Annotated in this window: 47 protein-coding genes; 30 read left to right on the top strand and 17 right to left on the bottom strand. The window is 67.5% G+C overall.

Going from position 1 to position 54,063, the window contains the following annotated elements:
- Positions 1–429 precede the first annotated feature (429 nt).
- Together Q8S38_RS06290 and Q8S38_RS06285 are read left to right on the top strand one after the other, a co-directional pair.
- On the top strand, positions 430–2,103 hold the full coding sequence (locus tag Q8S38_RS06290; RefSeq protein ID WP_305679578.1) for a globin-coupled sensor protein: 1,674 nt from the start codon (positions 430–432) through the stop codon (positions 2,101–2,103).
- Positions 2,104–2,303: 200 nt separating this feature from the next.
- Entirely contained in the window at positions 2,304–4,016 is a 1,713-nt protein-coding gene (locus Q8S38_RS06285; protein ID WP_305679577.1) for a mucoidy inhibitor MuiA family protein, read from the top strand.
- Between the two features lie 164 nt (positions 4,017–4,180).
- Here the strand turns inward: Q8S38_RS06285 and Q8S38_RS06280 are convergent, their stop codons facing one another.
- On the bottom strand, positions 4,181–4,759 hold the full coding sequence (locus Q8S38_RS06280; RefSeq protein ID WP_305679576.1) for a tyrosine phosphatase family protein: 579 nt from the start codon (positions 4,757–4,759) through the stop codon (positions 4,181–4,183).
- 282 nt (positions 4,760–5,041) lie between these two features.
- A complete protein-coding gene (locus Q8S38_RS06275; RefSeq protein WP_305679575.1) occupies positions 5,042–6,253 on the bottom strand; it encodes an amidohydrolase in 1,212 nt (403 codons plus the stop codon).
- A gap of 303 nt (positions 6,254–6,556) precedes the next feature.
- On the opposite strand from Q8S38_RS06275, the gene Q8S38_RS06270 reads away from it, so the two are divergent.
- Together Q8S38_RS06270 and Q8S38_RS06265 are read left to right on the top strand one after the other, a co-directional pair.
- Positions 6,557–7,849: an adenylosuccinate synthase gene (locus Q8S38_RS06270; RefSeq protein WP_305679574.1), complete on the top strand. Its 1,293-nt coding sequence runs from the start codon at positions 6,557–6,559 to the stop codon at positions 7,847–7,849.
- Positions 7,850–7,974: 125 nt separating this feature from the next.
- Positions 7,975–9,171 carry a histidine kinase gene (locus Q8S38_RS06265; protein WP_305679573.1) on the top strand — a complete coding sequence of 399 codons (1,197 nt, stop codon included), beginning with the start codon at positions 7,975–7,977 and terminating at the stop codon, positions 9,169–9,171.
- Positions 9,172–9,331: 160 nt separating this feature from the next.
- On the opposite strand, the gene Q8S38_RS06260 is transcribed toward Q8S38_RS06265, so the two are convergent.
- A complete protein-coding gene (locus Q8S38_RS06260) occupies positions 9,332–10,369 on the bottom strand; it encodes a hypothetical protein (protein WP_305679572.1) in 1,038 nt (345 codons plus the stop codon).
- A gap of 486 nt (positions 10,370–10,855) precedes the next feature.
- Positions 10,856–11,815, bottom strand: a complete 960-nt coding sequence (locus Q8S38_RS06255) for a polyprenyl synthetase family protein (RefSeq protein ID WP_305679571.1) — start codon at positions 11,813–11,815, stop codon at positions 10,856–10,858.
- Between the two features lie 143 nt (positions 11,816–11,958).
- Between Q8S38_RS06255 and mtgA the strand changes: the two genes are divergently transcribed.
- The 3 genes from mtgA (at position 11,959) to Q8S38_RS06240 (ending at position 13,703) form a co-directional block, all read left to right on the top strand.
- A complete protein-coding gene (mtgA, locus tag Q8S38_RS06250) occupies positions 11,959–12,660 on the top strand; it encodes a monofunctional biosynthetic peptidoglycan transglycosylase (protein ID WP_305679570.1) in 702 nt (233 codons plus the stop codon).
- Between the two features lie 163 nt (positions 12,661–12,823).
- A complete protein-coding gene (gene rpmF, locus Q8S38_RS06245; protein ID WP_305679569.1) occupies positions 12,824–13,009 on the top strand; it encodes a 50S ribosomal protein L32 in 186 nt (61 codons plus the stop codon).
- Positions 13,010–13,133: 124 nt separating this feature from the next.
- Positions 13,134–13,703: a hypothetical protein gene (locus tag Q8S38_RS06240; RefSeq protein ID WP_305679568.1), complete on the top strand. Its 570-nt coding sequence runs from the start codon at positions 13,134–13,136 to the stop codon at positions 13,701–13,703.
- Between the two features lies 1 nt (position 13,704).
- On the opposite strand, the gene Q8S38_RS06235 is transcribed toward Q8S38_RS06240, so the two are convergent.
- Positions 13,705–13,917 (bottom strand): hypothetical protein, encoded by a 213-nt coding sequence (locus tag Q8S38_RS06235; protein ID WP_305679567.1) that lies wholly within the window; start codon positions 13,915–13,917, stop codon positions 13,705–13,707.
- Between the two features lie 221 nt (positions 13,918–14,138).
- On the opposite strand from Q8S38_RS06235, the gene Q8S38_RS06230 reads away from it, so the two are divergent.
- Positions 14,139–15,788 (top strand): GGDEF domain-containing phosphodiesterase, encoded by a 1,650-nt coding sequence (locus Q8S38_RS06230; protein ID WP_305679566.1) that lies wholly within the window; start codon positions 14,139–14,141, stop codon positions 15,786–15,788.
- A 126-nt stretch (positions 15,789–15,914) separates the two neighbouring features.
- On the opposite strand, the gene phaR is transcribed toward Q8S38_RS06230, so the two are convergent.
- Positions 15,915–16,511, bottom strand: a complete 597-nt coding sequence (phaR, locus tag Q8S38_RS06225; protein WP_305679565.1) for a polyhydroxyalkanoate synthesis repressor PhaR — start codon at positions 16,509–16,511, stop codon at positions 15,915–15,917.
- A 310-nt stretch (positions 16,512–16,821) separates the two neighbouring features.
- On the opposite strand from phaR, the gene Q8S38_RS06220 reads away from it, so the two are divergent.
- From Q8S38_RS06220 to Q8S38_RS06200, 5 genes are all read left to right on the top strand, one after another.
- Positions 16,822–18,000 carry an acetyl-CoA C-acetyltransferase gene (locus tag Q8S38_RS06220; protein ID WP_305679564.1) on the top strand — a complete coding sequence of 393 codons (1,179 nt, stop codon included), beginning with the start codon at positions 16,822–16,824 and terminating at the stop codon, positions 17,998–18,000.
- A 7-nt stretch (positions 18,001–18,007) separates the two neighbouring features.
- On the top strand, positions 18,008–18,223 hold the full coding sequence (locus tag Q8S38_RS06215) for a DUF1737 domain-containing protein (protein WP_305679563.1): 216 nt from the start codon (positions 18,008–18,010) through the stop codon (positions 18,221–18,223).
- 89 nt (positions 18,224–18,312) lie between these two features.
- Positions 18,313–19,035 (top strand): acetoacetyl-CoA reductase, encoded by a 723-nt coding sequence (gene phbB, locus Q8S38_RS06210; protein WP_305679562.1) that lies wholly within the window; start codon positions 18,313–18,315, stop codon positions 19,033–19,035.
- A gap of 93 nt (positions 19,036–19,128) precedes the next feature.
- Positions 19,129–19,410, top strand: coding sequence for a type II toxin-antitoxin system RelE/ParE family toxin (locus Q8S38_RS06205; RefSeq protein ID WP_371125842.1), 282 nt, complete (start codon positions 19,129–19,131; stop codon positions 19,408–19,410).
- On the top strand, positions 19,407–19,727 hold the full coding sequence (locus Q8S38_RS06200) for a helix-turn-helix domain-containing transcriptional regulator (RefSeq protein ID WP_371125841.1): 321 nt from the start codon (positions 19,407–19,409) through the stop codon (positions 19,725–19,727). Before Q8S38_RS06205 ends, Q8S38_RS06200 begins: the two co-directional genes overlap by 4 nt.
- A 19-nt stretch (positions 19,728–19,746) precedes the next feature.
- Here the strand turns inward: Q8S38_RS06200 and Q8S38_RS06195 are convergent, their stop codons facing one another.
- On the bottom strand, positions 19,747–20,940 hold the full coding sequence (locus Q8S38_RS06195; RefSeq protein WP_305679561.1) for an MFS transporter: 1,194 nt from the start codon (positions 20,938–20,940) through the stop codon (positions 19,747–19,749).
- A 327-nt stretch (positions 20,941–21,267) separates the two neighbouring features.
- Here Q8S38_RS06195 and yddG point away from each other — a divergent pair, with 327 nt between their 5' ends.
- A complete protein-coding gene (gene yddG / locus Q8S38_RS06190) occupies positions 21,268–22,125 on the top strand; it encodes an aromatic amino acid exporter YddG (RefSeq protein WP_305679560.1) in 858 nt (285 codons plus the stop codon).
- A 111-nt stretch (positions 22,126–22,236) separates the two neighbouring features.
- Here the strand turns inward: yddG and Q8S38_RS06185 are convergent, their stop codons facing one another.
- The 4 genes from Q8S38_RS06185 to argH form a co-directional block, all read right to left on the bottom strand.
- Complete coding sequence (locus Q8S38_RS06185; protein ID WP_305679559.1) at positions 22,237–24,942, bottom strand: TIGR02302 family protein; 2,706 nt, start codon at positions 24,940–24,942, stop codon at positions 22,237–22,239.
- Positions 24,943–25,111: 169 nt separating this feature from the next.
- Entirely contained in the window at positions 25,112–26,416 is a 1,305-nt protein-coding gene (gene lysA, locus Q8S38_RS06180; protein ID WP_305679558.1) for a diaminopimelate decarboxylase, read from the bottom strand.
- 9 nt (positions 26,417–26,425) lie between these two features.
- Positions 26,426–26,689 carry an LPS translocon maturation chaperone LptM gene (gene lptM, locus Q8S38_RS06175; RefSeq protein WP_305679557.1) on the bottom strand — a complete coding sequence of 88 codons (264 nt, stop codon included), beginning with the start codon at positions 26,687–26,689 and terminating at the stop codon, positions 26,426–26,428.
- Between the two features lie 154 nt (positions 26,690–26,843).
- A complete protein-coding gene (gene argH, locus Q8S38_RS06170) occupies positions 26,844–28,229 on the bottom strand; it encodes an argininosuccinate lyase (protein ID WP_305679556.1) in 1,386 nt (461 codons plus the stop codon).
- A gap of 66 nt (positions 28,230–28,295) precedes the next feature.
- On the opposite strand from argH, the gene tlpA reads away from it, so the two are divergent.
- The 3 genes from tlpA to Q8S38_RS06155 all read left to right on the top strand — a co-directional run bounded on the left by tlpA (position 28,296) and on the right by Q8S38_RS06155 (position 32,874).
- A complete protein-coding gene (gene tlpA / locus Q8S38_RS06165; protein ID WP_371125840.1) occupies positions 28,296–28,892 on the top strand; it encodes a thiol:disulfide interchange protein TlpA in 597 nt (198 codons plus the stop codon).
- A gap of 84 nt (positions 28,893–28,976) precedes the next feature.
- Positions 28,977–31,085, top strand: a complete 2,109-nt coding sequence (locus Q8S38_RS06160) for a DUF294 nucleotidyltransferase-like domain-containing protein (protein WP_305679554.1) — start codon at positions 28,977–28,979, stop codon at positions 31,083–31,085.
- A gap of 58 nt (positions 31,086–31,143) precedes the next feature.
- Positions 31,144–32,874 (top strand): carbamoyltransferase family protein, encoded by a 1,731-nt coding sequence (locus Q8S38_RS06155; RefSeq protein ID WP_305679553.1) that lies wholly within the window; start codon positions 31,144–31,146, stop codon positions 32,872–32,874.
- A 153-nt stretch (positions 32,875–33,027) separates the two neighbouring features.
- Here Q8S38_RS06155 and serA read toward each other — a convergent pair whose 3' ends face one another.
- Positions 33,028–34,629, bottom strand: coding sequence for a phosphoglycerate dehydrogenase (gene serA / locus Q8S38_RS06150; protein ID WP_305679552.1), 1,602 nt, complete (start codon positions 34,627–34,629; stop codon positions 33,028–33,030).
- A gap of 212 nt (positions 34,630–34,841) precedes the next feature.
- Positions 34,842–36,020 carry a phosphoserine transaminase gene (locus tag Q8S38_RS06145; RefSeq protein WP_305679551.1) on the bottom strand — a complete coding sequence of 393 codons (1,179 nt, stop codon included), beginning with the start codon at positions 36,018–36,020 and terminating at the stop codon, positions 34,842–34,844.
- Positions 36,021–36,221: 201 nt separating this feature from the next.
- Here Q8S38_RS06145 and Q8S38_RS06140 point away from each other — a divergent pair, with 201 nt between their 5' ends.
- Positions 36,222–37,697 carry a HEPN domain-containing protein gene (locus tag Q8S38_RS06140; RefSeq protein WP_305679550.1) on the top strand — a complete coding sequence of 492 codons (1,476 nt, stop codon included), beginning with the start codon at positions 36,222–36,224 and terminating at the stop codon, positions 37,695–37,697.
- A gap of 172 nt (positions 37,698–37,869) precedes the next feature.
- Here the strand turns inward: Q8S38_RS06140 and Q8S38_RS06135 are convergent, their stop codons facing one another.
- Both Q8S38_RS06135 and Q8S38_RS06130 read right to left on the bottom strand, forming a co-directional pair.
- Positions 37,870–38,229, bottom strand: a complete 360-nt coding sequence (locus tag Q8S38_RS06135; RefSeq protein ID WP_305679549.1) for an endonuclease domain-containing protein — start codon at positions 38,227–38,229, stop codon at positions 37,870–37,872.
- Between the two features lie 755 nt (positions 38,230–38,984).
- Complete coding sequence (locus tag Q8S38_RS06130) at positions 38,985–39,461, bottom strand: YqhA family protein (RefSeq protein ID WP_305679579.1); 477 nt, start codon at positions 39,459–39,461, stop codon at positions 38,985–38,987.
- Between the two features lie 400 nt (positions 39,462–39,861).
- Here Q8S38_RS06130 and Q8S38_RS06125 point away from each other — a divergent pair, with 400 nt between their 5' ends.
- Complete coding sequence (locus Q8S38_RS06125; RefSeq protein ID WP_305679548.1) at positions 39,862–40,125, top strand: hypothetical protein; 264 nt, start codon at positions 39,862–39,864, stop codon at positions 40,123–40,125.
- Positions 40,126–40,293: 168 nt separating this feature from the next.
- On the opposite strand, the gene ppk2 is transcribed toward Q8S38_RS06125, so the two are convergent.
- A complete protein-coding gene (gene ppk2, locus Q8S38_RS06120; RefSeq protein ID WP_305679547.1) occupies positions 40,294–41,331 on the bottom strand; it encodes a polyphosphate kinase 2 in 1,038 nt (345 codons plus the stop codon).
- A gap of 144 nt (positions 41,332–41,475) precedes the next feature.
- Between ppk2 and Q8S38_RS06115 the strand changes: the two genes are divergently transcribed.
- The 8 genes from Q8S38_RS06115 (at position 41,476) to Q8S38_RS06080 (ending at position 49,589) form a co-directional block, all read left to right on the top strand.
- The gene (locus Q8S38_RS06115) at positions 41,476–42,534 is read left to right on the top strand and encodes an ATP-binding protein (protein WP_305679546.1); all 1,059 of its coding nucleotides are present in this window, start codon (positions 41,476–41,478) and stop codon (positions 42,532–42,534) included.
- Positions 42,535–42,656: 122 nt separating this feature from the next.
- On the top strand, positions 42,657–43,682 hold the full coding sequence (gene pstS, locus Q8S38_RS06110; protein ID WP_305679545.1) for a phosphate ABC transporter substrate-binding protein PstS: 1,026 nt from the start codon (positions 42,657–42,659) through the stop codon (positions 43,680–43,682).
- 174 nt (positions 43,683–43,856) lie between these two features.
- Positions 43,857–44,828, top strand: a complete 972-nt coding sequence (pstC, locus tag Q8S38_RS06105) for a phosphate ABC transporter permease subunit PstC (protein ID WP_305679544.1) — start codon at positions 43,857–43,859, stop codon at positions 44,826–44,828.
- A 14-nt stretch (positions 44,829–44,842) separates the two neighbouring features.
- Positions 44,843–45,733 (top strand): phosphate ABC transporter permease PstA, encoded by an 891-nt coding sequence (gene pstA, locus Q8S38_RS06100; protein WP_305679543.1) that lies wholly within the window; start codon positions 44,843–44,845, stop codon positions 45,731–45,733.
- A gap of 70 nt (positions 45,734–45,803) precedes the next feature.
- Positions 45,804–46,604 carry a phosphate ABC transporter ATP-binding protein PstB gene (pstB, locus tag Q8S38_RS06095; protein ID WP_305679542.1) on the top strand — a complete coding sequence of 267 codons (801 nt, stop codon included), beginning with the start codon at positions 45,804–45,806 and terminating at the stop codon, positions 46,602–46,604.
- Positions 46,605–46,647: 43 nt separating this feature from the next.
- Positions 46,648–47,367, top strand: coding sequence for a phosphate signaling complex protein PhoU (phoU, locus tag Q8S38_RS06090; protein ID WP_305679541.1), 720 nt, complete (start codon positions 46,648–46,650; stop codon positions 47,365–47,367).
- Positions 47,368–47,487: 120 nt separating this feature from the next.
- On the top strand, positions 47,488–48,186 hold the full coding sequence (gene phoB / locus Q8S38_RS06085; RefSeq protein ID WP_305679540.1) for a phosphate regulon transcriptional regulator PhoB: 699 nt from the start codon (positions 47,488–47,490) through the stop codon (positions 48,184–48,186).
- Positions 48,187–48,377: 191 nt separating this feature from the next.
- On the top strand, positions 48,378–49,589 hold the full coding sequence (locus Q8S38_RS06080) for a TIGR03862 family flavoprotein (protein ID WP_305679539.1): 1,212 nt from the start codon (positions 48,378–48,380) through the stop codon (positions 49,587–49,589).
- 243 nt (positions 49,590–49,832) lie between these two features.
- Here Q8S38_RS06080 and Q8S38_RS06075 read toward each other — a convergent pair whose 3' ends face one another.
- Positions 49,833–50,285: a tetratricopeptide repeat protein gene (locus tag Q8S38_RS06075; protein ID WP_305679538.1), complete on the bottom strand. Its 453-nt coding sequence runs from the start codon at positions 50,283–50,285 to the stop codon at positions 49,833–49,835.
- A 78-nt stretch (positions 50,286–50,363) separates the two neighbouring features.
- On the opposite strand from Q8S38_RS06075, the gene Q8S38_RS06070 reads away from it, so the two are divergent.
- From Q8S38_RS06070 to Q8S38_RS06060, 3 genes are all read left to right on the top strand, one after another.
- A complete protein-coding gene (locus Q8S38_RS06070) occupies positions 50,364–50,582 on the top strand; it encodes a hypervirulence associated TUDOR domain-containing protein (protein ID WP_305679537.1) in 219 nt (72 codons plus the stop codon).
- Positions 50,583–50,727: 145 nt separating this feature from the next.
- Positions 50,728–53,424 (top strand): excinuclease ABC subunit UvrB, encoded by a 2,697-nt coding sequence (gene uvrB / locus Q8S38_RS06065; protein ID WP_305679536.1) that lies wholly within the window; start codon positions 50,728–50,730, stop codon positions 53,422–53,424.
- A gap of 101 nt (positions 53,425–53,525) precedes the next feature.
- Complete coding sequence (locus Q8S38_RS06060) at positions 53,526–53,885, top strand: endonuclease domain-containing protein (RefSeq protein WP_305679535.1); 360 nt, start codon at positions 53,526–53,528, stop codon at positions 53,883–53,885.
- Positions 53,886–54,063: the final 178 nt, after the last annotated feature.

Genomic DNA, 54,063 nt, shown 5'->3' with positions numbered 1-54,063 from the left:
GCATCGTCGCCTCGCGCGACGCTCCGTTGAAGAACGGGGTGAGCGGATCGCCCCCCCCTGTCAGGGCCTGTGTACGATTCACCCGGATCGTTCATAGGCCCTGACGCATTTCTGCGGCCCGGTCAGGTCCCCTGGCCAGCGGCTGCGGTTTCCTCCGCTCTGCTGCCGGTCGGCTGACCGTGGGCTCAGTTGCAGCACCGGCGCGTTCGCCCTTCGTGCAGCGCCGGTCAAACTCGCCCGTCCCGCGGCAGATGACGTAACTGTAATTCCCAAAAAGCTTCAATCAATTGCGGCTTTAACCTGTCATTAGTTATTTTGGCATTGTTTAATCAGTGTTGCATACGACGACATGCGGTAATGCTGCTATATCGCGATGCGCAATCAGATTTACACTTTAACTGTCAGTCAGATCTGACGCTGGAAGGAGCCATGATGACTTCGCCCATCGCCGACCGCCTGGACTTTCTGCAGATCGACCAGAAGACGAAAGACGATGTCAAACGGCTCAAGCCGATTGTGGCGGCGCAGATGCCGCGGGCTCTGGAACGGTTCTACGAGCACATCAAGCGCTATCCCGAGACGAGCAGGTTCTTCGCCTCGACGGATATGATGAGCTCTGCCCGCGCCCGGCAGATTTCGCATTGGGACGTCATCGTCGAGGGCGAGTTCGGCGAGGATTATTACCGTCGTGTCTCGATCGTGGGGCAGACCCATGCGCGGATCGGCCTGGAGCCGCGATGGTATATCGGTGGTTATGCGCTGGTCCTCGAAGATCTGATCCGCGCCGCCATCGCCGCCGAGGGCCCAAAGAAGGGCTGGCTGCCGCGCGCGGGCAATACGGACCAGCTTGCGGCTTCACTTGCGAGCCTCAGCAAGGTCGTGCTGCTGGATATCGAACTCGCCGTCAGCGTCTATTTCGAAGCTGCCGAAAAGGCGCGCCTCGCCGCTGAGCAGAAGCAGGCCGAGGTTGCGGCCGAGGCGATCGCCTCTTCGCAGAAGGAAGTGGTGGATCTGTTCGGCGACGCGTTCGACAAGCTGGCCGCGGGCGATCTCGGCGCGCGCGTCGACAAGCCCGTTCCGGCGGTCTTCGAGGGGATGAAGACGGCCTTCAATGCCACGGTCGAGCGACTCGCCGAGACCATGGTGACGATCAAGGCTGCCTCGTCTGAGACGCAGTCGCGCTCGGAGAACATCAAGGCGGGCGCGAGCGATCTGTCCTCGCGCACGGAAGAACAGGCCTCTGCGCTCGAAGAGACGGCCGCGACGACCGAGCAGATGGCGGCCTCGGTGAAGGCATCGGCTCAGGCCGCACGGCAGGCGGCCGACCTGGCCGACCGCGCCATGGCCAGCGCCCGCTCGGGCGGCCAGATCGCAACCCAGGCCGTCGCCGCCATGGGCCTGATCGAGGAGGCCTCGCACAAGATCTCCGACATCATCCGGGTGATCGACGACATCGCCTTCCAGACCAACCTGCTCGCGCTCAACGCCGCTGTCGAAGCGGCGCGCGCGGGAGACGCCGGGCGCGGCTTCGCCGTCGTCGCATCCGAGGTGCGGACCCTGGCGCAACGCTCTGGCGAGGCCGCCAAGGATATCGCGGCCCTGATCGCGTCCTCGAACGAACAGGTCGAGCAGGGCGTGTCGCTGGTGCGCCGGGCGGGCGAGGCGTTGACGCAGATCGTGGCCGATTCCGGCGCCGTCGCGAGCACCATCGACGAGATCTCCGCCGCGACCTCGCAGCAGGCGACCGGGATCGACGAGATGAGCCAGGCCGTCGCCCAGCTCGATCAGATGACGCAGCAGAATGCCTCCCTGGCCGATCAGAGTGCCTCCTCGGCGGAGGCGCTGTTTGGCAAGATCGGTGAGCTCAACGAGCTCGTCGCTGCCTTCAAGACCGGGGCCCACGGTGCTTCAGCGAGCAGTTATGCGGCCCCCCGTTCGTCATCCGAGCCGGCGCGCCTGCGCCAGCTCGCCCAGGCGGCCTTCGCGAACAAGTCTCCCGCGCCGCGGGCCGCCGCTCCGGCGCACCGCGCCGCTCCGACCGCCCCGGCCAGGAAGGTCGCCAACAGCCGCGCCGGTGGCGATTCCGGCTGGGCGGAGTTCTGAGGCCCTCGGCAGCGTGCGCCGCTGCCCGACACGCGCCCTGGCGCCACGAGCCCTGCCGATCCGGCAGGGCTTTTTCGTTTGCCCGGCCCGTCCCGTCGACCCGTCGGGCTGATCCGCAATCGGGCCCAATTCCGCCTTGGCCCCGCCGAATTCGACCCTGTCTATCACGGGCTCGTGATCGATTGAGGGGATAGCAGACCATGATGACCCGACTGGCCGCCGCTCTGGTGCTGGCGCCTGGCCTCGCCGGCGCCGCCGAAACCGAGCTGTCCTCGCGGATCGACCGCGTCACCGTCTATCCCGACGGCGCCGTGGTGACCCGGCTTGGCCGCGCCGAACTGCTGCAGGGGGCGTCGCAGATCGTGCTGCGCGGACTGCCCGCCACGATCGACCCGGCCTCGATCCGCGTCGAAGGCAAGGGCAGCGGCGCCTTTGCCGTCGGGGCCGTCGATGTCCGGCTGGTGCCGGGCGAGGCCAGGCCCGTGCTCGACGCGGTGATCGATGGCAAGCTCAAGACGCTGAACGAGGAAAAGGAGATGCTGGCCGGCCGCATCAGCGCGATCGAGGCCAAGCGTGCCACGATCGAGCGCTTCGGCCAGACCGGCCCCGACAAGCTCGGCCCCGACGGTAAGGCTCTGCCCGTGGCGGACTGGCCGGCTATTTTCGATGCGATCGGCGTGTCGCTGGTCAAGGTGCATGAGGAGCTGCGCGGGGTGCGCGCCCGGGCCGCCGACGTCGCGGGCGAGATCGCGGCGCTGGAGCGCGCCCGGCCGCAACCCGGCAGGCCCGGCGCCCCCCGGCGCGACATCGCCATCGCTGTCGAGGCGGCGGCGCCTGTCGCAGCCGAGTTCGCCGTGAGCTATCGCGTCGGCGGGGCCGGCTGGACGCCGCATTACGAGGCGCGGCTCAGCACCGGCGGCGGCGGGGCGAAGCCCGCGCTCGATCTCGTCCGGCGCGCCGAACTGCGCCAGCGCACCGGCGAGGACTGGAGCGACGTGGCGCTGACGCTGTCGACGACGCGCGCGGCCGGTGGCACGCGGGCGCCCGATCTCTCCCCGGTGCAGGTGATGTTCTTCGAGCCGCCGGTGCTCTACGAGGCGCGGCGCAGCACCGCGCCGGCGCCAATGGCGGCGGCCCGCGCCAAGGCGGAGGCCGAGGCTCTCGCCGACCAGACCGAGAGGGCCGCGCCCGCACCGGTCGCCGCCGAGGTCCAGACCGCGACCATCGAGGCCGGAGCCTATCAGGCGAGCTTCCAGGTGCCCGGCCGCGCGACGATCCCGCAGGACGGCTCGACGAAGACCGTGGTGCTGAGCCAGGCCCAGATCGCCCCGACCCTGATCGCCCGAATCACGCCCGAACTGGAGGAGACCGCCTATCTCGAGGCCGCCTTCAGCCATGACGAGGCTGCAGCCCTGCTGCCGGGCACCGTCGCGCTGCATCGCGACGGCACCTATATCGGCCGGGGCCGGATCGGGCTGGTGGCGCCCGGCGACAAGGTCGCGCTCGGCTTCGGCGCGGACGACAAGCTCAAGGTCACCCGCGCGCCGGTGCGCCGCCGCGAGAACGAGCCGAACTGGCTCGGTCAGACCCGCACCGATCTGCGCGAGTTCCGCACGGTGGTGAAGAGCCTGCATGCCCAGCCGGTGACGGTTACGGTGACCGAGCGCATTCCCTTCTCGGAGAGCAGCGCGATCACGGTCGAGACGCTGGCCGCGCAGACCACGCCGCCGACGGAAAAGCAGGTCGCCGACAAGCGCGGCGTCTCCGCCTGGACCTTCGATCTCGCGCCTGGCGCGGAGAAGGAGATCAAGGTCGCCTACCGGATCAAATGGCCGGGTGACCGCGAGGTCACCTATGCGCCGCAGCCGGGGCCCGGGCCCGGGCCGCAGCCGATGCCGCGGCCGTTGAATTGAGGGGGCAGAATTCGCTCACGAACCACCTCGTCATCCTGGACCAGCCGCGCAGCGGCGCAGGCCGGGATCCATCATCGGGCTCTGCGCCGCCCTAGGATGGATCCCGGGACGACCTTCGGTCGCCCAGGATGACGGCCGAGGGTCAGAGGGAAAACGACAGCCCCTCAAACCGCCATCGCCAGCTCGCGCCCGCGGCCGAGCCGCGTCATCCAGTCGGTGTATTGCGGCTGGACCTTGAGCTGGTGGCCATAATGGCGGCGCAGGCCCTCCGTCAGACGCCCGCCCAGCCCGAGCTGCTCGTCGGCGAAGCCGATCATCACCGAGTTCGGCCAGGCCTGCGGGCGCACATCACGCAGGCGCGCGAACAACTCGTCCTCGCTTGCATCTGCATCGTTCTGCGCCATCAGCATCAGCATCGCCGCGGTCGAGCGCGAGATGCCCATATGGCAGTGGACGAGGAGATGCCCCTCGACCCGCTCGCCGACGCCCTCGCGCAGCCCCTCGCCGAACTGGAGGATCTGTTCGACATGCTGTGGCCGAGGCGGGGTCATGCCCTGCGACGGGCCGAGGATGTCGTGGAAGCGCAGCGTGACGCGATGGTGCTCGCCATAGGTCCCGAAGGTGTCGATTTCGGGCAGGCCGGGGTCGAGCAGCGACAGCACATGGCTGACGCGGCGGATGCTGTGGGCGGGCAGTTCCTCGATGCCGCAAATGGTGAGCGTCGAGATCGAGAGCGATTGCATGGCGGGGACCGGTTGGTTTGCAGGACAGGCGCGGGTGAGCGGGACGGGCGGGCGTATCCCGACACGTTTGGACGCTTCGCCGACAGCGCGGGTCATCCCGGACGCAGCGAAGCGGAGATCCGGGATCCATTCCGGAGCCTTTGCCGGAGAGGTTCCGGAATGGATCCCGGGTCTCCCGGAGCCTGTCCTTGGGCCGGCCACAGGCCGGACCCGAGGGGTCGCCCGGGATGACCCTCCCCTTTTGCAGGCAGAAGGGGAGGGTTGGTGGGCGCGGTCAGGCTTCTACGCCGCCACCGCCTGCTCCTCGATCCCCAGCTCTTCGCCGACGACATTGACCCAGTAGCGGATGCCGTCGGGGATGATCGCGTCGTTGAAGTCGTAGAGCGGGGTGTGCAGGCCCTTGAAGGAGCCGTCGGCGGCGACGCCGTTGCCGATGCGCATGAAGGCGCCGGGCTTGATCAGCATCATCTCGGCGAAGTCCTCGCCGCCCGTGCCCGGCCGCATCTTGCCGTCGACATGGGCCGCGCCGACCGAAGCGGACGCTGCGGCGACCGCGACCGCGACCTGATCGGCCTTGTTGATCAGCGGGCTGGTGCCGCGGTGATAGGTGGCCTCCGCCTTGCAGCCCCAGGCGAGAGCGGTGGCGGCGGCGAGTTCGCCGATGCGGCGCTCGATCGTATTGCGGATCTCGGGCGCATAGGTGCGCGCCGTGCCGCCGAGCACCAGCTCGGAGGGGATGACGTTCGAGGCGTTGACGTCGCCGCCATGGATGTAGCCGACGCTGATCACGGCGGTGTCGAGCGGCGGCACGTTGCGGCCGACGATGCCCTGCAGCCCGAGCACGAACTGCGCCTGGGCGTAGGTGATGTCGGTCGAGAGATGCGGCTGCGAGCCGCCATGGCCGCCGACGCCGCGGAAGATCACCTCCCAGCTGTCGGCCGAGGCGAGGAACGGCCCGACCGCCGTGCCGAAATGCGAGGCCGGCAGGCCCGGCGTGTTGTGCAGGCCATAGATCGCATCGCAGGGGAAGCGCTCGAACAGCCCGTCGGCCAGCATCGCCTCGGCGCCGCCGCGGCCTTCCTCGGCCGGCTGGAAGATCAGGATGCAGGTGCCGGCGAAATCGGGGTTCTCGGCGAGATAGCGCGCGGCGCCGAGCAGCATGGTGGTGTGGCCGTCATGGCCGCAGGCGTGCATCTTGCCGGGGTGCTGCGAGGCGTAAGGGAGGCCGGTCTGCTCCTCCAGTGCGAGGCAGTCCATGTCGGCACGCAGCCCGATCGCGCGCTGGCCGGGGCGCTTGCCCCTGATGACGCCGACGACGCCGGTGCCGCCGACGCCTTCCGTGACCTCGACACCCCATTCGCGAAGATTCTTGGCGACGAGGGCCGCGGTGCGCGTCTCCTCCAGGCCAAGCTCGGGATGGGCGTGGATGTCCTGGCGGATCGCGGAGAAAGCCGCGTGGTGGCGGTCGAGCCAGCTGTCGAGATCAGTCGTCATCGTCGTCATCGTCCCCTGCGCGCGAGCGGCGCGTCTGCTTTTGTCCGCGGCTCCTGGATCGCCGCGCGGAGCCGGACCAGAGCCTGCCGGCGCGGCGTCTTCAAGGCCGCCGATGCTTCTTCTACACCCGTCCGGGGCTGGCATCCATGCGCGCCAAGCTTGACCTCGGCGCGCTCTTGGCTCATGAGGGCGTGCAAGAACCTGCCTTCGAACCCCGGTCTTGCGCCGGGGTTTTTCATGTGCGGCGCTTGCCCGAAACGACACGCGCAAGACTCACTTAGGACAAGCAGGAACCCCTGAACCATGGCAAATGTGGTGGTGGTCGGCGCCCAATGGGGCGACGAGGGCAAGGGCAAGATCGTCGACTGGCTGTCGAGCCAGGCCGATGTCGTCGTGCGATTCCAGGGCGGCCACAATGCCGGCCACACGTTGGTGATCGACGGCGTCGTCTACAAGCTCTCGCTGCTGCCTTCGGGCATCGTGCGCCCGGGCAAGCTCTCGGTCATCGGCAACGGCGTCGTGGTCGACCCCTGGCATCTGGTCGAGGAGATCGCGCGGCTGCAGGCGCAGGGCGTCGCGATTTCCCCTGAGAACCTGCGCGTCGCCGACAACGCCACGCTGATCCTGCCGCTGCATCGCGAGCTCGACCATTTCCGCGAGACCTCCAATGTCGGGCTGAAGATCGGCACGACCAAGCGCGGCATCGGCCCGGCCTATGAGGACAAGGTCGGCCGCCGCGCCATCCGCGTCATCGACCTGAAGGACCCCGCGATCCTGGAGGCCAAGATCGAGCGGCTGCTGGCGCATCACAACGCGCTGCGCCGCGGGCTCGGCATCGACGAGGTCAACGGCACCGATCTGCTCGCCCAGCTCAAGGAGATCGCGCCGAAGATCCTGCCCTTCGCCGACACGGTCTGGGCGCTGCTCGATTCGCAGCGCCGCGCGGGCAAGCGCATCCTGTTCGAGGGCGCGCAGGGCGCGCTGCTCGACGTCGACCACGGCACCTATCCCTTCGTGACCTCCTCCAACATCGTCGCCGGCCAGGCCGCGACCGGCTCGGGGCTCGGCCCCTCGGCGGTCGGCTATGTGCTGGGCATCGCCAAGGCCTATACGACGCGCGTCGGCGAGGGCCCGTTCCCGACCGAGCTGTTCGACGAGATCGGCGAGCTGATCGGCCAGAAGGGCAAGGAGTTCGGCGTCGTCACGGGTCGCAAGCGCCGCTGCGGCTGGTTCGACGCCTGCCTGGTGCGCCAGACGGTGAAGACCTCGGGCATCGGCGGCATCGCGCTGACCAAGCTCGACATCCTCGACGGCTTCAAGGAGATCAAGGTCTGCACGGGCTACAAGCTCGACGGCGAGATCCTCGAGCATCTGCCGGCGGGCCAGAGCGACCAGGCCCGCGTCGAGCCGGTCTACGAGACGATCGAAGGCTGGGAAGGCTCGACCGCCGGCGCCCGCTCCTGGGCCGATCTGCCGGCGCAGGCGATCAAATATGTCCGTCGCATCGAGGAGCTGATCGGAGCGAGCGTCGCAGTGCTCTCCACCAGCCCGGAGCGCGACGACACGATCCTCGTCCACAACCCCTTCGAAGGCTGAGGCCATCCGCGAGGGGCGGGCCGCCTCGCGAGGGTGAACCGCCGCGTCGAAAGTTCTCCGGCCTTTGAAACATCGGGAGCCCGTCGAGGGTTGACGCAGGCACCCATCACAGACAAGTGAGGCCAATGGCCGACTTCTATCCCATCCTGGCACGAGCGGTCGCCGGGCTGCCCGACACATCGCCGGCAGCGCGCCACGCCATCTACGACCGTGCCCGCGCCGCGCTCGTGGCCCAGCTGCGCAGTCTCGACCCGCCTCTCGGCGAGGCCGAGATCATGCGCGAGCGTCTGTCGCTCGACGAGGCCGTGGCCCGCATCGAAGCCGATTACGACGACACCCCGCTGCCGTTCGACGTCGATGCGCTGCCGCCCGCGCTGCCGCCCGAGACCGACGCGCTGCCCCAGGCCGGGGTCGAGCCGCAGCCCGCGCCCGAGGACGAGCGTTTCGAGGAGCCGCGGCCTGAGATCGCAGAGCCCCAGCCGGTGCGCCCGCGGGTTTCCCCGCCGCGCGAGAAGCGGGTCAAGCCCGTGCATCTGCGCACGGCTGTGGTCGCGACCGGCATTGCCATCGCGGTCGCCGCGATCGCGGCGGCGGCGTACTACGTCAACAAGGTCAATCCGCCTGACGCGGCCTCGCGGCCGCGGGCCGAGAGCCCGTCGCAGCCGGCTCAGGCCGACAATGCCGGCAAGATCAACGAGCGCGTCGGCGAGGCCGGCACGCCAGCGCCGGTCGTGCGGCCGGGCGGCAATGCCAGCGCGAGCGCTCCGTCTCAGGAGATCGCGGTCGCGCAGCGGGCGATCCTCTATACCGAAGATGCGGCGACCCCGCAGACCCCCCGCGCGGTCAATGGCCGCGTCTTCTGGCGTCTCGACAGCGAGAGCGTCGGCCAGGGCCGGCCGGTCGAGACGATCGTGCGCGCCACCGTCGAGGTCGCGGAGATGGGGCTGTCGCTCGACTTCACCATCCGCCGCAACACCGACACGGCCTTTCCGGCCTCGCACATCATCGGCATGCGCTTCACCTCGACGGGCCCCGCCGCAACGGATGCCGTGCGCGAGGTCGGCGTGCCGCAGTTCAAGACCGAGGAGAGCGAGCGCGGCGCGCCGCTCTCGGCAATCAACTCGGCGCTGGGCGAAAATCTCTTCGTCGCGGCCTTGTCGAATGTGCCCGTCGAGGTCGAGCGCAATGTCGAGCTGATCCTGAACCGGGCCTGGATCGACGTTCCCGTCCGCTTCGCCTCGGGCAAGCGCGGCATCCTGACCTTCGAGAAGGGCGTCTCGGGCAGCCAGACGCTGGCGGATGCCTTTGGGCGTTGGCGGTAGGGAGGCTCCGGGATCGCCTGCCCTCATCCTGAGGAGCCGCGTCAGCGGCGTCCCGAAGGATGAGGGCTGAGAGGCGGCCGTCGTCCTTTCAGCTCTTCCGCGCCAAGCCCCGCGAGCGCCGCCGCTGGAAGCGCTCCATCGCGGTGAAAGGGTTCGCGGCCTAGGAGGCTGCGAGGGAGGGTTCGGCGAGCAGGCAGGCGCTGCAGAGCAAGGCGATGTCCAGCAGCCTTCGGCGCGACGACAGCCAGGACGACACCATCCCGCCCACGGATTTTCGCGGTCGGGTCGACAGGTCCAGGTAGCCGCGTGCCAGTGCCGCCTCGCGCTCCGGCTGAGGATGCGCCGGCCGGAGCAGGCGGTGCAGCACCGTGCCGGCCCGCCGCTTCATGCGGCGGAACACCCGGCTCCAGGCCAGTGCATGTTCGTCGAGCCAGATGACGTTGACCGGCAGCGATGACATCGTTGCCTCATCGGCCCGCAAGGGTGCGTCCGGGTCGCTCACCTCGTAGAAGCATTCATAATCCGGCCAGGTGTAGCCGTCTTCCCATGTCCAGCAGTCATGGGCCTGATAGTGCTGCATCAGCCGGGCGCCGAGCGCCTTGTCGGTCGGCAGAAAGGCCGACGGCGCACCGAGGCGGGGGCTGTTTCGCTGCATGAAGTAGAGCACCCGATCGCTGACATAACCGCTGACATACAGCCGGAAATCGCGCTGGCGCCTGAGGTGCGCGACGGCCCGGAACACCTGAACATGCTCTTCATGGCCGTATTCGCCCCAGGGATTGTGGGAGACGACGAGGTCGCCGGCGCTGATATGCTCCTCCAGCGCCGCGATCAGCAGATGGAAGTTTCGCGCATAGGCGTCGCCGTTGCGACCGCAGTGGATGCCATAGACGGTCTCCACCGGCTTGCGCCAGTCGGTCGTCTGGTAGGTATTGGATTCGGTTATGTCGAGACTGACCGCGTTTTTGAGTGGAAAGTCCTGAAACACCGTCTGGCGGCCCTGGCTGATCGAGCCGCTATTGGGCGCCTGATTATAGCAGATGATGATCTTCTTGGCGGATTCCAGAATGGAACTCGCGTAGAGAACCTCGTCATCCGGGTGCGCCATGACGACCACGGCCTGATTGAAATCCTTCAATGTCATGGTCATGATCGATTCCTGTTTTTTGTTGTTATCGAATTCATGGTGGATCGGCATTGAATGCTATGTCGCATTTGAGCGCCGTTTGATGCCTTCTCGATGCCGTCAACGGGACATGTGAGGTTCGGCTCAGACAGTAAGATGGGGTGTTGTCGCGATACTCCGCCCTTCATCCGTGACGCTCATAGAGTTGAGCGACTAAAAAACCATCAACGCTGCCGATCGATCTCGTCGATCTGCGAACAGATGTTCCCTAATCACCAATTTCTCGTGGTGGCCTCGAAAAGAATGCGTCACGCTACGTTGTTCCGCTGGCAGACGTTTACGATCGAGCCTTGACTGAAGCACAACGATGCAACGTTGTTGAGGCCTAAAGCTGTGGGATGCTTAAGAGCGGCGACGTCGCCGGGCGCTCGTCCTGAGAGACCGCGTCAGAGACCTCTCGAAGGATGCGCCGTCAATCTCCGGAGCGTCACGAAGCATCCTTCGAGACGCATTCCTGCGGAACGCTCCTCGGGATGAGGGCTCGGGTGGACCTTACGGTCAGCTCTTGCGCTCGGCGGCGAACCGCGCCGCCGCGCGCAGCCCATCCGCCTCCGGCCCGAAGCCTGCGAGCGCCGCCACCGCCGCTGCGCTGAGGCCGTCGCGCTCGCGCTTGGCGGCGTCGAGCCCCAGCGCCTGCACCAGCGTGCCCTTGCCCTTGTCCTGGTCCTTGGCGGTCGCCTTGCCCAACTGCTCGGCGCTGGCCTCGACATCGAGAATGTCGTCGGCGACCTGGAAGGCGGCGCCGAGTGCCCGGCCATAGGCTCCCAGCGCGGCGCGCTGCGCTGGCGAGGCGCCGCCCAGGACCGCGCCCATCCCGACGCTGGCCGCCAGCAGCGCGCCGGTCTTCATCGCCTGCAACTGGCGGATCTGCGCCTCGCTCAGGGCGGCCGGCCCCTCCGTGCCGAAGCGCCCCTCGGCTGCGAGGTCGAGCATCTGCCCGCCGGCCATGCCGCCCAGTCCCGAGGCCTGCGCCAGCGCCAGCACCAGCGCGGCACGGATCTCGCCCGAAGGATGCGTCGCGGGGTCGGCCAGGACTTCGAAGGCGAGCGTCAGCAGCGTGTCGCCGGCCAGGATGGCGCTGGCCTCGTCATAGGCCTTGTGGACCGTCGGCCGGCCGCGGCGGGTGTCGTCGTCATCCATCGCCGGCAGATCGTCATGGACGAGCGAATAGCAGTGGACGAGTTCCACGGCAGCGCCCGCCCGCAGCGCAGGCTCGGGCGCGACGCCAAACAGCCGCGCCGTCTCGACGGTCAGGAAGGGCCGCAGCCGCTTGCCGCCGCCGAGTGCGCCATGGCGCATCGCCGCCAGCAGCCGCGCGGGGCGGGCGATCTCGCCGTCGCGCGGCGTGTCGCCGAGCAGCGTGTCGAGCAGCGTTTCGATCGCGTCGGCGGTCTGCGCCAGGCGGGACGCCAAGGCGTCCGCGCCCGCATCGCGCTTGGGGGAGGGGCGGGAACTCATGCTGCGGAACCCCATCCTGCGGAACTCATGCGCGGACCTCGCGTTCGCTGATCGGCGGGGCTTGCCGGAGCGTGACCGAACCGTCAAGCCGGTGACGGCCGGAGCACGCGGCCGGATCGGGAGGCCAGGGGGGGATGGCGACGATGGCGGCAGAACGGGCGACCATGCGGCGGAGCCTTCCAGCCCGTGTGCTGCGCGGGGTCTGGCTGCTGGGGCTGACGCTGCTCGTCGCGCTCATCCTGGCGCTGGGTCTCTACCGGTTCGTCCCCGTGCCCTCGACGCTGATGCTCGGGCGCTGGCTCACCCTGCAGCCGGTCGAGCGGCAATGGGTGCCGCTGGCGCAGATCTCGCCGAATCTGATCCGGGCGGTGATCGCGGCCGAGGACCAGCGCTTCTGCAGCCATGCCGGCGTCGACTGGGTCGAGCTCAACGCGGTGCTGGAGGACGAGGATGGCCCCTCGCGCGGGGCCTCGACGCTGACGATGCAGACCGCCAAGAACGTCTTCCTCTGGCCCGGCCGCTCCTATGTCCGCAAGGGGCTGGAGATTCCGCTCGCCCTGGCGATCGACACCGTCTGGCCCAAGACCCGCGTCATCGAGGTCTATCTCAACGTCGCGGAATGGGGGGAGGGGCTCTACGGCGCCGAAGCCGCGGCCCAGCGCTATTTCGGGAAGCCGGCGGCGCGGCTCACCCCCGCCGAGGCGGCGCGGCTGGCGGGCGCGCTGCCCAACCCGCTCCTGCGCAATCCGGCCCGGCCGAGTCGGGGCCTGCAAGCCGCGGCCGGCCGCGTCCAGCGCCGGGTCGGGCCGTTGGGGCCGCTGGGCGATTGCGCCCTGCCCGGATAATGGCAGGCACACAGGCGGCTGCGAATTCGAAATTGGGGATTCAGCACTAGCCATCCCGTGCCACAGCGTGTATGGGCAACGCCTCACGAGATTGATCCGTCGTCGTGGCGGTGGCGTGGCCTGCGGGCAGCGCTTCCGGACGGCGGCACGATGGAGAAGTAGCATGGCCGTTCCGAAGAGAAAGACGTCGCCGTCGAAGCGCGGCATGCGCCGCTCGGCCGACGCGCTGAAGCAGCCCACCTATATCGAAGACAAGAACTCCGGCGAACTGCGCCGCCCGCATCATGTCGACCTGAAGTCGGGCATGTATCGCGGCCGCCAGGTGCTGAAGATCAAGGCCGAGGCCTGAGACCGGTCGCATCGTCTTCGACAAGGCCGGCGCTCGCGCCGGCCTTGTTCGTTTGGCGACCCGATTGAACCCCAACGACCCCCGACGCGACCCTGATCCAGCATCATGCTCGCCGGAGGTTGCCATGGGCTACAACGCCTCGCTGAACGGCCGGATCGTCGCCTGGCTCCTGCAGCGGCCCCTCGGCGTCCGACACGGCAACGGGGAGTGCTGGACGCTGGCCGAGGATGCCTTGCTGGCACAGGGCGCGCGCGGCTCCCGCCAGCTCACGCCGCATTTTTCCGCCGGAAGCGACTACATCTGGGGCGACGAGGAGCCGCAACCGACGGCCATTGCCCCAGGCGACATCCTTCAGCTTCGCAACTACAGCGTCCGGAAGACGGACCGCGTCATCGATTTCCTCAGTGGCCCCGCAGGGCGTCTGCGTGTTCCCCATGTCCTGAGGCTGCCCCACCATACGGCGCTCGTCCTGCGCGTCGTCGTTCCGGGGGCTCTGCTCGACGTGATCGAGCAGAACGTACCGCTGCCGGGCTCGACCCGGCCCGACAGGGTCGTGCAGATCAACCGCTTGGCGCTGGCCTCGTGCCAGGGCCCGCGTGAGAGCCGCCTCTCGGATGCGGGCGACCGGGAGACCACCACAACGAGTTACACCGTACTGGGCGGCCGCATCCGGGCCTTCCACCCTCAGCGGTGACTCAGCGTCCGCGACGCGCCCGCAGCCCCATCGATTCGATTCGCCCGCGCAGCGCCGCGGCGCGGTAGAGCCTGGCGGCGGCCTCCGGCGTCTCGCGGTCGCGGCGGGCGAAGGGGCCGATCTCGGCCTGGCTGGCGGCAACCTGCAGCAGAAGGATCGCGGAGCCCGCCGTGGTGCGCTCGCCGACCTGCTCCCGATATCCTGAACCGCCCATGTTCCACTCCGATACGCAGGCGCTGCGCCCGGGGGCAAAGTTGCAAGCCGGCGGCCAAGCTTAACGGTGCGTTAAGGCGGCTCGGCGCATCGTTTCGGAACATTTCACTCCGTCCGGACCGGGCGATCAGGCATCGCTTCCCGCTGCCGGACATCCCGTCCCCTCGAGGCCGCTTCGCGATGCCGGTGCCGTCGATCTTCAATGCGCGTGACGATGGCCGCGTGGATCCGCGGAATCTGCTCTCGTCGATCGGCGAGGTCGTCTACACCTGGGACATCCATAGCGACGCCCTGATCTGGGGCCCCAATGCGGCCGATGTGCTGGGCGCGATTCCCGATGCGGCGATGGCGCGCGGCCTCGGCTTTGCCGGCCTTGTCGAGCCCGGCAGCGGCCGCAGCCGCTATGATGCGGTGTTCTCCTCGGGCGGGCACGACCAGGGCGAGGGCGTGATCTACCGCACCCGCTACGCCGCCAATTTCATCGGCCGCCAGATGTGGGTCGAGGATGCCGGCCGCTGGTTTGCCGGCACGGATGGCCGCCCGGCCTCGGCGCGCGGCATGCTGCGGCTGGAACGCCAGGTGCGTCCCGACGAACTGATGGCGCCGTCAGGCGAGCTGGGCGATCGCCCGGCCCTGGTGGAGCGCCTGGCGATGGCCTTGAGCGAGCATTTGCCGGCCGAGCGCAACGTCGTGGTGCTGGTCGCTGCGATCGACGAACTGGCGCGGCTCAACGACGATTTCGGCCACGAGGCGACCGACGAGATCATCGGCATGGTGCAGGAGCGCCTGCGCTCGGTGACGCGCCGGCGCGACCATCTCGTGCGCTATTCCGGCAACCGCTTCGCCATCCTGCTCACGGGCTGCCCGCAGAACCAGGTCGCGGCCGCGGCCAAGCGCTTCAGCAAGGCGGTGGCCCAGGCGGCCATCGAGACCGCGCGCGGCATCGCGCTGGTGCGCCTGCGCGTCGGCGCGGCGATTGCCCCCGATCTGTCCAACCATGCCGGCACGCTGCTCTCGGCCGCCGAGAACGCGCTGGCCGGCGCCAAGGCGGGCGCGGCCGATGCGGCCGTGATCGCCCGCCGGCACGAAAGCCGCGAGCGCAGCGACACCGAGACCAGCTTCGATGTCGGCGCGCTCGCCGCCCTCAACGAGCGGCGCGTCGAACTGGCGCTGCAGCCGATCGTCCGGGCGAAGTCGCGCGAGGTCGCCTTCCACGAGGCGCTGCTGCGGGTCTCGCTCGGCGACAAGGGCGCCTTCTTCGCGACGGCGGAGCTGATCCCGATGCTGGAGCGGCGCGGGCTCGTGCGCCTGTTCGACCATCGCGTGCTCGAACTCGCGGTCGATCTGCTGAGCCAGGAGCCGGAACTGACGCTGTCGGTCAATGTCTCGCCGCGCTCGCTGTCGGATCCCGAATGGCTCGACGCCTTCCTCGCCTGCACGGGCGGCGGCCGCGGCATCGCCGAACGGCTCGTCGTCGAGATCACCGAGACCGCAACGATCGAGAATCCGGGCCGGATCGCGCGGCTGCTCGGCCAGATCAAGGACCGCGGTGCGCGCGTCGCGATCGACGATTTCGGCGCGGGCCATACCTCGCTGCGCCATCTGCGCGCCTTCCCGATCGACATTCTGAAGATCGACGGCACCTTCACGCAGAATCTGCGCCGCTCGACCGACGACCGCTTCTATGTCCGCACCCTGATCGACCTCGCCCGCCATCTCGGCGTCGAGACGGTCGCGGAATGGGTCGATGACGAACTCCAGGCCAGCATGCTCGCGGACTGGGGCGTCACCTATCTGCAGGGGCATCTGCTGGGCAAGGCCGAGCTGCGGCGGCCGGTGACGGGCGCGGCGGCGCGGGTCACCGCCAGCTAGCTCAAGCCATTTTGAATGGCGGTCGTCATCCCGGGCGGCGCTGCTTCACCGCTTGCCCAGGATGACGGCGTGTTTTCCAAACACATAGCCGCACGCTCGCGATGAAGCCCGACGGTCGAACCGCCCTCACTTCGTCTTGGCGAGCTTGTCCAGCCGGTCGCGCATCTCGCCCAGCTCGCGCTTGAGTTCGCCGAGATCGTCGCCCTTGGCGGCGCCGGCCGCAGCGCTGTCTTCCTGCGCCTTGGCGGCGGCCGCCGCGGCGAAGGGGTTGAACACCCGGAAGGCCTCGGTGAAGATCGCCATGTTGGCGCGCGTCTGGGCCTGAATGGCGTCCATGGCGCCGCTGCCGAGCGGGCCGCCTGCGAAAGCCTTGGTCATCTGCTCGCGGAACTGGCCCTGGTCCTTGGTCAGGCTGTCCATCGAGAATTCGAGATAGCGCGGCACCAGCGCCTGCATGCTGTCGCCGTAGAAGCGGATCAGCTGGCGCAGGAAGGCGATCGGCAGCAGGTTCTGCCCGTCCTTGGATTCCTCGTCGAAGATGATCTGCGCCAGAACCGGACGGGTGATGTCCTCGCCGGACTTGGCGTCATAGACGACGAAATCCTCGCCGCCGCGCACGAGGCCGGCCAGATCTTCGAGCGTCACATAGGAACTCGTGCCCGTGTGATAGAGCCTGCGATTGGCGTATTTCTTGATGACGGTCGGTTCTTTGTCGGTAGCCATCAGCGTCCTGCACTTTGGACCGGACCCTCCCGCGAAGATCGCGCGACGGCCGGACAGTCGGTCTGCTCGACAGCGATGGTAGCCACTGCGGCGTGCGTCGCAAGTTTTTTGAGCGGGCCATCAGAAAACAGGATCAAGTCATGGGCGCTGCAGCTTGTCTTTGCGCCAACGCAAAGATGTTCTGCCGCCCGTTTGCGCGCAGCGATCTCTTTCGGCTGACTTGACGGCGAGGCGGCGGGCTTCGAAGGTGCCCTCCGAACAGGGCGCCCGGCGCGGTCCGGCCGTCGACAACCAGCTGAGGATTTCCCCCATGGCCGATACGGATATCGTGATCGTCAGCGCCGCGCGCACCGCGGTCGGCGCCTTCAACGGCGCCTTCGCCAACACCACGGCGCATGATCTCGGCGCCGCAGCGATCAAGGAGGCCCTGTCGCGCGCCCGGCTCGAGGGCGGCGATGTCGACGAGGTCATCATGGGCCAGATCCTGACGGCCGGCCAGGGCCAGAACCCCGCCCGCCAGGCCGCGATGCTCGCCGGCATCCCGCAGGAGAAGACGGCCTGGGGCCTGAACCAGCTCTGCGGCTCGGGCCTGCGCACGGTCGCGATCGGACTGCAGCAGATCGCCAATGGCGATGCCGACATCGTCGTGGCCGGCGGCCAGGAATCGATGTCGATGTCGCAGCATGCCGCGCATCTGCGCAACGGCACCAAGATGGGCGACACCAAGTTCATCGATACGATGATCAAGGACGGGCTCTGGGATGCCTTCCATGGCTATCACATGGGCACCACCGCCGAGAACGTCGCGACGAAGTGGCAGATCACCCGCGAGGAGCAGGACGCGTTTGCCGTCGCCTCGCAGAACAAGGCGGAAGCCGCTCAGAAGGCCGGCCGGTTCAAGGACGAGATCGTTCCCTTCACCGTCTCGACCCGCAAGGGCGACATCGTCGTCGATACCGACGAATATCCCCGCCACGGCGCCACGATCGAGGCGATGGCCAAGCTCAAGCCTGCCTTCTCCAAGGACGGCACGGTGACCGCCGGAAACGCGTCCGGCATCAATGACGGCGCGGCCGCGCTGGTGGTGATGACCGCCAAGGAAGCCGCCCGGCGCGGCCTGACCCCGCTGGCGCGCATCGCCTCCTGGGCGACGGCCGGCGTCGATCCGGCGATCATGGGTTCGGGCCCGATCCCGGCGACGCGCAAGGCGCTGGAGAAGGCCGGCTGGAAGATCGCCGATCTCGATCTGGTCGAGGCCAACGAGGCCTTCGCGGCGCAGGCGCTGGCGGTGAACAAGGACCTCGGCTGGAACCCGGAGATCGTCAACGTCAATGGCGGCGCGATCGCGATCGGCCATCCGATCGGCGCGTCCGGCGCCCGCGTGCTGGTGACGCTGCTGCACGAAATGGCCAAGCGCGACGCCAAGAAGGGCCTCGCCACGCTGTGCATCGGCGGCGGCATGGGCGTCGCCATGGCGCTGGAGCGCTGAGAGCGGCATGGCGCGCCAGACGACGCTCTACCGCTACCTGACCGGACCCGATGACGCCGCCTTCTGTCATCGGGTTTCGGAGGCGCTGAGCCGGGGCTGGGTGCTCTACGGGCATCCGACCCTGACCTTTGACGCCGCACAAGGCCGCGTCGTCTGCGGGCAGGCCATCATCAAGGACATCGAGGGTGCCTACGCGCCCGATCTGAAGCTGTCGGAACACTAGATCGCCGCGCGTCTGTCCGGGCCCGGCGATCGATCACGGTGAAATGCTAACGCGCGGCGCCCACGCCGCCATCTGGAGGGGATGAGGTCATGACGAAGGTTGCGTTGGTCACGGGCGGAACGCGCGGCATCGGGGCGGCGATCAGCCGGGCCCTGCAGGAGGCCGGCCACAGGGTCGCCGCCAGCTATGCCGGCAATGACGAGGCGGCGGCCAAGTTCCAGGCCGAGACGAACATCCCGGTGTTCAAATGGGATGTCGGCGATTACGACGCCTGCGCGGCGGGCATCGCCAAGGTCGAGGCCGATCTCGGGCCGATCGACATCCTCGTGAACAATGCCGGCATCACCCGCGACGGCTTTTTCCACAAGATGACGCGGGAGCAGTGGTCGGACGTGATCCGCACCAATCTCGATTCGCTGTTCAACATGACGCGCCCGGTGATCGAGGGCATGCGCGCCCGCTCCTTCGGCCGCATCATCGTGATCTCCTCGATCAACGGCCAGAAGGGCCAGATGGGGCAGGTCAACTACTCCGCCGCCAAGGCCGGCGATATCGGCTTCGTCAAGGCGCTGGCGCAGGAGAACGCCAACAAGGGCATCACCGTCAACGCGATCACGCCGGGCTATATCGGCACCGACATGGTCGCGGCCATGCCCGAGGAGGCGCTGAAGCGCGTCGTCGCCGGCATCCCGGTCGGCCGTCTCGGCAAGCCCGAGGAGATCGCCGCGATGGTCGTCTTCCTCGCTTCGGAGCAGGGCGCCTTCGCCACCGGCGCGACCTTCGCCGTCAATGGCGGGCAGTACATGGCGTGAGGGCCTCACGCCCTTGAAAGGTAACGTATAAGGCACTATCGTGATCGAGGTCGTTGCTTACGTCGATGCGAGCGGGAAAAGTCCCTTCGCGCGATGGTTCGCCGGCCTCGATTACGCGGCAGCGGCACGAGTCGGGGCTGCGCTGTTGCGGATCGAACAGGGAAACTTGTCCAATCTGAAGGGATTGGGGGCGGGCTCGCGGAGTACAAGATCAACGTCGGGCCCGGTTACCGGATCTATCTCGCTCGACGCGGCGACAGCCTGATCATCCTGCTTTGCGGCGGAACGAAACAGCTGCAAGGCGCCGACATCTCGCGGGCTCGGGATTATCTCGCCGACTACGAAGATCGGCTTGCGAGTGAAAGGTTTCAATGATGGTACTCACGCGCAGTTTCCGGGAAATCGTCGCGGAGCGTGCAGCGCGGGAACCGGAATTCCGCGAGGCTCTCCTGGAAGAAGCGGTCTCTCTGCTGGTGACGGGCGATGTCCAGACCGGCAAGGCGATGCTGCGCGACCTGATCAACGCCACGATGGGGTTCGAAACATTGGCGCGCGCAACCGGCACGCCGTCGAAGAGCCTGATGCGAATGTTTGGACCGAAAGGAAATCCGACCGCCAACAAGCTGTTTGCCGTTCTGCAGGCGGTGCAAAAGAGCGAAGGCATTGAATTGACGGTCTCCGCAGCACGTTGACCCGTCGATACAGTCGGCCTCACCCCCGCCGCGATTTCGGCAGCAGGAAGGTCAGCAGCCCCAGGGCCGGCAGCCAGGCCGTGATGCGGAAGACCTCGACGATGCCGATCTTGTCGGCCAGCGCGCCGAGCACGGCGGCCGCGATGCCGGCGAGGCCGAAGGACAGCCCGTAGAACAATCCGCCGACCAGCCCGACGCGGTGGGGCACGAGGTCGATGGCGTAGATCAGGATCGCCGAGAAGGCGCTCGCCATCACGAAGCTGATGATCACGCTGAGCACGCCGGTCCAGAACAGATCGGCATGGGGCAGGAGCAGCGCAAACGGCAGCGAGCCGACGATCGAGAGCCAGATCACCCGGTCGCGGCCGATGCGGTCGCCGACCATGCCGCCGATGATGACACCGAAGGTCGACACCAGCAGATAGAGGAACAGCATGATCTGCGAGAGCTGCACCGTGATCTCGAAGCGCGTCATCAGATAGAAGGTGTAATAGGAGGTGAAGGCGGCGTTGTAGCCGTTCTTCGACACCAGCAGCAGGATCAGGATCGTCATCGCGAAGAGCACGCGTCCGCGCGAGAGGCCGTGCCCGGCGACGTCATCGCCATGGCTCGCGGTCTGGGCGCGGCGGAAGGCGCTGTAGCGCGAGGCGGTCCAGGACATCAGGACCATCGCGACCAGCACGACGATCGAGAACCAGGCCAGGCTTGCCTGGCCGCGCGGCACGACCACGGCCGCCGCCAGCAGCGGGCCGATCGCATAGCCGGCATGACCGCCGACCTGGAACAAGCCCTGTGCCAGGCCCTGGCGGCCGGCCGCGGCATGGCGCGCCATCCGGGTGGCTTCGGGGTGAAACACAGCCGAGCCGAGACCGACCAGCGCGGCGGCGAGCAGGACCATGCCGTAGCTCGTGGCGAAGGCCAGCGTCAGCAGACCGACCAGCGTCGCCCCCATGCCGGCGACCATCGCATGCGGCCAGGGCCGCTTGTCGGTGAGCCAGCCGAGCAGGGGCTGCAACAGCGAGGACGTCACCTGGAAGGCGAGTGTGATCAGGCCGATCTGGCCGAAATCGAGCTGGAAACTCTCCTTGATCAGCGGATAGAGCGCCGGGATCATCGACTGAAGCAGGTCGTTCAGCAGATGCGCGACGCTGAGCGCGACGAGGATCGGGATCAGGGGGCGGCGCTCGGTGGCCGGCATGGAGAGCGTTGTCATGGCCCCGACGCTTGATCCTTCACGCGGTCTTGGTCAAGGCGGCGATCCGGCGTGCGGGTCATGGCGCCCATGGCGCCAATGCCGTGCTGCACTGTGGCGAGGACTTGCGTGGAGGTTGGTGTCGGGAACCAAGCCGTCATCCCGGACGCAGCGAAGCGGAGATCCAGGATCCATTCCTGAGCGCTTGCCGGGGAGGTTCCGGAATGGATCCCGGGTCTCCCTCCGGTCGCCCGGGATGACGGCGTCTTTGTCTGCGCACGCAGACTATCGGCTTTCCGCGGCCCGCCTGCTATCGAAGCCGCGACCGCGCTCCAACCCCGCTCGCCCATGACCTCCCGCACCGCCACGCTCATCGGCGCCCTCGCCATCCTGCTCTGGTCGACGCTCGCCGTGTTCACCGCGATGAGCGGGCGGGTGCCGCCGTTCCAGTTGGTCGGCATGACCTTCGTGATCGGCGGGCTCCTGATCCTCGCGATCACTGCTGCGCGCGGGCAGCTCTCGCGCATCCGCCCGACGCCGGCCTCCTTTGGGCTGGGGCTCTACGGGCTCTTCGGCGACACTGCTTTGTACTATGCGGCGGTGAAGACGGCGCCTGCGGCCGAGGCCAATCTGATCCATTATCTCTGGCCGCTGCTGATCGTGCTGTTCGCGGCGCTTCTACCGGGCGGGCGGCTGCGGCCTCGGCATCTGGTCGGCGCGCTGATCGGGCTGGCTGCAACCGGGCTGCTGATCTCCGGCGGGCTTGGCTCAGGCCAGGGACTGGCGCTCGGCCATATCCTGGCGGCGCTCGGCGCCTTCGTCTGGGCGAGCTATTCCGTGGTTTCGCGCCGCTTCGCCGCGGTGCCGTCGGAGAGCCTGTGCATCACCATGCTCGGCTGCGCCGTGCCGGCCTTTGCCTGCCATCTCGCCTTCGAGACGACCTTGTGGACGCTGACGGCGGTCGAATGGGCCGGCGTGCTCGGACTGGGCCTTGGCTCGATCGGGCTGGCCTTCGTCGTCTGGGACATCGGCATGAAGCAGGGCGACGTCGCTCTGCTCGGCGTCGCCTCCTATGCGGCCCCCGTGCTCTCGACGATCATCCTCGTGCTCGCGGGCTACGCCCAGCCGAGCTGGCTGCTGGCCGTCTCCTGCGTGCTGATCGTGGTCGGGGCGGTGGTCGCGAGCTGGGAGCGATCCAAAGCCTGACCCAGCCGTCATTCTCGGGCGCAGCGCAGCGAAGACCCGAGAATCTCATGACGAGAGGTGTCTGGTTTCCGAGATGGTCGGGTCAAGCCCGACCATGACGCTGCCTATTCCTCAATTCCGCCTGAGCAGCCGCTCCAGATAATCCAGCTCTTCCATCGGCCGCGACGGGTCGCCGAGCCTCCGGCGGAGTTCCTCGAGGATGCGGCGGGCGCGCTGGGTGGCACTCTCGTCGGCGCCGGGCACGCGGACGCGGCCATCGGCCCAGTCGCGCTGGCGCTGCGGCCGTCCGAGAGGGTCCTCGCGGCCGCGCTGCTGCGCCGAGGGACGGCCCGAGGGCTGTCCGTCCGGCTCGCCGAAGGCGCCTTCGCCGGGCTCGCCGCCTTCGCCGGGCTGGCCCTGCATCTGCTGGGCGAGGTTCTGGGCGCCCTTGCGCAGCGCGTCCAGCGCGCGGCCTTGCGCGTCGAGCGCGCCTTCGCCCTGGCCCTGGCCGAGCTGCTCGCCGGCCTCGCCCATGGCGCCCTCGGCCTCGCCGAGCTCGCCCTGCTGGGGCGCGCCCATGCCGCGCATCCGGCGCTGCAGATCCTGGAGCCGGTCGCGCAATTGCTGCTGGCGTTGGGCGAGGCTCTGCCCGCCCTGGCCCTGCTGCCCTTGCGCGCCCTGCTGGCCTTCGCCCTCCTCGCCGTCCTCGCCCTGTTCACCGGGCTGCTGGCCCGGCTGCTGGCCACGCTGCCCTTGCTGGCCCTGCTGACGCTGGCCCTGCTGGCCGGGACGGGCCTGCTGCTGGCCGGGGCGCTGGCCGCGCTGGGCGCGGTTCTGGCGCTGCTGCTCCTGCTGAAAGGTTTCGTCGCGCAGGCCCTGCTGCTCGCGCGTCATCCGGTCGAGGTCCGACAGCGCCTGGTTCATCTCGCGCTGGCGCGGGTCCTGCTGGCCCGGACGCGCCATCTGGAGATTGTTGAGCATCTGGTTGAGCTCTTCCATCAGGCGCTGCGCCTCGGCCATGTCGCCGCGCTTCGAGAGCTCCTCGATGCGGTTGAGCATGTTCTGCAGATCGCGCGGCGTGACGGTGCGGAAGTTCTCCGGCAACTGCGACATCTGGTTGGGGTCGGCGTTCTGCTGCTGGCGCTGCATCTGCTCGGCGAGCTGGCGCATGAACTGGTCCATGGCCCGGCGCAGATCCTCGGTCAGCTTCTTGATCTCGTCCTCGGAGGCGCCGCGCTCGAGCGCCTGCTGCAGGTTTTCCTGCGCCGCCCGCATCGCCTTCTCGGCGTCGGAGAGATCGCCGTCCTCGAGCTGCAGCGCTAGCGCCCACATCAGTTCGGCGACCTCGCGCAGCTGGTCGTCGCTGCCGGCCCGGCGCAGCCGCTCGTTGACCATCCGCATGCCCAAATAGATTCCGGTCTCCTTCATGAAGAGCGTCGGCTCGATCAGCAGCGCGTCCATGGCGAGCTGGACCTTGCTGCGGTCGTCGACATTCATGACGAGCTTGCGGCGCTGCTCGACCAGCGCCTTGGCCAGCGGCTTGGCGAAGGTGCGCTGCGGCAGCACGATCTCGATCGCTTCGCTGCGGCCTTCCTGGCCGGCCTCGTCGCGCGCGACCAAGGTCATCTTGACCCTGGCGCCGGCCCAGGGATGGGCCGAGAAATCGACGGTGCTCTTCATCTCCTCCTCGCCGGAGGGGGAGGCGGGCACGCTGAGCGTCTGCTTGGGCGCCTCGACCAGCGAGCGCCCGGTCGAGGCCGGGCCGCTGCGCTCAACCGTGGCCTCGATCGCGGCCAGGCCGTAATCGTCCCGGGCGGTGTAGGCGATCGACAGGCCGCCGCCCTGGGCGCCGGTGACGGGCTTGGGCGGTTCGACGAAGGCGGCCTGCGGCGGCTGGTCGGCGATCGCGGCGATCGACAGGACGGTGCCCGGCGCGCCGCTTCCGGTCAGGCGCAAGGTGCCGTTGCCGACGAGCGTGTAGCGCTTCTCCAGGACGGCCGGGGCCTCGCCCGGAGCGGGCTTGGCCGCCGCGGCCGCGCCCGGCTTGGTCTCCGCCGGCGGCAGCCCGTCGAGACCGCCCGTCGTCGCGACATTCATCGCGGTCTTGCCGGCGATGCGCACGACGATCGTCGATTTTTCCGGCGCGCTGAGCTGCAGGCTCGCGAGCTTCGCGAAATCGATCAGCATCGGCGGCAGGCGGGTATAGGCGGGCGGATCGATCCAGGCGTCGATCCGGATGGCCGGCGCCGGCAGCGAGGGGCCGCGCCAGTCGAAGGCGGCGGCGAGCCGGGGCATGGCCTCGTGGCCGGCGACGAAGACAGCGGTGATCGCCGCCAGAAGCGGCACGGCGCGCAGCGCATAGCGGTCGCGGCCGGCCATGCGCGGCTGCGGCGGAGTCACGCTCAGTCCGGCGATGCGCGCGCCCTGCCGCTCGACATGAACAGCCCAGAGCGCCTGCGAGACCGGATCCCTGGCGCCGACCGCGAGGCTGTCCTCCAGCGACGAGGCCGGGCGGTGGCCGCCCGCGAGCGACTGGTCGAGCCGCGTCAGCGCATCGCGATGCGTCGGCAGCGCCATCCGCGCGACGTGCCAGAGGCTCGCCAGCAGCGCCGCTGCGAAGAGCGCGACGCCCAGAACCCGGCCCTGCCAGGGCAGGGCGGTCCACAGCCCGAACCAGGAGACGGCGAGAAAGGTCAGGGCCACCGCGGCGGGCAGCCAGAGCCGTGGCCAGAGGCGTTCCCAGCCCAGCGAAATCCGCGACGCCATGGCGAGGCGCGTCAGCCGCTGCCGCACGCCTTCGATCCGATCCGGCGCCTTGCGGCGCTGCGCCTCATTCATGCCGTCGCTCCGAGCCGCCCCCAATGCCGCCGGGACTTCAATCCGCCTGCATCCGCCGCCTGCACCTTCGGCCTGCACCTGCCGATCGTGCCGAGGCTAGCACGGGAATGTGGCAAGGCCAGTGCCAAGACGCCGCGCTGGCCCCCGCTCGACGTTTCGTGAACGCGGCTCAGGCCAGCCAGGGCGGTGCACGATCCGTGCCGAGCAGCTCTTCGAAGGTCTGGCGCGGCCGCGTCACGGCATAGTCGGCGCCCTTGACCAGCACTTCCGCCACCAGCAGCCGCTGGTTGTAGGTCGAGGACATGCTGGCGCCGTAGGCTCCCGCAGTCATGAAGGCGATCAGATCGTCAGGCGCCAGCGCCGGCAGGACGCGGCCCGTGGTGAAGGTGTCGCCCGATTCGCAGATCGGCCCGACCACGTCATAGGCCACCTCCGGCGTGCCGGCCTGGGGCTCCGCCACCGGCCAGATCTCGTGATAGGCCTCGTACATGGCCGGGCGGACGAGGTCGTTCATCGCCGCATCGACGACGAGGAACTGCTTGGTCGGGCGCGGATTGAGATGCAGCACCCGCGTCATCAGGATGCCGGCATTGCCGACGATCAGCCGCCCCGGCTCGAAGCCGAGTTCGACGTCGAGCCCCTGCGTGACCCGCTTCACCATCGCGGCATAGGCCTCGATCAGCCCCGGGCCGTGGTCGAAATCCCGGCCTTCCAGGTCCTGCGGGATGTCGTAGGGAATGCCGAGGCCGCCGCCGAGATCGAGCCGATCGACGCGGTGGCCTTCCCCGCGCAGATCGCCGACCAGCACCGCCATCTTGGCATAGGCTGCCTCGAAGGATTCGGTCTCCTGGATCTGGCTGCCGATATGCAGCGCCAGCCCCATCATGCGGACGCCGGGCAGGTTGGCGGCGCGGGCATAGAGCCGGCCGACCTCCTCGAAGGAGACGCCGAACTTGTTCTCCGACGAGCCGGTGGTGATCTTGGCGTGGCCGCCGGCGCCGATGTCGGGGTTGACCCGGAACACCGCCTCCTGGCGCTTGCCCAGCGCGGATGCGACCCGGGAGAGCAGATCGAGCTCGCCTTCCGTCTCGATATTGACCTGGTAGATGCCGGCTTGAACCGCGAAGCGCAGCTCGCTCTCGCTCTTGCCGACGCCGGAGAAGACGATGCGATTCGCCGGGAAGCCGGCGGCGAGCGCCTTGCGGATTTCGCCCTCGGAGACCGTGTCGGCGCCGGCGCCGAGCGAAGCCAGCGTCTTCAGCACGCCGAGATTGCCGTTGGCCTTCATCGCGTAGAAGACATGCGCCTTGCCCGCGGGCGCCGCGCTCTGCATCGCCTGCGCATAGAGCCGGTAATGCCGCTCGATCGTCGCGGACGAGTAGACATAGACGGGGGTGCCGACCTCGTCGGCGATGCGGCGCAGATCGACGTCCTCGGCGAAGAGGGAGCCGTCGCGATAGCTGAAATGATGCATCGGACGCTCTTAGAGGATCGGATCGAGAATGAAGGGCTTCTCGGGAATGGTGATCGCGCGGTTGGCCTTGGCCGGCTTGGCGAGGACCGAGGTCTGGCCGAGCGAGGCGGCGTCGTTCTCGACGGCGCCGGTCTGAGCGTCGGGCAGGTCGATGGCGCCGGTCGCGTTCGGCGGGGCCTCGAGCGGGCCCTTGCGGCCGCAGGCTCCGAGCGCGAGGGCGAGCAGACCCGCGACCAGGACGGCGCGGCCGAATTTCAGGCGGGAGTGCAGCACGGAAACGAACCCTTGGGCGAGGCGGGCATCGGGCGATGCGAGCGGGGAGTGTAGCGAAGGATGGCGGCAGAGGCGAGCCGCCGCGTCAGTCTCGGGCTTGACCCGAGACTCTCCTGCCGGAGATGCCCGGGTCAAGCCCGGGCATGACGCGACCTCAGCCCTTCGCCAGTTTCTTCAGCCAGCGCCTGGCCTGACGGCGGACATTGTTGGGCGCCGTACCGCCATAGCTGACGCGGCTCCGGACCGACTGGTCGACGCCGAGCACGGCGAAGACGGCGTCCGTGATCTGCGGCTCCACCGCCTGCATCTCGGCGAGGGTGAGCTTCTCCAGCCCAATCTTGCGCTCGGAGGCGAGGCCGACAAGGCGGCCGGTGACGTGGTGGGCGTCGCGGAACGGCATCTTCAGCACGCGCACCAGCCAGTCGGCGAGGTCGGTGGCGGTGGCGTAGCCGAGGCCGGCGGCGCGCTTCATCACCTTCAGGTCCGGCTCCATGTCGCGGACCATGCCGGCCATGGCGGCCAAGCAGAGCGAGAGCGTCTGGAGCGCGTCGAAAGTGCCCTCCTTGTCCTCCTGCATGTCCTTAGAATAGGTCAGCGGCAGGCCCTTCATCATCGTCAGCATCGCCTGGAGATGACCGAAGACGCGCCCCGATTTGCCGCGCACCAGCTCGGCGGCGTCGGGGTTGCGCTTCTGCGGCATGATCGAGGAGCCCGTCGAGAAGGCGTCCGACAAGCGCACGAAGCCGAATTGCGGCGTCGCCCAGAGCACGATTTCCTCGGCCAGCCGCGACAGATGCATCGCGCAGATCGAGGCCGCGGCCAGCGTCTCCAGCACGAAGTCGCGGTCGGAGACCGAATCGAGCGAGTTCGCCGTCGGCCGGTCGAAGCCCAGCGCATGGGCCGTCATCTCGCGGTCGATCGGGAAGGAGGTGCCGGCGAGTGCGGCGGCGCCCAGCGGGCATTCGTTCAGCCGCTCGCGGGCATCGGCGACGCGGCCGCGGTCGCGGCCGAGCATCTCGACATAGGCGAGCAGATGATGGCCGAAGGTCACCGGCTGGGCCGATTGCAGATGGGTGAAGCCCGGCATCACCGCGCCCGCATAGGTCTCGGCCTTCTGGGCGAGGGCGAGCTGGAGATCGGCCATCTGCTCGTCGAGCTGGTCGAGCGTGTCGCGCACCCATAGCCGCATGTCGGTGGCGACCTGGTCGTTGCGCGAGCGGCCGGTGTGCAGCCGGCCGGCGGCGGCGCCGATCCGGTCCTTCAGGCTGCTCTCGACATTCATGTGGACGTCTTCGAGCGCGCGCGAGAACGTGAAGGTCCCGGCCTCGATATCGGCCTGGACCTGCTTGAGCCCGGCGTCGATCGCGGCCACATCCTCCTTCGTCAGGATGCCCGTCTCGCCGAGCATCGCCGCATGGGCGAGTGAACCGCGGATGTCCTGGCGCCAGAGGCGCTGGTCGAAATCGATGGAGGCGTTGATTTCCTCCATGATGGCGTCGGGACCCGTGGCGAAGCGCCCACCCCACATGCGATTGCTCACGACGGTCTTTCCTGCTTTGAGGACGCGATGAGGTCCAGAACGAAAATAACGGCCGCGATCGGGGCCTTGGCCCTGGTCGCTGTCGCTGGCGTTGCGGCCTTCTACTCCGTTGCGGGCAATGCCGGCAATTCCGCATCTTGCAGTGCCGCCCGGCCCGCCGCGGCGCGCATGGCGCCGCTGGCGCGCGGCGAGGTCGCCGCCGTCCAGGTCCATGCCACGCCGCTGCCGACGACCGACCTCGCCTTCGAGGGCCCCGACGGCCAACCGACGACGCTGTCGGCCTTCCGGGGCAAGACGCTGCTGGTCAATCTCTGGGCGACCTGGTGCCCGCCCTGTTTGAAGGAGATGCCGGCGCTCGATGCGCTGCAGAGCGGGCTCGGCGGCCCGGATTTCGCGGTGGTGGCGATCAATATCGACACCCGCAATCTCGACAAGCCGAGGGCCTGGCTGGCCGACCGCAAGATCACGGCGCTGACCTATTACGCCGATCCGCAGGCGAAGGTGTTCCAGGAGCTGCGCGCCGCCCGCAAGATCGAGGGCATGCCGGTCAGCCTGATCGTCGACGCGCAGGGCTGCGAACTGGCGATCCTGCAGGGCCCCGCCGACTGGGCGAGCGCCGACGCCAAGGCGCTGATCGGGGCGGCGATGGCGCCTCCGCGCTAGGGCGGGCTTCACCCCTCCGAAGGTCGTCTGGCCAGACCCGCGCGCTTGACGTTAGGGTGCTCCGCAAAGGGCGGAGACAACCGCATGTCGAACCTGCTGCAGGCCACACCCCTGTTTGCGATCCGCGGCGTCGCGATCGATGCGGAGACCACGGGGCTCGACGTCAAGCGCGCCCGCATGATCGAGATCGCGGCGGTTCATCTCGATGGCGGCCGGCTCGATCGCGCCAATGCCTTCCAGAGCCTGGTCGCCTGCGATGTCGAGATCCCGGCCCGGGCCCATGCCGTGCATGGCATCGACCGGGCGGCGCTGGTCGGCGCGCCGGGCTTCGACCAGCTTTATCCGGGGATTGCGGCCTTCATCGCCGGGCGCATCGTGATCGGCCATACGATCGGCTTCGACATCGCGATGCTTCAGCATGAGGTCGAGCGGCTGGGCCAGCGCTTCATTCCGCCGCTCGCGCTCGATATCAGGCTGCTGGCGCAGCTCGCGGAACCGGGGCTGCCGTCCTATTCGCTCGAGGCGCTCGGCGCCTGGCTCGACATCCCCGCGCAGGAACGCCACCGCGCGCTGGGCGATGCGATGGCGGCGGGCCTGGTCTTCCTCGCGCTGGCGCCGCGGCTGCGCGACCGGGGCATCCGCACGGTCGGCGAGGCGATCGCCGCCAGCCGCCGCATCACCGACGCGATGGCGGGCGCGGCCCCGCCGGCCTGGGAGCTGCGCGCGCCCAGCGCGGACGGCGACCCGCTGCCCAAGCTCGACAGCTACCCCTATCGCCACCGTGTGCGCGAGGTGATGCGCGCCGATCCGGCGATCCTGCCCGAGACGACGCCCGTCGCCGAGGCGCTCGCCGCCATGGCGGGACGGGGGCTGAGCTCGGTCTTCATCGGCGAGCCGCTGGCGGGTCCGGGCGAGATGGCGATCCTGACCGAGCGCGACCTGCTGCGCGCCATGGCCCGCGAAGGCGCAGCCGCGCTGGCGCAGCCCGCCGTGCGCTTCGCCTCGCGCCCGGTCGTGGCCATTCCCGCCGAGGCCTTTCTCTATCGCGCGATCGGGCGGATGAGCGCGCGCAGCATCCGCCACCTCGCCGTCACCGACGCGCAGGACCGGATCGTCGGCGTGGTGACGCCGCTGAAACTGCTGCAGCTGCGCGCCAGCACGGCGGTCGCGTTGGGGGACGACATCGACGCCGCGCCCGATGCGCCCGCGCTCGGCCAGATCTGGGCGCGGCTGCCGCTGATGGCGCGCGCGCTGCTGGCCGAGGACGTGCCAGCCCGGATGATCGCCGCCGTGGTCGCGCGCGAGGTCGGCGCGCTGACGCGCCGGGCCACCATCCTCGCCGAGGCGGAGCTGGTCGCGGCCGGGGCGGGGCCGGCGCCCTGTGCCTATGCCGTGCTGGTGCTCGGCTCGGCCGGGCGGGGCGAGAGTCTGCTCGCCATGGACCAGGACAACGCCCTGATCTTCGCCGAGGGAGAGCCCGGCGGCGAGGCCGACCAGTGGTTCGCGCGGCTCGGAAAGCGCATGGCGGCGATCCTCGACGAGGTCGGCGTGCCCCTGTGCAAGGGCGGCGTGATGGCCTCGCAGCCCGATTTCCGCGGCTCGGTCGCGACCTGGCGGCAGCGCATCGCGCAATGGCTGTCCCGCTCGAACCCGCAGGATCTGCTCAGCGTCGACATCGTCTTCGATTTCGCCGCGGTGCATGGCGACCGGGCGATGGCCGAGCAGCTCTGGCGCGACGCCTGGGCGGCGGCGAAGGGCCAGATCCCCTTCCTCAAGCTGCTGGCGGAGAATGCCGGCCAGCCGGCGGCGGGGCTCACCCTCTTCGGGGGCCTGCGCACCGAGGATGACGGCCGCATCGATCTGAAGCGGACGGGGTTGAAGGACATCGTCACCACGGCGCGGCTGCTGGCGCTCCACCATGGCGTGCCCCGGCATACGACGCAGGCGCGGCTGGAGGCGGTGGCGGAGTTGGGAACCGGCGGCGCGGGGGACCTCGCCGAGATCGAGCGGGACCATGCCCTGCTCGTCGACTGCATCCTGAGCCAGCAGCTCGCCGACATCGCGGCCGGCCTGAGCCCGTCGAACCGGGTCGCGCCCGGCACCATCGGCAAGGCCCGCACGGCGGCGCTGAAACAGGCGCTCGGGCGGCTCTCGATCCTGGAGGAACTGCGCCGGGACCAGCTCTCGGCGTGATCGACGGTAAATCCGTGCTAGGGGTGGGTTCGGTTTCCGGATGTTTCGACAAGGCAGCATGACCTACACGATTGGCCTCGCCACCACCTTCCACGACCCCGCCATCGCGATCATCGGGCCCGACGGCGCGGTTCTCTTCGCCGAGGCGACCGAGCGCTATCTGCAATACAAGCGCGCGCCCAATTGCGAGCCGGACCCGGCGCCGCGCATGGAATCGCTGCTGAAGCGCTACATCCCCGCCGATGCGCAGGTCGCGATCGCGACGAGCTGGGGGCCTGAGTTCACCGGCTTCCTCGACCAGATGAGCCGGGCGGGCTCGTTCACGCTGGAGGCCCTGCTCAAGCTGTCGCCGGAGCTCAACCGCTCGCTGGTGCCTGAACGCACCGAGCGGGCGCTGATCGCCTCGCTGCATCAGGGCCAGCAGCGCGCCGGCATCGGCACGCTGCTCGGGCTCGACCGCGCCTTCGGCCACGCCAACGTCACCGGCCTGACGCGCTTCGGGCATCATCTGTGCCATGCGGCCTATGCCTGCTGGTCCTCGCCCTTCACGGACGCCGCCTGCCTCGTCGTCGACGGCATGGGCGAGACCGGGGCGTCCGCCATCTTCGCGCTGGAGGGCGGGCGCCTCCGCGAGGTCAAGCGCCATCGCGGGCGCGAATCGATCGGCTTCTATTTCGGGCTGGTCACGGACCTCGCCGGCTTCGACCAGGCCAAGGGCGAGGAGTGGAAGATCATGGGGCTCGCGCCCTATGGCCGGACCGACGAGCGCCTGATGGCGCTGCTGCGGCGTCTCTACCGCATCGAGGGCCACAAGCTCACCTTCGCCAAGGCCGATGTCGTGCAGGCGGTGGCGGCCGAGATTCTGGAGTTGCGGCCAGCGGACGCGCTCGACAGCGGCTGGGCCGATCTCGCCCGCTGCGGGCAGGACGTCTTCGCGGAGATGATGGAGGCGCTGCTGGGGGAGACCGCCGCGCTGGTGCCGTCGCCCAACCTCGTGCTGTCCGGTGGCTGCGCGCTGAATTCCTCCTTCAACGGCAAGATCGCGGGCCGGCATGGCTTCGCGCAGGTCTTCGTGCCCTCGGCGCCGGCCGATGACGGCAATGCGATCGGCGCCGCCTGGCTCAGCCACGCCCAGGCGAACCCGGACTGGCGCGCACTGAGTGGCCCGGCCTCGCCCTATCTCGGCTCGAGCGTCTCGACCGAGCCGCTGGAGCGGATGCAGGCCTGGGAGCCGCGCCTGCGCAAGCTCGCACCCGACGAGGTCGCGCCCGTCACGGCCAAGCTCCTCACCGAGGGCAAACTGATCGGCTGGGTGCAGGGGCGGGCCGAGTTCGGGCCGCGCGCGCTCGGCAACCGCTCGATCATCGCCGATCCGCGCCCGGCGGACGCGAAGGACATCCTCAACGCCAAGGTGAAGTACCGCGAGGCCTTCCGGCCGTTTGCGCCCTCGATCCTGGCCGAGCATGGCCCGGCCTGGTTCGAGGCCTATCAGGACACGCCCTATATGGAGCGCACGCTGACGTGGAAGGACGCGGTGCGCCACCATGTCCCGGCGGTGGTGCATGAGGACGGAACGGGCCGGCTGCAGAGCGTGACGGCCGCGCGCAACCCGCGCTATCACGCGCTGATTTCGGCCTTCCACGCGCTGACCGGGGTGCCGGTGATCCTCAACACCTCCTTCAACATCATGGGCAAGCCGATCCTGCACACGGCGGAGGACGCCATCCTGATGTTCTACACCAGCGGGCTCGACGCGCTGGTGATCGAGGATTGGCTGCTGGTGAAGTAGCCGCCGACGCCAGGCGGACGAACCACCGCGTCATCCCGGACAAGCTGCGAAGCAGCGCAGATCCGGGATCCATCCTAGAGCGCAGGAGCCCTCCGATGGATCCCGGGGCAGGCCCGGGATGACGTCGTGTTTCCGCGACCACTCAACCGGCGGTCAGAACCGCAACCGCCTTGCCCGCTTGACCATCGGGATCTCGTGGATCTTGTCGAGAAGCTCGTCCGAGATCGCCTCGTCGACCGCGACATAGCAGATCGCGTCGCCGCCCGGCTTGTCGCGGCCGAGCGCGAAGGTCGCGACATTGACGCCGGCCTCGCCGAGCAGCGAGCCGAACTGGCCGATGAAGCCCGGCTTGTCGGCGTTGCGGACATAGAGCATGTGCGGGGCGAATTCGGCATCGACCTGGATGTCGCGGATCTCGACGATGCGCGGCTTGCCGTCCTGGAACACGGTGCCCGCCGCATGGCGCGGCATGTCCTGCGCATCCACCACGATGCGGATGACGGACTCGAGATTGCCGGCGACCTCGCGGGTCATCTCCTCGACGACGATGCCCTTCTCCTTGGCCACCATCGCGGCATTGACCATGTTGATCTCGGGCAGGAAGGGCCGCAGCACACCGGTGATCGCCGCCGCCGAGATCGCCTTGAGGTTCAGGCTCGCGACCGCGCCCTCGTATTCGATGCGGATGCCCTTGACCGGGGCCTCGGTGAGCTGCCCCAGGAACGAACCGAGCTTTTCGGCGAGCGCCACGAACGGCTTGATGCGCGGCGCTTCTTCCGCCGAGATCGAGGGGAAGTTCACCGCGTTGGTGATCGCGCCTTTCAGCAGATAATCGCTCATCTGCTCGGCGACCTGGAGGGCGACATTCTCCTGCGCCTCATTGGTGGCGGCGCCGAGATGGGGCGTGCAGACGACGTTCTCCAGGCCAAACAGCGGATTGCTCTCCGCCGGCTCGACCGAGAACACGTCGAAGGCGGCACCCGCGACATGGCCGGACTTGATCAGCGCCGCCAGCGCCTCCTCGTCGACCAGCCCGCCGCGGGCGCAGTTGATGATCCGCACGCCCTTCTTGGTCTTCGCCAGTGCTTCCGCCGAGAGGATATTCTTCGTCATTGCCGTCATCGGCACATGCAGGGTGATGAAGTCGGCGCGCTTCAGCAGCTCGTCGAGCTCGACCTTCTCGACGCCGAGCGCAACCGCGCGTTCGGCTGAGAGATAGGGGTCATAGGCGATGACGCGCATCTTCAGGCCGACGCCGCGCTCGGCGACGATCGCGCCGATATTGCCGCAGCCGATCAGCCCCAGCGTCTTGGCGGTGATCTCGACGCCCATGAAGCGGTTCTTCTCCCACTTCCCGGCCTGGGTGGAGAGGTCCGCAGCAGGGATCTGGCGGGCGAGCGCGAACATCATCGCGATCGCATGTTCGGCGGTGGTGATCGAATTGCCGAAGGGCGTGTTCATCACGATGATGCCGCGCGCGGTTGCGGCGGGGATCTCGACATTGTCGACGCCGATGCCGGCGCGGCCGATCACCTTCAGCCTGGTCGCGGCCTCCAGCAGCTTGGCGGTGGCCTTGGTCGCCGAGCGGATGGCGAGGCCGTCATAGTCGCCGATGATCGCGGCGAGCTTGTCCTTGTCCTTGCCGAGATTGGGATCGAACGTCACGTCGATGCCGCGATCCCGAAAGATCTGCACGGCGGCAGGCGAGAGGGCGTCGGAGATGAGAACCTTGGGCGCTGGGTTTTGAGTGGTCATCGGGAAGGGCTTTCGGCTGGCGCGGCGCGTCGGCGCTCTGCGCGGGACAGGGAAGGGCGCTCCCCGCCTGTCATTCCGGGGCGGCGCAACGCGCCGAACCCGGAACCCATGACGGGGCGCAACGGTATGGATGCGGCGGCGAAGGGCTCGCCCGGTCGTGGGTTCCGGGTTCGCGGGCATGCGCCCGCGCCCCGGAATGACAAGGGGGCTGCTTACGCCGCCTTCTTCGCCAACCCGGCCTTCGCCTCGGCGAAGGCATAGGCCACCCACGGCAGCAGCGCCTTGAGATCGCGGCTCTGCACCGTCGCGCCGCACCAGATGCGCAGGCCGGGAGGGGCGTCGCGGTAATGGCCGAGGTCGTAGCCGGCGCCGGCCTTCTCGATGATGCTTACCACCTGCTTGGCGAACGCCGCCTGCGCGTCGGGAGCCAGCGCGGTCACGGCCGGGTCGGTGAAGGTCAGGCACACGCTCGTGTTCGAGCGCGTCTTCGGCTTCACGGCGAGGAAGTCGATCCAGTCGTTCTCGCGCACGAATTTCGCGATGACGCGGAGGTTGCCGTCGGCGCGCTTCACCAGCCCGTCGAGCCCGCCGACCTTCTTGGCCCAGTGCAGCGCATCGAGATAATCCTCGACCGCGAGCATGGAGGGGGTGTTGATCGTCTCGCCCGAGAAGATGCCCTCGATCAGCTTGCCGCCGGAAGTCATGCGGAAGATCTTCGGCAGCGGCCAGGCCGGCTTGTAGGTCACCAGCCGCTCGACCGCGCGCGGCGAGAGGATGATCATGCCATGGGCCGCCTCGCCGCCCAGCACCTTCTGCCAGGAGAAGGTGGTGACATCGAGCTTGGGCCAGTCGAGCTTCTGGGCAAAGGCGGCCGAGGTCGCGTCGCAGATCGTCAGACTCTCGCGGTCATCCGCGATCCAGCTGGCATCGGGCACGCGCACGCCCGAGGTCGTGCCGTTCCAGGTGAAGACGACGTCGCGGTTCTTGGTGTCGATCTTCTTCAGGTTCGGCAGCTCGCCATAGGGAGCTTCAAAAGTGCGGACGTCGGCCAGCTTGAGCTGCTTGACGACATCGGTGACCCAGCCGGCGCCGAAGCTCTCCCAGGAGACCATGTCGACGCCGCGGGCGCCTAAGAGCGACCACATCGCCATCTCGACGGCGCCGGTGTCGGAAGCGGGCACGATGCCGATGCGGTAATCGGCGGGCACCTGCAGCACCTCGCGCGTCAGGTCGATCGCGAGCTTGAGCTTGTCCTTGCCGATCTTGGCGCGGTGCGAGCGGCCGAGCGCGGCGTCACCCAGCGCCTTGAGGGACCAGCCGGGGCGCTTGGCGCACGGGCCGGACGAGAAATGCGGCACGCGCGGCAGCGCGGCCGGAACGGTATTCGTCATCGATGTCTCCATCCTTACAGATGGGCGCGCCACGGTGGGGTGGCGTGTCCCGTCGATGGGGGTAAGGGGGGAGGGGGCGGGGAGTCAAGCGGGGGGGTAGAGCTATGGTCGTGCCGGTGTTCTTATTGTGGCTTTGTATGGCCAATTGCATTATGCAATATTTAAAAGTGATTTCTCTACGGTCTGAGATAGGATTTTCAGATGACCACTTATGATTCAGCGATAAAATTGCGCAGTTCGAGCAATAACATTGGATCAATCTGGAATCTGGGACGAGTGAAAGCCTTCGGAAATCTGATAATTGATAACAAGAGACCGATTCTTGAGCTATTTGTAGAAATTAAGGATTCTCGCCAAAAATCTGCTTACGATATAGACAATTCGGTTATTAAGGCAATCAAGCCTCCGCTTCAGCCCAACATAGATGGTTATGTGGCTGGTCATGGATTTATAAGTTTAGAGAATTGTGCATGTTCTTCAATAAATTTACATTCATCAGCATCAATTAATAAATCAATAGCTGTAATTCAGTTGATTCCGACCAAAATATGGCTCGGAACGCCATTAAAATATTTTAACGGAACCTGTAACTATGTGTTCCTTTTTGATGATCGTATTACTGGTTTTTTTGGAGAAAGTAATATTACTTGTCATCATTCGAGGGGCGATAGGCGGAAGGATCCTGTTTTTGATTTGCTAGGCAATCCAACAGAGATATGGGCTCTCGCGGCGGATAACTCTGATTGGATTGAAGTCCCCAGCATGGGGTTTAAATTAAAGAAAAGTTCTTCAATTTCTAGTCAATCTTCATCGACGAGCGGTTATGCATTTAAATCACTTAGTAATATAATTATAAAATTCGATAAACCACAGTCATTCTCTGATGCTGATAATATCATAATGAAAATTGAACACCTTCTTTCGGTTTTTTCTCTGGAGCCGTTTGAATTTAACTACAAAAGATTCGAGGGCAAGAGCGTCGAGTCGATAGGTTTAATCTGGCGGCTTTCGTCAAGAAGGGCGCAGTTTGTCCAGCCCATGAATCATCAGATACTGATCGACTTTTCTGATGCTGTTCAATTTAAAGCAGCTCTAAATGAATGGTTTTCTGGTAGTGAGAAAATAAGCCTGTCGCGATGGATTTTTCAGAACTCTCTGGAGGAGACTGATAGTGGACTGGCTCGCTTTGTAAATGTTTGTCAAGCTTTAGAAGTTTTAGGTCGCGAACTATTTGGTCGCCAAAGCGCAGGCGGCGATCTTGATGAGATGGCTGATCTAATTTCAGAGAAATTTTCTGATACATTTGGTGTTGAAATAATTGAAAGAGCAATAGGTCTTCTTAAATCAAGTAATAAATTGTCATTCAGAATACTGTTGGAGAGAATGATATTTACTATTGTAGACAGTATAAATTTGGGTACCGAGAAAGATATAAAATTATTCTGTAAACGAATAGCTTCTATGCGTAATTCTATAACTCATATGTCTGATAATAGAGATATTTCTATTAAAGATGCATATGCCAAAGTGAATAAATCGAGCTTAATGCTAAGCTATATGTATGCTGTCATAACGGCTAAGGCTATGGGCCTTTCGCTTGAAAGAGCTAATTCTTTTCTGATTAATAACAGAAACGCTCGTCACGGTTTGCCAAACGAAATTCTTGAATCGCTTTAGTTCGAGTCTGCAAGAGGCGTCGCGGTTGGGGGGGCGGCGGCGAAGGGCGCGGGGAACCCCTCTCCTGTAAGGAGAGGGGCAGGGGAGAGGTGTCGGCCCCTGGACCAGCGGGGCGCAGACCTCGCCGCTGTCGATGTCGAGCCTCATGCAGAATGCGGCCACCTCCCTGCTTTTACAGGCGAGGCTTCTCCGTCGGGGTTTCCGCCGCTTCCCGAATGGCCGCGATGACAGCGTCGCGGTCATTCAGCACCATCTCATTGCGAAAGCGGATCACCGTGAAGCCGTGGCGCTCGATTTCCTGCGTGCGCGCCGCGTCGTAGTCGCGCTCGGCGTCATGCTGGACACCGTCGAGTTCGATGACGAGCTTGCGCTGGAGACAGAGGAAATCGACGGTGTAGCCGAGCAACGGAACCTGTCGGCGGAATTTGAGGCCATCGAGGCGGTGGGCGCGGATCAGCGACCAGAGGATGTCCTCCGGGGTGGTCGATTGCCGGCGGAGCTTGCGGGCGAAATCCTGTCGCTCGGTGGCCATGGCGCCTCGCTGGTGAACGGGCCGACACCTCTCCCCTGCCCCTCTCCTTACAGGAGAGGGGTTCCCCGCGCTTCATCGTCGAGAGGAGATGGGGCGCCATCTTATCCCCGCCGCCCAAAGCGCCCTTAATCTGCCACCACCTCATCCCCGAGGGGCAGCCATCCGGAAGGCACAGCCATGGTGGGGATGGGCGCGGCGCCTGCGGCCGGGTTTGCACCCCGGTCCCGGGAGGCTTCGGGGCACCGCCCTGGGGGTAATACGGCCCCTGTGCGAGGAGCTCGCTGGACCGGTTGCCGGCATCACGCCTGCGTCCCATGCCCGACTAGACGCGACAACCCGATGAGGGGCACTGGCGTCGAAAGGGCTCGCGGCGCAGGCTGGCTTTCGACCCGATAAGCGCGGCCCGGGGTCAAAAATCGCCGACAAGCGGAGCGCCACGGGGCGTGCGGATGGTGGCTCAATCCATCCGCGCCGCATCCTGGCTCAATGGATGCGGATTTCAGGCTACGCGCCTCGCGGCGCTCCGCTGCCCCTTATCACATCCGCCGCGTGCGAGCGCGGGCGGGGATTTGGTGTGTGCGTCATTCTCGGGCGGAGCGCAGCGCAGACCCGAGAATCTCAGGCCGGAGGAGGCTGGGGAGCCGCTCTCGTCCCGAGATGCTCGGGGCAGGCCCGAGCATGACGCCTGAGACGCGGGGAACCCTTCTCCCATCCGGGAGAAGGGCAGGAGCGTCGCGGTGGCGGCGCGGGGCGCTTTACGCGTGTTCCCGCGTCAACCGCTCGGCGAAGGATATGCCGATGGCGGACAGGACGAAGGTGAAGTGGATCACGGCCACCACCGCGACGATCTGGATGCTTTCAAAGCTCAGGCCACTGCCCAGGTAAGTCTTCAACGCATGAACGCCCGAAATGGAGATGATGGCGAAGGCGAGCTTCAGCTTGAGGTTGTAGGTATTGACGTGGTCCAGCCAGTCCGGCTTTTTCACATCCTTGTCGTCGAAATGTCCTGTGGTCACGAAGAGCGAGACGCCCGCCAGCCCAACAACCCAGACGAGCTGCGCCACCATCGTCATGTCGACCAGTTCAAGCACCTTGATGATCAGGTCGATCTTGCTGAGGTCGCCAAACATCAAGGTGGTCATCAGCTTGTAGGCTTCGACGATGAACTTGCCGAGGATGCCGAGAATGATCGCCACCAGACCCACATAGAAGAACAGCATGGTGAATCTCATGCCGTAGAGCAGAGACCCGACCCAGGACAGTAGTTTTTCCATTCTTTCTTACCTTTAGCCAGCATTCCCCAGATGAGCGCTGGATTCAGGCGACTTCTGCCCGGTTTTGTGATGTTTGACAAGGCGGTGCCGACGTCGCCAGCCGGCGCAGGACGTTTCCGAAATTGCAGGCGAGCGCGTGACGCTGGAGGCGAAACGCGTTGGCGGCGCAGGACGCGACACCTTCTCCCCATCAAAGTCGGCTGTTGCCGACTTTGACACATAGAGGTCTCATCTCGGGCAAGCCCGAGATGAGTGGGAGAAGGGAAGGGGGCGTCGCGGCACGCCGCAAGCGGGGGGCAGGCAGGCCCGCGATTTCGTGATAGGTCACCGCCAACCCCACACACAGGTTCAAGACGCCATGGCCCAGAAGACTCCCGAACAGCTCGCCCGTGAATTCGAGGGCCGCAAGGCCAAGGGGCTGGCCAAGGGCGGGGCGGCGTTCTGGCCCAACATCATCGCCAACGCCGTGCTGAAGCTGACGGCGGCGAAGGCCGAGATCACGGTGGCGACGCTGAGCGAGAGCATCGCCAAGGAGGCGGAGACGGGCGATGCGACCCGCAAGGCCGGCGCGACCGAGGCGCTGGCGCGGCTGCGGCAGGCGGTGGCGAAGGGCGAGGATTGAGGGGCGCCCGAACGCGCCAGCCCTCATCCTGAGGAGCCGCGGACCGCGGCGTCTCGAAGGAGGGTCCAGCAGCTCCGGAACCCGCTGGAGCATCCTTCGAGACGCCCTTCCTCGCGGAAGGGCTCCTCAGGATGAGGGCTGAGGGATGTCGCGCCGCCCCAGAGCGCCTCAGCTCTCGCCGCCCTTGCGGAGATAATGCGCGGCGTCGAGCACGACCTTGTCGTCGAGCGGGCCGATCGCGGCCTCGTCGCGGCCGTGATAGGGGATCGCCAGCAGGACATGGCGGATGGCGTTGAGCCTCGCGCGCAGCTTGTCGTTGCCGCGGATGACGTGCCAGGGCGCCCAGTCGGTCGAGCTGCGGGCCAGCATCGTGTCGAAGGCCTCGGAATAGGCGGCAAAGCGCGGGATCGCCTCGAAATCGATCGGCGAGAGCTTCCAGCGCTTGAGCGGATCGTGCCAGCGCGCATGCAACCGCAGCATCTGCATCTCCGGGCCGATGGTGATGAGGAGCTTGATCAGCCGGACGCCGTCGCGCACCAGCATGCCCTCGAAAGCCGGCGCCTCGTGCAGCAGCGTCTCGGTCTGCTCCGGCGTGCAGAAGCCCATGACGCGCTCGACGCCGGCGCGGTTGTACCAGGAGCGGTCGAAGAAGGTGATCTCGCCGGCGGTCGGCATCTGCGCGGCATAGCGCTGGAAATACCACTGGCCGGCTTCGGCGTCGGAGGGTTTCGACAGCGCCACGACGCGGGCCTGGCGCGGGTTGAGATGCTGGGTGAAACGGCCGATCGTGCCGCCCTTGCCGGCGCCGTCGCGGCCCTCGAAGACGATGACGATGCGCTCGCGCGCCTCGCGCGCCCAGGTCGCGAGCTTCTGCAGCTCGATCTGCAGCGGCGCGAGCTCGGCCTCGTAGCGCTTGCGCTTCATGCGCTTGCCATAGGGATAGTCGCCGCTGCGGAAGGCGGCGTCGGTGATCGCGTCGGGCAGCGTCGCGGCCTCGATGTCGAAGCCCTTGATGGCATAGCCCCTCGGGCCGAGCGCCGCGCGCGCCGCGTCGCTCTTGTGCTTGGCGGCCTTGCCCGGCGCGTCGCCGCGGTCCTGCTCCTGCGCCTCCGGCTTGGGGACGAGGCGGATGGCGGCTTTCGCCGGGCGGGGGGATGGAGACTTGCTGGCAGACTTGGTCTTGCTGGCGGGTTTGGTCTTGGCCATCGGGGCCCTCCTGTGTGGCGAAAGCTTAGCCGCGGCCGGCGGCAAAGGGAATTGACGCGCGCCGGGCTTGCGATCAGGAAGGGCATCCGCGTCCCGCAGCCAGCCGTCCAGCGCCCGGCGCAGCGCGCGTCGAGGTTTCTCCCGATGCCCGATACCGTCGATCCCCAAGCGCTTCCGATTCTGGCCCTGGTCGAGGCGATCGGCTCGGCCGCCGTGCTGCTCGACGGGCAGGGCATCGCCCAGGCGCTGAGCCCGGCGATGCGCGCGCTGGTTCCGGCGCTGGAGCGCGGGCAGCCGCTGGCGCTGGTGATGCGCGATCCCGATCTGATCGAGGCGATCGAGGGCGTCGCCCGGCAGGGCGGGCGGCAGGTGATCGAGCTGGTCGAGCGCGTGCCGGTGGAGCGCACCTTCCGCATCCACATCGCGGCGCTGACGGGCGCGGGCTGGCGCCGGCCGGTTCTGCTGACCTTCGAGGATCTCAGCGAGCAGCGCGTGACGGAGCGGATGCGCGTCGATTTCGTCGCGAATGCCAGCCATGAGCTGCGCACGCCCTTGGCCTCGCTGCTCGGCTTCGTCGAGACGCTGCAGGGGCCGGCGCGCAACGATGCCGGCGCGCGCGACCGTTTTCTCGCGATCATGCGCGAGCAGGGGCTGCGCATGGCCCGCCTCGTCGACGACCTGCTGTCGCTGTCGCGGATCGAGTTGCGCGCGCATCTGGCGCCGGAGACGCCGGTCGACGTCACCGGCATCTCGCGCGAGATCGTGGATTCGCTGACGCTGATGGCGCGCGAGCGCGAGGTCACGCTGACGCTGCGGGCGCCGGCCGAACCGGTGAAGGTCGCCGGCGATCGCGACGAACTGCTGCGGCTGATGGAGAATCTGGTCGAGAACGCGATCAAATACGGCAAGCGCGGCGGCCAGGTGGCGATCGATGTCGAGGAGGGCCCGCTCGAGGTGAGCGTCGGCGTGCGCGACGACGGGCCCGGCATCGCGCCCGAGCATCTGCCGCGGCTGACCGAGCGCTTCTACCGGGTCGACACCGCCGCGAGCCGGGAGGCCGGCGGCACGGGGCTCGGGCTGGCCATCGTCAAGCACATCGTCCTGCGCCATCGCGGGCGGCTGACGATCGAGAGCGCGCGCGGCGAGGGGGCGACGTTTCGCGCCGTGCTGCCCCGTTTCGGGGCGCCGCCGCGCAAGCCCTGAGTCACACTCCTTAACGCTGCGTGACGGGTCTGTGACAGTGCGCGTGACGGCCTGTCATGAAGCTGTCATGCAGACAGTGTTCTGAACGGCTCGCTGAACCTGCGACCCAGAGAGGACATCTCATGCGCAAACTTCTCATTCTCGCGGCCGCGACGATCGGTCTGTCCGGCGCGGCCCAGGCCGCCGACATCACCGGCGCCGGCGCGACCTTCCCCTTCCCGATCTACTCGAAGTGGGCCGAAGCCTATAAGAAGGAGACCGGCATCGGTCTCAACTACCAGTCGATCGGCTCGGGTGGCGGCATCCGCCAGATCAAGGCCAAGACGGTCGCCTTCGGCGCCACCGACGCCCCGCTCAAGGGCGAGGACCTGGCCAAGGACGGGCTGATCCAGTTCCCGACCGTCATGGGCGGCGTCGTGCCCGCCATCAACATCGCCGGCATCGACGCCCGCCAGCTCAAGCTGACCGGCCCGCTGATCGCCGAAATCTACATGGGCACCGTCAAGAAGTGGAACGATCCCAAGATCGTCGCCCTCAACCCCGGCCTGAAGCTGCCCGACGCCAACATCACTCCCGTCTACCGTTCGGACGGATCGGGCACGACCTTCGTCTTCACCGACTATCTCTCGAAGGTCTCGGCCGACTGGAAGTCCAAGGTCGGCACCAACACCTCGGTGCAGTGGGCTGTCGGCATCGGCGGCAAGGGCAATGAGGGCGTCTCGGCGTCGGTCAAGCAGGTCGCCAACTCGATCGGCTATGTCGAATACGCCTATGCCAAGCAGAACAAGCTCAGCTACGCGCTGATCCAGAATGCCGACGGCCAGTTCCCGGATCCGGACGACAAGTCCTTCCAGGCCGCTGCCGCCAATGCCGACTGGAACGCCGCTCCCGGCTTCGGCATCTCGCTGAACAACCAGAAGGGCGCCCAGGCCTGGCCGATCACGGCCGCGACCTTCCTGCTCGTCCATGCCAAGCCGGAGAAGCCGGAAGAGGTCGGCGCCGCGCTGAAGTTCGTCGACTGGGCCTTCAAGAACGGCGACCAGCTGGCGCTCGATCTGGAATATGTGCCGCTGCCGGCCAATGTGAAGGATCAGGTCCGCGCCTCCTGGAAGGGCGTCACCGACCCGGCCGGCAAGCCGATTTTCTGATCGATCCGATACGATGAGGGCGAAGCGGGAGATGTCCCGCTTCGCCACTTTCTCTTCCTGCCCTCATCCCGAGCAGCGGCGTCCGAGCGTGCCGCTGCTGGGGATGAGGGCCCGCCTGAGAGCCGGCCCCTTGTTTTCGCCTTGCCTCCTTCCGCTACGACCGGAGTTCCACGGATGACAGCCGTGACCGACCCTATGAGCCTTCCGGCCGCGCGCCCGCAGCGCAAGACGCCGAAGGGCACCTTCGACCTGATCTTCCGCAATGCGAGTTTCGCGTCGGCCCTCTTCGTGCTGCTGCTGCTCGCCGGCATCATGCTGTCGATGATCATCGGTGGCTGGCCGGCCTTCCGCGCGATGGGCCTGGGCTTCATCACCGGCTCGCAATGGGACACGCAGGCCGATGTCTACGGCGCCTGGCCGGCCATCGCCGGCACCTTGTCGACCGCGTTCATCGCGCTGCTGATCGGCGTGCCGCTCTCGCTGGGCATCGCGGTCTATCTGACCCAGCTTGCCCCTGTCTGGTTCAAGCAGCCGGTCTCGACCGCGATCGAGCTGCTCGCCGCCGTGCCCTCGATCATCTACGGCATGTGGGGGCTGTTCGTCTTCGTGCCGCTGTTTGCGGCCTATGTGCAGGTGCCGCTGTCGAACATCGTCGAGGGCATGCCGATCGTCGGCACGATCCTGTATTCGCGCTCGCCCTCGGGGCTTGGCATCCTGACGGCCGGCATCATCCTGGCCTTCATGATCATCCCGTTCATCGCCTCGATCGTGCGCGACATGCTCGACCAGATTCCCTCCGTGCTGCGCGAGAGCGCCTATGGCATCGGGGCGACGACCTGGGAGGTGGTGCGCCATGTGCTGGTGCCCCAGGCGGGCGTTTCGATCATCGGCGCGGTGATGCTCGGTCTGGGCCGCGCGCTCGGCGAGACCATGGCCGTGACCTTCGTCGTCGGCAATGCCAACCGGCTCTCGGGCTCGATCATGGACCCGGGCTCGACCATCGCCTCGCGCATCGCCAACGAGTTCAACGAGGCGCTGGGCCTGCAGATGAACGCGCTGATCGGGCTTGGCTGCATCCTGTTCTTCGTCACCTTCGTCGTCCTCGTCATCGCGCGCATTCTCGTCGCACGCGTCAAGACCTTCTGAGCGGGTTGCAGATCATGAGCCTGACGACACCCTCCACTGTCCGCGAGCTGCCCCCGACGACCTGGGGCCGCGTTCGCCAGTCGCGCCGCACCGCCGACAAGGCGATGCGGATCATCACCGCCAGCTTCACCATCATCGCGATTTCCGTGCTGTTCTGGATCCTCGGCATGCTGATCGTGAAGGGCCTCGGCGGCCTGTCCGTCGCCACCTTCACGCAGATCACGCCCGGCCCCGGCTCGGAGGGTGGTGGCCTTGCCAACGCCATCGTCGGGTCGATCATCCTGACCTTCCTCGGCATCGTCGTGGCGACCCCGATCGGCGTGCTGGCCGGGACCTATCTCGCCGAATACGGCAAGGGCTCGAAGCTCGCCGACCTGATCCGCTTCATCAACGACATCCTGCTCTCGGCGCCGTCGATCCTGATCGGCCTGTTCGTCTACGTGATCCTGGTCGAGCCGCTGGGCGGCTATTCCGGCTGGGCCGGCGGCGTCGCGCTCGGCATCATCGCGATCCCGGTCATCGTGCGCACCACCGAGGACATGCTGCGGCTGGTTCCCGGCCCGCTGCGCGAGGCCGGCTCGGCGCTCGGCGCGCCGCCTTCGGTCGTGATCACCTCGATCACCTGGAAGGCCGCCAAGGCCGGCATGGTCACCGGCATCCTGCTGGCGCTCGCCCGCATCGCCGGCGAGACCGCGCCGCTGATCTTCACCGCGCTCAACAACAATTTCTGGTTCTCGTCCAACCTGATGGGTGGCGTCTCGAACCTGCCGGTGACGATCTACATGTTCGCCTCGGCGCCCTACGAGAACTGGCAGCAGCTCGCCTGGGCCGGCTCGCTGATCATCACCATGTCGATCCTCCTGCTCTCCATCATCGCCCGCCGTATCGTGCGCGGCGCCAAGTAATCTCGCGACCCCGTCATTTCGCGATACGTTATCCTGCGATCCATCGCGTCCGATCCGAAGGAAATCTTCGATGCTCTCGACCCTCGAACTCAGCCCGCAGACGCTCGATGCCGATGCTCCCATCCGGATCAAGGTCAAGAACCTCGATTTCTACTATGGCGAGCACAAGGCGCTGAAGAACATCAATCTCGATTTTCGTGACCGCCACGTCACGGCGCTGATCGGCCCCTCGGGCTGCGGCAAGTCGACCCTGCTGCGCATCTTCAACCGGATCTATTCGCTCTATCCCGAGCAGAAGGCGACCGGCGAGGTCATGCTCGACGGCCGCAACGTCATTTCCAACGATGTCGACGTCAACGAGCTGCGCTCGCGCATCGGCATGGTCTTCCAGAAGCCGACGCCCTTCCCGATGTCGATCTACGACAACGTCGCCTTCGGCATCCGGCTCTACGAGAAGCCGCCGAAGTCGGAGCTCGACGACCGCGTCGAGGGCGCCCTGCGCCGCGCCGCGCTCTGGGACGAGGTCAAGGACAAGCTCAAGACCTCGGGCATGGGCCTGTCGGGCGGCCAGCAGCAGCGTCTGTGCATCGCGCGCACCATCGCGCAGAAGCCGGAGGTCATCCTGTTCGACGAGCCGACCTCGGCGCTCGACCCGATCTCGACCGGCAAGATCGAGGATCTGCTGGAGCAGCTCAAGGTCGACTTCACGATCGTCATCGTGACCCACAACATGCAGCAGGCGGCCCGCATCTCGCAGTACACCGCCTTCATGTATCTGGGCGAAGTGATCGAGTTCGCGCCGACCAACACGATCTTCATGAACCCGAGCAAGAAGCAGACGCAGGACTACGTCACCGGCCGCTTCGGCTGACCGTCCGCCGCTTCCGCCCCTGCAATCGAAGGACTACGCCGCGATGACCGACCATATCGTCCGCTCCTACGACGCCGAACTCGAGGCGCTGCGCCGCAGCCTCGCCGAGATGGGTGGCATGTCCGAGCGCATGCTCGGCGATTCCACCGTGGCGCTGGTGCGCCGCGACACCACGCTCGCCCAGAAGGTGATCTCGGCCGACCAGCGGCTCGACAATCTCCAGCGCGATGTCGAGGAGCGGGCCGTGCTGACGATCGCGCGGCGCCAGCCGCTCGCCAACGACCTGCGCGAGCTGATCTCGGCGATCCGCATCGCCTCCGATATCGAGCGCGTCGGCGACCTCGCCAAGAACATCGCCAAGCGCGCGGTCGCGATCTCCGGCCAGTTCTCGCCGCCGCATCGCGCCGTGGTCGGGCTGGAGCATATGAGCCGCCTGGTCCAGGCCCAGCTCAAGGACGTGCTCGACGCCTACGCCGCCTCCAACGAGCAGAAGGCGCTCGAGGTCTGGCACCGCGATGGCGAGATCGACGCGCTCTACACCTCGCTGTTCCGCGAGCTTTTGACCTACATGATGGAAGATCCGCGCAACATCACCTTCTGCACGCATCTCCTGTTCTGCGCCAAGAATGTCGAGCGGATCGGCGACCACACCACCAACATCGCCGAGACGATCCATTATCTCGTCACCGGTGAATCGCTCGACATCAACCGTCCCAAGCTCGACACCACCGACATCACCGTCGAGGCGGTGACGGGGAGCTGAGGACTGCGTCATGGTCGGGCTTGACCCGACCATCTCGGAAACCAGGATGCTCTGGTCCGAGATCCTCGGGTCAAGCCCGAGAATGACGTCCTGGACCGACCCGCTTTTGGAAAACCGCTCATGGCCGCCCGCATCCTGATCGTCGAGGACGAGGAGCCGCTCACCCTGCTCCTGCGCTACAATCTCGAGGCCGAGGGCTTCGTGGTCGACAGCGTCGCGCGCGGCGACGACGCCGAGCTTCACCTGCGCGACCATACGCCCGATCTCGTGCTGCTCGACTGGATGCTGCCGGGTCTGTCGGGCATCGAGCTCTGCCGTCGTCTGCGGGCGCGCCGCGACACCGAGCGGGTGCCGATCATCATGCTGACCGCCCGTGGCGAGGAGACCGAGCGGGTGCGCGGGCTCGCCACCGGCGCCGACGACTATGTCGTCAAGCCGTTCTCGTTGCCCGAGTTGATCGCGCGCATCCAGGCGCTGCTGCGCCGGGCGAAGCCCGGCCATGTCGCCGGTCTGCTGACGGCCGGCGATCTCGAACTCGACCGCACGACGCGGCGCGTACGCCGCTCCGGCGAGGAGCTGCATCTGGGGCCGACCGAGTTCCGCCTGCTCGAATTCCTGATGCAGGCGCCGGGCCGGGTCTATTCCCGCGCGCAACTGCTCGACGCCGTCTGGGGCCGCGACGTCTACATCGACGAGCGCACGGTCGACGTCCATGTCGGGCGCCTGCGCAAGGCGATTACGCCGGGCGACGCCAAGGACCCGCTGCGCACGGTCCGCGGCGCGGGCTACGCCTTCGACGAGACCTTTGCGCGGGCGTGAGGGCATTCGTCCACGCTGTCTGTCATCCGCGCGGTCATCCCGGACAAGCGGCGAAGCCGCGCCGATCCGGGATCCATGCCTGAACCGTTCCGGAATGGGTCCCGGGTCTCCCTGCGGTCGCCCGGGACGACGGCGCGTTTGGCGTCGTCTATTCACTTGACCGCCACGGCCGCCCGGCGCAAGCCCGCCCGATGCACAGCAAAGACATCGCCATCATCGGCGCCGGCCCCGCGGGGCTGATCGCGGCCGAGCGGCTGGCCCAGGCCGGCCACCGCGTCACGCTCCATGACCGGATGGCCTCGCCGGCGCGAAAATTCCTGCTCGCCGGGCGCGGCGGGCTCAACCTGACCCATTCCGAGCCGCTGGAGACCTTCCTGCCGCATTACGGCGCGGCGCGGGACTGGCTCGAACCCGCCATCCAGGCCTTCCCGCCGCAGGCGCTGCGCGACTGGGCTGACGAGCTCGGCGCCGAAAGCTTCGTCGGCACCAGCGGGCGCGTTTTCCCGAAGGCGATGAAGGCCTCGCCGCTGCTGCGCACCTGGCTGCGCCGGCTCGACGGGCTCGGCGTGCGGCTCGAAGCCGGCCGGCGCTGGACCGGCTGGAACGACGTGGGCGCGCTGACCTTCGCCACCGCTGCGGGCGAGGTGACGCTCACCCCCGATGCGACGCTGCTGGCGCTGGGCGGGGCAAGCTGGCCGCGGCTGGGCTCGGATGGCGGCTGGGTGCCGCTGCTGGCGGGGAGGGGTGTCGCGGTGGCGCCGCTGCGGCCGGCCAATGGCGGCTTCGCGGTGGCCTGGTCGGATATGCTGCGCGAGCGCTTCGCCGGCGCGCCGCTGAAGCGGATTACGCTGCGCTTTGCCGGCAAAGAGATTGCGGGCGAGGCGATGATCGACGCTGATGGACTCGAGGGCGGCGCAATCTATGCGCTGTCGGGGCCGCTGCGCGAGGCGATCGCGCGGGACGGCTCGGCGGTGCTGGAGATCGACCTGCGGCCGGATATCGACCTTGCCCGGCTGACGGAGAAACTTGGCAAGCGCCGGCCGGGCGAGACGCTCAGCAACCATCTGCGCAAGGCGGGGCTCTCGCCTGCGGCCGTGGCCGTGCTGCGCGACAGCGTCGGGGGGAAGCTCGACGAGACGCCGGCCGCGCTGGCGGCGGCGATCAAATCCGCGCGCCTGCGCCTCACCGGGACGATGCCGATCGAGCGGGCGATCTCCAGCGCCGGCGGCATCGCGGCCGGCGAGATCGACGCAGGCTTCATGCTGCGCCGCCTGCCGGGCGTCTTCGTCGCCGGCGAGATGCTGGCCTGGGAGGCGCCGACCGGCGGCGACCTCCTGCAGGGCTGCTTCGCGACCGGCGTCGCGGCGGCGGCGGGGATGGTGGGGTGGCTGGGGCGGGAGTAGCGGATAGGGCGCGGGGAACCCCTCTCCCGTAGGGAGAGGGGCAGGGGTGAGGGGTCGGCCGCTTGAAGGGCGAGTGAGACCTCACCGGCGCAGCGGTTGGGATGGCGCTTTGCTGGTCGAGGGGCCGACCCCTCACCCTGCCCTCTCCCTACGGGAGAGGGTTCTGCGTTGAGGCTCCCGCGCCTCTGTCGTCCTAAGATTCTCGGGTCTGCGCTTCGCTTCGCCCGAGAATGACGGAGGTTTCTATCGCCCTTCCGCCTTGTCGATCGCGGCGTTGAGGTCCTGCCATTCGTGGCAGCGGCCGCAGAGGCTGGCGAGTTTGGCCAGATTGGCCTTGGCGCTCGCCATGTCGCCGGTCTCGATGAACCATTCGCCCTGATATTCGAGCGCGGGCAGGAAGGTCGGGTCGCGCATCAGCGCGGCGTCGTAATACTGCTTCGAGAGCGGGTAGTTCTTCAGCTTGCGGTGCGAGAAGGCGAGCCAGTTCAACAGCTCCGGCGCATGCGGCGAGCGCTTGAGCAGGACCTCCAGCTTCTCGATCGCCGGTGGAAAGTTCTTCTCCTCGATCCAGCGCCGCGCCTGGCGGTAGTCCGGGTCCTCGTCGAGCCAGGTCCAGTCCGGCCCGACCGCCTGCGCGCCTGCGCAGGCGAGGAGCGCGGCGGCCCCTGTGACGATCGCGATCAGGCGTCGGCGCATGGCGTGTCCTCCCGCAGTGAACCCGGCCGGGCGCGCGCGCGTTGCCCGGGCATCGATCCCTGATCATGGAGACATCGCATGACAAGTCCATTGCGAAAGGGCGCCGCCGTCCGCTGGCACTGGGGCAGCGGCACCGCCGAGGGCGAAGTCGAAGCGGTCTTCACCAAGCCTGTCAGCCGCATGATCAAGGGCAAGCGCATCCGCCGCAACGCCTCGGAGGAGAAGCCGGCCTATCTGGTCCGACAGGCGGATGGCGCGAAGGCGCTGAAATCGCACAGCGAGCTGGAGGCTAGCTGAGGCGGCGGCCGCGCCTCCTCCGGCCCGAGATTCTCGGGGCAATCGCTGGAATGACGCCCTTCTCCTGCCAGCTGCTGTCACCAGTGCGCGCCGCCATGCGCCGAGGCCCCTCGCGCGCGGCGGGGATGCGCCCCATATTGCTGCCATGTCCGACACACCCGCCAAAGACTCGCCCGCCAAGCCCAAGCCCGCCAAGTCCGCCGCGGCCAAGAAGCCGTCCAGCGCGCGCACGCCCAATTCCAAGGCGTCGCGGCAGGAGCTGAAGCCGCTCGAGGGCTATCTCGCCGATCTGCTCAACCCGGCGATCAACCGCGGCAACGCCGTGCCCGGCGGCGCGGCCGGGTTCTCCGACAAGCCGCAGACCGGCTATGAGGCGAAGCCGAGCTACGCCACGGAACGGCCCGGCGGCGAGGAGCGGCCCAAGCGCAAGCTCTCGAAGAAGGCCGATGGCGCGTTTATCGGTGCGGAGGGCGCGGCGGCCGCGACCGCGACCTCGCTGCAGACGCTGCTGGAGAGCGGCAATCCCTTCATCGAGCCGGGCAAGGCCTGGGTGCCGCATCGCCCGCCGCGGCCGGACAAATCCGAAGGCGGCATCCGCTTCCGGATGAACTCCGAATACGAGCCGGCCGGCGACCAGCCGGCCGCGATCGCCGAACTGGTCGAGGGCATCGCGCGGCAGGAGCGCGACCAGGTGCTGCTCGGCGTCACCGGCTCGGGCAAGACCTTCACCATGGCGCAGGTGATCGAGAAGACGCAGCGCCCGGCGCTGATCCTGGCGCCGAACAAGACGCTGGCGGCGCAGCTCTATGGCGAGTTCAAGAGCTTCTTCCCCGACAACGCGGTCGAGTATTTCGTCTCCTATTACGACTACTACCAGCCCGAGGCCTATGTGCCGCGCTCGGACACCTTCATCGAGAAGGAGTCCTCCATCAACGAGCAGATCGACCGGATGCGCCATTCCGCGACGCGCTCGCTGATCGAGCGCGACGACGTCATCATCGTCGCCTCGGTCTCCTGCATCTACGGTATCGGCTCGGTCGAGACCTATACGGCGATGACCTTCGGCATCAAGCTGGGCGAGCGCGTCGAGCAGCGCCAGCTCATCGCCGATCTCGTGGCGCTGCAATACAAGCGCACCCAGCATGACTTCACCCGCGGCAGCTTCCGCGTGCGCGGCGACGTGATCGAGCTGTTCCCGGCGCACTATGAGGACCGCGCCTGGCGCATCGGGCTGTTCGGCGACGAGGTCGAGAGCATCAGTGAGTTCGACCCGCTGACGGGGCAGAAGACGGCCGACCTCGAATTCGTGAAGGTCTACGGCAATTCGCACTACACCACGCCGCGGCCGACGCTGACCCAGGCCGTGAAGAGCATCAAGGAGGAGCTGAAGGCCCGCCTCGACGAGCTCAACTCCATGGGCCGCTTTCTCGAGGCGCAGCGGCTCGACCAGCGCTGCACCTTCGACATCGAGATGATCGAGGCCACCGGCTCCTGCAACGGCATCGAGAACTATTCGCGCTATCTCACCGGCCGCAAGCCGGGCGAGCCGCCGCCGACCCTGTTCGAATACCTGCCCGACAATGCGCTGGTCTTCACCGATGAGAGCCATGTCACCGTGCCGCAGATCGGCGGCATGTATCGCGGCGACTTTCGGCGCAAGGCGACGCTGGCGGAATACGGCTTCCGCCTGCCCTCCTGCATGGACAACCGGCCGCTGCGCTTCGAGGAATGGGACGCGATGCGCCCGCAATCGGTGCATGTCTCGGCGACGCCGGGCTCCTGGGAGATGGAGCAGACCGGTGGCGTCTTCACCGAGCAGGTCATCCGCCCGACCGGGCTGATCGACCCGCCGGTCGAGATCCGCCCCGCCAAGCACCAGGTCGCCGACCTGCTCGACGAGATCAAGGAGGTCACGGCGCAGGGCTACCGCACGCTCGTCACCGTGCTGACCAAGCGCATGGCCGAGGACCTCACCGAATATCTGCACGAGAACGGCGTGCGCGTGCGCTACATGCATTCCGACATCGACACGATCGAGCGCATCGAGATCCTGCGCGATCTGCGGCTGGGCGCCTTCGACGTGCTGGTCGGCATCAACCTGCTGCGCGAGGGGCTCGACATTCCCGAATGCGGGTTCGTCGCCATTCTCGACGCCGACAAGGAGGGCTTCCTGCGCTCCGAGACCTCGCTGATCCAGACCATCGGCCGCGCCGCCCGCAATGTCGACGGCCGCGTCATCCTCTATGCCGACCACATCACCGGCTCGATGGAGCGCGCGCTGGCCGAGACCGCGCGTCGCCGCGAAAAGCAGGTCGCCTACAACCTCGAGCACGGCATCACGCCGCAGACGATCAAGCGCGCCATCGGCGACATCCTGGGCTCGGTCTATGAGCGCGACCATGTCACGGTCGACACCGGGCTCGCCACGCCCGCCGCCGGGCACAATTTCAAGGCGGCGCTGGCCGATCTCGAAAAGCGCATGCGCGAGGCCGCGGCCGATCTCGAATTCGAAACCGCCGCCCGGCTGCGCGACGAGATCAAGCGCCTGCAGGCCACCGAACTCGCCATCTCCGACGATCCGATGGCGCGGCAGCGCGATGTCGAGGCCTCGGCCGGCAAGTACAAGGGCGAGCGCAGCTATGGCGACAGCGCCAACCTGCCGCCGACGCGGGCGAAGAAGCCGACCGACGCCGATATGGGCCCGCATAATTTCGGCGGCGGCGAGGGCAAGCCGGTGTCGCGGGCGCTGCCGAAAAAGCCGACGCTCGACGAGATGGGGCCGCGGACGGAGCAGCGGCCGAAGGGGGCTGGGGAGCAAAGGGGTGGGCGGCGGCGGGGGTAGCTCCGGCTGTCCTCATCCTTCGGAAGTCCAGCGTGGGGAACCCCTCTCCTGTAAGGAGAGGGGCAGGGGAGAGGTGTAGGCCGTTTTCCGCATGAGGCGCCATGGCCACCGAGCGACAGGACTTCGCCCGCAAGCTCTGCCGGCAATCCACAAAGCCGGAGGACATCCTCTGGAACCTCCTGCGCGCCCACCGCCTCGACGGCCTCAAGTTCCGCCGGCAGGTCCCGCTGCTCGGCTACACCGTCGATTTCATCTGCCTCCAACGTAAGCTCGTCATCGAACTCGACGGCGCCCAGCATGACGCCGAACGCGACTACGATGCGGCCCGCACGCAGGAGATCGAGCGCCACGGCTTCACGCTCATCCGTTTCCGCAACGAGACGGTGCTGAACGACCGCGACGCCGTCATCGCGGCCATCCGCGAAGCGGCGGGAACCGCGACGCAGAACCCTCTCCTGTAAGGAGAGGGCAGGGAGAGGTGTCGGCCGTTCTCCGCATGATGGCCTGCTGCCGGTTTCGTGGACACCGAGATTGGGTGTTTCATGAAGCCGGAGGTGGCAGATGCAGCGAAGACGATTTGGGCGTGAGTTCAAGATCGAGGCGGTTCGCCTGATCAAGGATCGCGGTGTGAGCGTCGCG

The sequence above is a fragment of the Allobosea sp. genome (assembly GCF_030695125.1).
Lineage (GTDB): Bacteria > Pseudomonadota > Alphaproteobacteria > Rhizobiales > Beijerinckiaceae > Allobosea.
Note: the sequence above shows the minus strand (reverse complement) of the source record. Positions and strands in the feature narration are given on the sequence as shown.

What these genes read in the sequence shown, in the direction of transcription:
- Q8S38_RS06290 (WP_305679578.1), top strand. Translation starts at nt 430, where the DNA reads ATGATGACTTCGCCCATCGCCGACCGCCTGGACTTTCTGCAGATCGAC.
- Q8S38_RS06285 (WP_305679577.1), top strand. Translation starts at nt 2,304, where the DNA reads ATGATGACCCGACTGGCCGCCGCTCTGGTGCTGGCGCCTGGCCTCGCC.
- Q8S38_RS06280 (WP_305679576.1), bottom strand. Translation starts at nt 4,759, where the DNA reads ATGCAATCGCTCTCGATCTCGACGCTCACCATTTGCGGCATCGAGGAA.
- Q8S38_RS06275 (WP_305679575.1), bottom strand. Translation starts at nt 6,253, where the DNA reads ATGACGACTGATCTCGACAGCTGGCTCGACCGCCACCACGCGGCTTTC.
- Q8S38_RS06270 (WP_305679574.1), top strand. Translation starts at nt 6,557, where the DNA reads ATGGCAAATGTGGTGGTGGTCGGCGCCCAATGGGGCGACGAGGGCAAG.
- Q8S38_RS06265 (WP_305679573.1), top strand. Translation starts at nt 7,975, where the DNA reads ATGGCCGACTTCTATCCCATCCTGGCACGAGCGGTCGCCGGGCTGCCC.
- Q8S38_RS06260 (WP_305679572.1), bottom strand. Translation starts at nt 10,369, where the DNA reads ATGCCGATCCACCATGAATTCGATAACAACAAAAAACAGGAATCGATC.
- Q8S38_RS06255 (WP_305679571.1), bottom strand. Translation starts at nt 11,815, where the DNA reads ATGAGTTCCCGCCCCTCCCCCAAGCGCGATGCGGGCGCGGACGCCTTG.
- mtgA (WP_305679570.1), top strand. Translation starts at nt 11,959, where the DNA reads ATGGCGGCAGAACGGGCGACCATGCGGCGGAGCCTTCCAGCCCGTGTG.
- rpmF (WP_305679569.1), top strand. Translation starts at nt 12,824, where the DNA reads ATGGCCGTTCCGAAGAGAAAGACGTCGCCGTCGAAGCGCGGCATGCGC.
- Q8S38_RS06240 (WP_305679568.1), top strand. Translation starts at nt 13,134, where the DNA reads ATGGGCTACAACGCCTCGCTGAACGGCCGGATCGTCGCCTGGCTCCTG.
- Q8S38_RS06235 (WP_305679567.1), bottom strand. Translation starts at nt 13,917, where the DNA reads ATGGGCGGTTCAGGATATCGGGAGCAGGTCGGCGAGCGCACCACGGCG.
- phaR (WP_305679565.1), bottom strand. Translation starts at nt 16,511, where the DNA reads ATGGCTACCGACAAAGAACCGACCGTCATCAAGAAATACGCCAATCGC.
- Q8S38_RS06220 (WP_305679564.1), top strand. Translation starts at nt 16,822, where the DNA reads ATGGCCGATACGGATATCGTGATCGTCAGCGCCGCGCGCACCGCGGTC.
- Q8S38_RS06215 (WP_305679563.1), top strand. Translation starts at nt 18,008, where the DNA reads ATGGCGCGCCAGACGACGCTCTACCGCTACCTGACCGGACCCGATGAC.
- phbB (WP_305679562.1), top strand. Translation starts at nt 18,313, where the DNA reads ATGACGAAGGTTGCGTTGGTCACGGGCGGAACGCGCGGCATCGGGGCG.
- Q8S38_RS06205 (WP_371125842.1), top strand. Translation starts at nt 19,129, where the DNA reads ATGGTTCGCCGGCCTCGATTACGCGGCAGCGGCACGAGTCGGGGCTGC.
- Q8S38_RS06200 (WP_371125841.1), top strand. Translation starts at nt 19,407, where the DNA reads ATGATGGTACTCACGCGCAGTTTCCGGGAAATCGTCGCGGAGCGTGCA.
- Q8S38_RS06195 (WP_305679561.1), bottom strand. Translation starts at nt 20,940, where the DNA reads ATGACAACGCTCTCCATGCCGGCCACCGAGCGCCGCCCCCTGATCCCG.
- yddG (WP_305679560.1), top strand. Translation starts at nt 21,268, where the DNA reads ATGACCTCCCGCACCGCCACGCTCATCGGCGCCCTCGCCATCCTGCTC.
- Q8S38_RS06185 (WP_305679559.1), bottom strand. Translation starts at nt 24,942, where the DNA reads ATGAATGAGGCGCAGCGCCGCAAGGCGCCGGATCGGATCGAAGGCGTG.
- lysA (WP_305679558.1), bottom strand. Translation starts at nt 26,416, where the DNA reads ATGCATCATTTCAGCTATCGCGACGGCTCCCTCTTCGCCGAGGACGTC.
- Q8S38_RS06160 (WP_305679554.1), top strand. Translation starts at nt 28,977, where the DNA reads ATGTCGAACCTGCTGCAGGCCACACCCCTGTTTGCGATCCGCGGCGTC.
- Q8S38_RS06155 (WP_305679553.1), top strand. Translation starts at nt 31,144, where the DNA reads ATGACCTACACGATTGGCCTCGCCACCACCTTCCACGACCCCGCCATC.
- serA (WP_305679552.1), bottom strand. Translation starts at nt 34,629, where the DNA reads ATGACCACTCAAAACCCAGCGCCCAAGGTTCTCATCTCCGACGCCCTC.
- Q8S38_RS06145 (WP_305679551.1), bottom strand. Translation starts at nt 36,020, where the DNA reads ATGACGAATACCGTTCCGGCCGCGCTGCCGCGCGTGCCGCATTTCTCG.
- Q8S38_RS06140 (WP_305679550.1), top strand. Translation starts at nt 36,222, where the DNA reads ATGACCACTTATGATTCAGCGATAAAATTGCGCAGTTCGAGCAATAAC.
- Q8S38_RS06135 (WP_305679549.1), bottom strand. Translation starts at nt 38,229, where the DNA reads ATGGCCACCGAGCGACAGGATTTCGCCCGCAAGCTCCGCCGGCAATCG.
- Q8S38_RS06130 (WP_305679579.1), bottom strand. Translation starts at nt 39,461, where the DNA reads ATGAGATTCACCATGCTGTTCTTCTATGTGGGTCTGGTGGCGATCATT.
- Q8S38_RS06125 (WP_305679548.1), top strand. Translation starts at nt 39,862, where the DNA reads ATGGCCCAGAAGACTCCCGAACAGCTCGCCCGTGAATTCGAGGGCCGC.
- ppk2 (WP_305679547.1), bottom strand. Translation starts at nt 41,331, where the DNA reads ATGGCCAAGACCAAACCCGCCAGCAAGACCAAGTCTGCCAGCAAGTCT.
- Q8S38_RS06115 (WP_305679546.1), top strand. Translation starts at nt 41,476, where the DNA reads ATGCCCGATACCGTCGATCCCCAAGCGCTTCCGATTCTGGCCCTGGTC.
- pstS (WP_305679545.1), top strand. Translation starts at nt 42,657, where the DNA reads ATGCGCAAACTTCTCATTCTCGCGGCCGCGACGATCGGTCTGTCCGGC.
- pstC (WP_305679544.1), top strand. Translation starts at nt 43,857, where the DNA reads ATGACAGCCGTGACCGACCCTATGAGCCTTCCGGCCGCGCGCCCGCAG.
- pstA (WP_305679543.1), top strand. Translation starts at nt 44,843, where the DNA reads ATGAGCCTGACGACACCCTCCACTGTCCGCGAGCTGCCCCCGACGACC.
- pstB (WP_305679542.1), top strand. Translation starts at nt 45,804, where the DNA reads ATGCTCTCGACCCTCGAACTCAGCCCGCAGACGCTCGATGCCGATGCT.
- phoU (WP_305679541.1), top strand. Translation starts at nt 46,648, where the DNA reads ATGACCGACCATATCGTCCGCTCCTACGACGCCGAACTCGAGGCGCTG.
- phoB (WP_305679540.1), top strand. Translation starts at nt 47,488, where the DNA reads ATGGCCGCCCGCATCCTGATCGTCGAGGACGAGGAGCCGCTCACCCTG.
- Q8S38_RS06080 (WP_305679539.1), top strand. Translation starts at nt 48,378, where the DNA reads ATGCACAGCAAAGACATCGCCATCATCGGCGCCGGCCCCGCGGGGCTG.
- Q8S38_RS06075 (WP_305679538.1), bottom strand. Translation starts at nt 50,285, where the DNA reads ATGCGCCGACGCCTGATCGCGATCGTCACAGGGGCCGCCGCGCTCCTC.
- Q8S38_RS06070 (WP_305679537.1), top strand. Translation starts at nt 50,364, where the DNA reads ATGACAAGTCCATTGCGAAAGGGCGCCGCCGTCCGCTGGCACTGGGGC.
- uvrB (WP_305679536.1), top strand. Translation starts at nt 50,728, where the DNA reads ATGTCCGACACACCCGCCAAAGACTCGCCCGCCAAGCCCAAGCCCGCC.
- Q8S38_RS06060 (WP_305679535.1), top strand. Translation starts at nt 53,526, where the DNA reads ATGGCCACCGAGCGACAGGACTTCGCCCGCAAGCTCTGCCGGCAATCC.